Source organism: Mucilaginibacter sp. PAMB04168 (assembly GCF_039634365.2).
Lineage (GTDB): Bacteria > Bacteroidota > Bacteroidia > Sphingobacteriales > Sphingobacteriaceae > Mucilaginibacter.
In genome coordinates this window covers 2,422,204-2,479,874 of record NZ_CP155079.2, presented here as the reverse complement: position 1 = coordinate 2,479,874, position 57,671 = coordinate 2,422,204, and the positions used below count along the sequence as shown (strand labels likewise).

Here is a 57,671-nt window from a genome sequence, read left to right as displayed (position 1 = left end):
CCCGATGGAATAGTAGCCTACCTGGGTACTGATGGATCTGCCTATTACATAGAAAGTGCCGGGTTAAAGGCCATACCGGTTAGTGCCATTAATGACACTAACATAAATCAAGTAAATGCACTCGTATTTTTGGACGATGAGGGTTTTAATTGGTTTGGAGATCTAAATCAGGTTGTTAACCTGTTACGTAAGCGAACTATACCTGCTATAGTGGCCAATACAGACTTTGCATACCCGGTTACTAAAAATGATGTAGCTATTGCCGTAGGGGCTTTAGCAAATATGATTGAACACATTGTGGGGAAAAAATTCATACGGTTTGGTAAGCCTGATTCACAGATGTTCATGTTTGCTTATGATTTGGTTCGTGAAAAAAGCAACATTAGTAAAAAAGACATAGTAATGGTGGGTGATACACTGCACACCGACATTTTAGGTGGCAATAAATTTGGCGTAGATACCGTGTTAGTGTACTCAGGTAATACCCTACCAGATGAAGCGGCTACCAGTATTAATGCCACCGGCATAGTTCCTACTTACATTTGTGAAACTGCTGTAATAGTGTAACATGTATTCAAAAATTTATGCCGTATTAATCGACAATTAACTTGCATTATCCAATAATTTGTAACTTCGCCACCATCAAAGTGGATAAATCATTTGCCGGCACTTTACATATTTTTCCGTTTTTAGCGTTCGCTAACTTTTTTCACCGCCGATACGTCTATACATAGCTCGCTTACTCATTTCAGCACTTTGATTTTCATCAAAAATTTTGGTATAAATGAAAAAGCTAACCGAGAGCAATGCTTACGCGAATACACTTGTTTTAATTGTTATTTTTTTATCGTTCGGTTATTCATTGCTGCTTATACTGGACTGGGTATAGGTGAGTCTTATTATTTCAGAGGTGCTGTAAAGTTCGAGTTAAGTTATTTTGATCAGCCACCACTGTTTTTTTGGATAGGCCGTCTGAGCACTCAACTCTTTGGGCTTAATGCGTTTGGGTTGAGGTTTCCGTCAGTACTTTTATTTGCAGGTACTTGCTGGCTTCTTTTCCTGGTTACGCGTTTGTTGTTCAACGCCATGCCTGGTTTGCTTTCAAAGCTAACAGCCCCGTTTAAGGTACCGGCAATGCCAGTTTTAGTAATTGTTTTACTTACTTTGTATTCCATTACTGAGCCAAGCTTCCTATGCATAAACCTATACCAAGTCTGTTTATAGCCTTTCTGCTTTTTATAAATTTTAATTCTGTATACGGAGCGCAGATAAAAAGCCTTGGAGTACCTTATATTCAAAACTATCATAAATCAGTCTATAATTCAGGCAATCAAAATTGGTCGGTTACTCAGGATAAGAATGGCATTATGTACTTCGGCAATGGAGAAGGACTGTTAGTTTATGATGGCCGTTACTGGCAGCAATATGTTATGCCACATCGGCAAATTGTAAGGGCTGTAGCAGCCGATGATTCAGGACGTATATATACCGGTGGCTTTGGCGAGTTTGGCTACTGGTCTTACCAGCAAAACAAACTTGTTTTTAAATCTTTAGCTTCCTTAATACCCAGGCAGAGTGCATTAGCCGGCGAGATATGGAAGATATATATTGATGGTAGCCGGGTTATTTTTCAATCATTCTCTCATATTTATATCTATCAAAACAACCATGTCGACGTTGTAAAGGCACCGACACCATTCTTGTTTCTTCACAAATGTGGCAGTCGTTTTTTTGCCGAAGTGATTAACAAAGGCCTGTACGAGTTAGTTGGTGTTAAGCTTAGTTTTATCCCTGGCAGTGAAAAGATTCATGGTGTCCTTTCCATGTTGCCTTACAAAAGCAACCAATTTATTATTGGCACTAACAAATCGGGGCTATACATTTTTGATGGTAAAGCATTTAACACATTTAATACACCCGCAAATCCGTTTTTAAAAGTTAATCAGCTAAACAATGGAGCGCGGGTACTGGGCAAGTACTTTGTTTATGGAACTATCCTTAACGGAATCATCATTATTAATGAGGATGGCCGGATTGTGCAGCAGATCAACAAAATAAGTGGCTTGCAAAACAACACTGTACTCAGCCTCTATGCAGACAGTAACGAAAATCTTTAGCCAGGGCTGGACAATGGAATTGACCGTGTCGAGCTAAGTTCTCCGCTGTACTTCTACTTTGATAAAACCGGTAATTTAGGCACTGTTTATTCAAGCATAATACAGAACAATAAAATTTACCTAGGTACCAATCAAGGCCTGTTTTACAGTGAGTGGCCTCAACAGAATAGTTCGCTCAACTTTCACATGGTTGCCAATTCCCAGGGTCAGGTTTGGGACCTTAGTTTATTAGACGGGCAATTATTTTGCGGCCACAATAATGGCACATTCAAAGTTGTAGGTGACCGAATTGAAAGAATCTCGGCTATGAACGGCGGCTGGACCATTAAAAGGCTCAATTCAAATCCCAATTTTCTAATTCAGGGTACTTATAATGGACTAGCGCTGTATAATAAGAATGCCGCAGGTAAGTGGGTATTGAAAGGCGCAATTGCTGGATTTGACGAACCATCACGGCATGTGGAGCAGGATAGTAAGGGCGATATTTGGGTGAGTAACGCTTACAAAGGTTTAAGCAAATTGACATTAAGCACCGACTATAAGAAAGTAATTGCAAAACGTGCATTTGACGAAAAGAACGGTTTGCCAGGCGATTATAACATCAATGTATTCAACTTAGAAAACAAAATAGTCTTCTCTTCAAGTTCGGGCTTTTATACATACGATGAACTAAGTAATCGCTTTAGCAAATATGTAGTTTTAAATAAAAAGCTAGGCTCATTCGCTACATCAAATAAAATTATTAATGCTGGTGCGCATAAATACTGGTTTATAAACCATGGTAAAATGGCTTTGGTCGATTTTTCGCAACCTGGTAAGTTACCCATTGATAATACCCGCTTCAGTGTGTTAGACGGCCGTATGGTTCAATCTTATGAAAACATAAGTCGCATTAGTAATTCTGTTTATCTTATTAGTGTTGACGATGGTTTCGTAATTTATGATGCAGCGGGTGACGATGCTAAAAACGTTTCCAGTAAATTACCGGCTGTACTTATAAGGCGAATTGATGACATTACTGATAGATACAAAACCTTAAGCGAAAACGGCAGTACCGGCGCACTTTTAAAAGTAACCAATAACCGGAACAATCTTCGAATAGCGTACGCCTTGCCATACTACCGCCAGGCCCATGTGAGATTTCAATATTTTCTGGAGGGTTACTCCAAACAATGGTCAGACTGGAGTGCTGCTACGCAAAAAGATTTCACCAATCTGGCTACTGGGTCTTATATATTTAAAGTGCGTGCGCGTATCAACCATGCGGTGATGAGCCCTGTAAGCCGTTTTGATTTTGAAGTATTGCCACCCTGGTATGCTAGCAAATGGGCTTATATTCTTTACATGCTATTAATTGGCGTGTTAGTCTTGATTAGCAAAAAGCTCTACCGCAGAAAGCTGGCAAAAGATCATCAGCGGATAGCCAAGCAAATGCAAAGAGAACAAGACGAAAAATTGAAAGTTGAAGCCGAAGCAACTGAGCGGGAGATACACCGGCTGCAAACAGAAAAATTGCAGTCTGAACTAAATGCTAAAAACCGCGAACTGTCTAACTCAGCGTTATCAGTAGCTTACAAAAACGAATTGCTACAAAAACTGAGTGATGAGTTGGCAAAGCTAAAAGATGAAAATGGCAAAAGGCTACCCACAGATCAGATCAACAAAGTGCAAAAGGTAATCAACGATGGCATGAACGATGAGCGAGATTGGAACCTTTTTGAGAAAAGCTTTAACGAAGCTCACGAGAACTTTTTCAAGAAACTTAAAGCACAACATCCGGAACTAGTACCGAATGACGTAAAGCTTTGTGCCTATCTAAGAATGAATATGAGTAGCAAAGAATTATCATCGCTACTTAATATCACGTTGCGGGGTGTCGAAATTCGGCGGTACAGATTACGTAAGAAGTTAAATATACCTCATGATAAAAACCTGGTAGAGTTTCTCATGGAGCTTTAGCACTACATCATTACCTCTCATACTACCTTAATTCCCATTTCTGCTAAGCATTTTGCAACTCATTTACATGTTATCTATTTTATCATCACAAGTCTTTTAAAAGCTCATTTTAAGCTTAAAATATTTAAACATATGGTTTGTACCAGTGTTTAATTGAACGTTGATGTAATAATGTGAAAGTAGAAATGCTTGTACAAACAAAAAATCAAACTCAATTTCGCCTTGCTGTTACTCCCCGATATCAGCTCACCGATTAACTAATTTATCTACAGTATGAAAAAAACTTTTACAAGGATTATCCTTCTTGTCGTGTTTTGCTTTTCCGCTTTTTCGGTATTAGCGCAAAGCATTACAGTTACCGGAACAGTAACTGACAGCGTTGACAAATCGCCATTGCCCGGCGTTACCGTTAAGGTGAACGGCAGTACGGCAGGCACCCAAACTGATGTTAATGGTCGCTTTTCAGTTAGCGCTGCGCCCAACGCCACCCTGCAATTTACTTATATTGGGTATATGACAAGGTCAGTTTCTGTAAATGGTCAAAGCACTTTAAATATTATGCTCAGCTCATCAACCCGCAACCTGGAACAGGTAGTGGTTGTAGGCTACGGCACCCAACGCCGGCGCGACGTTACAGGCGCTGTAGGCAATGTAGGTGGTGCCGAACTGGCCAAACAGCCGGTACAAACACCTGCCCAAGCTTTGCAGGGAAAGGTAGCAGGCGTACAGGTAATTGGCTCGGGTCAGCCCAACTCTCAACCTCAGTTACGTATACGTGGTACCGGGTCAGTATTGGGGGGCGCAAACCCTTTGTACGTTGTGGATGGCGTACTAACGGATGATGTCCGTAACATTAACAATAACGATATCATAAGTATAGATGTACTTAAAGATGCATCTGCAGCTATATATGGTGTACGAGCGGCTAACGGTGTTGTAATTATTACCACCCGCAAAGGGAAGAACGGGCCACCGGTAGTGCGCTATGATGCCAATGCCGGCTTCAGGGAACTATCAAACCGGGTGCAGATGGCCAACCGCGAGCAATATGTTTCTTACCTGCGCGATGCAAACCCCACTATATTAACTTCTGACGCAGCTCCACTTACTACACCTGGGTCAACCGATTGGTATAATGAGGTGTTGAAAAAAGGCCTTCAAATGAGCCACAATCTGTCACTTTCGGGCGGCAGTGAAAAAACAACTTACTTCTTTAGCGTAGGTACTTTTACCGACAATGGCTTAGTTAAAACCAATGCCTTTAACCGCTACACGTTCCGCTCTAATATCGATGTAAAAATAACCGATAACTTAACCTTCGGTACACAGTTATCTTTAACCCGCAGTAAAGAGCGCCCTGTACCGCTGGAAGGTGTGTATAGTAATGTTTACCGGGCAGCACCGGTTATTCCGGCTATTGATGATAACGGCCGTTATGGTAATACCAGTTTGTGGGGCAACCTGGGCAACCCATTGCTTAGCCTGAATAAAACAAACAACCAAACCATTAACAACCGTGTACAGGGCAATATTTACCTCGAATACAAACCGATCAAGTCAATAACCCTGCGTACAGCACTTAACGCAGATACGTACTGGAACAAATTGCGTAATTACAACTACCGCTTCGCAGCCGATCAAAATACCTTTACGGTAGCCGGCGGTCAGCAATTTAACCCGTACAGCACCTTGCTGGTACAAAACGATGAATCGTTCCGTACCATTTGGGACAATACGATTACCTGGCAGCAGACATTTGGCAAGCACAACTTTACTGTGCTGGGGGGTTATACACAAGAATACATACGCACCGAATTGCTTTCCGGCACACGCCGCGACGTGCCTGAAAGTCAAGACCTGTGGTACCTTGATGTGGGCAATCCTGAGGTTGGTGCCACTTATGCTAATAATGGCACCCTGTTCAAAAGGCTATCTTATCTTGGCCGGGTAAACTACAGCTATGCAGGCAAGTACCTGTTCAGCGCCTCATTCAGGGCTGATGGCAGCTCGAGGTTCAGCGAAAAGTTCGGTTACTTCCCTACCGTTAGTGCGGGCTGGGTGCTGTCAGAAGAAGGCTTCCTTAAAAGCAGTAACCTCATCAGTCACTTAAAGCTTCGGGGTAGCTGGGGCCAGTTAGGTAATGATAATATTAGCCAGGGTTTATTTGTAACCACAGCAACACCTAACCTACCCTATTTCTTTAACAATGGCTTATCATTAGGCACAGCTATACAGGATATTAAAGACCCTAATCTTAAATGGGAACGTACCGATCAGTGGGACATTGGTTTGGAGTATGGCCTCTTTAAAAACAAACTTACTGGTGAAATAGATTACTATAGTAAAAAAGTACGCGATGCGTTAACTAACGTGAGTATTCCTGGTATTTTGGGCGACCCAGATGCTATCTACGTAACTAATGCCGCTTCTTATCAAAACACAGGTATTGAGTTCTCTGCCAAATGGAGCGATAAAATAGGTAAACTGGGCTATAACATTGGTGGTAACATCAACTATAATAAAAACAAGGTAATAGGCCTAAACGGCGGCCAGGCGCTTGTTGGCGGCGGCATTGGTAACCAGGGAAGCATTACCCGTACCGACAACAACCAACCTATAGCTAGTTTTTACGTATTACAGCAAACCGGCATTTTCCAAAACCAAAGTGAAGTTAACGCCGCGCCTGCATATAACCTTAATGGCTACGGCAAATCTGTTGGCGGTATGATGTTTGCCGACTTAAGCGGCCCTAATGGTGTACCTGATGGTGTAGTTGACACGTATGACCGTACCTATGTAGGTTCTTACCAACCCAAATTTTACGGTGGGTTCAATGTCGGGCTCGATTATCAAAACTGGGACTTGAGCGCTGATTTTTACGGCAACTGGGGTAATAAAATTTACAACGGCCGTAAAGCTTTCAGAGCAAACCCAAGTGATAACGTACAAGCCGATTATGTACAAAACCGTTGGACGCCAAGTAACCCGTCAAGTGTAAATCCGCAAGTTATTGCTCAAAATTTGCCAGCATCAACGTACTTCGTTGAGTCGGGCGCATTCTTAAGACTGAATAACCTGACACTGGGTTATACGCTACCAGCTGATGTGTTAAAACGTTTTAAATTAAACCGGGTAAGAATTTATGCTACCTCTCAAAACCTGTTTACCGCTAAACGATATACCGGTTTTACCCCGGAAATTTTAACAACAGATGTGCTTAACTCGGGTATAGATCTTAACGGCTACCCTACAACACGCACTTTCTCTTTTGGTCTTAATGTTGAATTTTAATCCAACCGTCATCCATGAAAACACTATATAAAGCTACGGCAATTGCCACTTTTACGACGCTGCTTTTGAGCACAGGATACTCCTGTAAAGACTCACTTGACATCAATCCACAAGCTCAGATCACCGAAGAACAAATCATTTCCGATCCTAATGTGGCGACAAACTTAGTAACCGGTATTTACAATATATTTTTTGCCGGCGACGCGTTTGGCAACGATGTGCGCGGGTTTCAGTTTACCATATTGGGCGATATTGCATCAGACGATGCCGACAAGGGCAGTACGCCGCAAGATTATGGCGATGCTAATGCAATTGATCAATTGCAAGCCAATGGTAATAACGGTGTGGTAAATAATATTTGGAAAGGCTACTACCAAGCCATTGCACGTGCCAACCAGGCGCTATCACAACTACAGAATGCACAGTTTGATGCCACCACCAAGAACCGGCTTATAGGCGAAGCACGTTTTCTACGCGGCATGTTTTACTTTAACCTTGTACGCATTTTCGGCGGTGTACCCTTGTTAAATCGCGTACCAGCTGCCAGCGAAGTCAACTTACCGCAGTTCCAAACGCGAGCAGCAGCTGCCGATATTTATAAGTTTGTTATTGATGACCTCACCTTTGCAGCTAATAACCTGCCTGTAATTGCCAACAACAGTGCCGATGTTGGCCGTGCAAGCAAGGGTGCAGCTCAGGCGCTGTTAGCTAAAGTATACTTGTATAACAAAGATTATCAAAATGCCTATAACACGTCGCAAGCCGTTATTACAGATGGCACTTATGGATTGCTGAACGATTTTACACAACTCTTCAGACAGTCAGGTAATAATAGCCGTGAGTCTATATTTGAAATACAGGCCGGCCAAAACCTGGCCTGTAACGCTGCTATTGATAGATTTACCGTTGCTCAAGGCCCTCGCGCCGGTGGTAAGAACGGCTGGGTAGACCGTGGTTATGGCTTCAACAATCCTTCGGTAAGCCTGGCTAATGAATATGAGCCAAATGATGTTCGTAAAAATGCGACCATTATAACAATTAATCCTTCTAACGGTGCTAATTCAGTTGGCACTATCTTGTACGATGGCTTTAGGGTTCCTACGCAGGATTCGGTACAAAATCAGCGCTACAACTACAAAGCCTATTATAGCCGCGAGGCTGAGCCTAATTGTGGCAATCCTGATCGTTTACCTAAACATGTAATGGTTATTCGTTATGCCGAAGTATTGCTCATCCATGCCGAAGCAGCTTCGCAAATTGGCCAGGGCGGTGCAGCCCGGACTGATATTAACGCCTTGCGCAGAAGAGCCAAGGTTGCCGAGCTAACCGGCATACCTACCCTACAGCAAATTTGGCACGAGCGCCGTGTTGAACTGGCCATGGAACAAGACCGCTTTTTTGACCTGGTGCGCCAGGATGCCGTACAACCGGGCCGTGCAGCCGCGGCGTTTACTGCCGATGGAAAAACCTGGAACGCAACAAGGGCCGTGTTCCCTATACCGCAACAGCAAATTGATTTGAGCGGCGGTAATCTGAAACAAAATCCGGGTTACTAATTTTTAGATAGGTGGAGCGATTAATGCAGCTCCACCTATTCAATTTAAGTTTACTGTTATACTTAAGCAGAACGCTTAAGTTAATAATCTCAACCCATAGCGATCTGCTAATCGTCAACCTTAATTTTTAATGAAGTATATTGGAATATCTCTCTTTTTGTTAGCAATTGCTCTAAGCACCGGAACGGCGTTAGGGCAATCTACTAAAGCTATTACTTCTAAAAAGAAACTTACCGATGAGCAGTTACTTAATTTGGTGGAACGGCAAACGTTCCAATACTTTTGGGATGGCGCCGAACCTAACTCGGGCCTGGCCCGCGAGCGCTATCATGCTGATGGAGACTATCCGCTAAACGATAAAAACGTAGTGGCAACCGGTGCAGCTGGTTTTGGTGTTATGGCCATTATTGCTGCTATAGACCGTCATTATATTACCAGGCAAGCCGGTTTTCAGCGCCTGCAAAAAGCAATTAGCTTTTTAGAAAAGGCCGACAGATTTCATGGCGCATGGCCGCACTGGATGTATGGCGAAACCGGTAAAGTGAAACCCTTTGGTGCAAATGATGACGGTGGCGACCTGGTAGAAACAGCTTACCTGGCTCAAGGTTTGTTATGTGTGCGGCAGTACTTTAGAAATGGCAACACTGCCGAAAAGCAGCTGGCTACCCGTATTGATAAGCTTTGGAAAGAGATTGACTGGAACTGGTACCGGAATGGCGATAAAAACGTACTTTATTGGCACTGGTCGCCACGGGTTGGATGGAAAATGAATTTTGCCGTAACAGGGTACAACGAATGCCTTATCATGTATATTATGGCTGCCTCCTCGCCCACACATGGCGTTCCCGCCCAGGTTTATCATGAGGGCTGGGCGCGTAAAGGCGGTATAGATACGAATATAAAAGTGTACGGTTACCCTATCCGGCTAAAGCACAATGGTTCACCGGGTAATGTTGGGCCGTTATTTTGGGCACAGTATTCATATCTGGGCTTAAGCCCCAAAGGCTTAACAGACCGCTATGCCAATTACTGGATGGAAAACCAAAACCATACGCTTATACATCGTGCGTATTGTATAGACAACCCTAAACGCTTTAAAGGCTACGGCGCTGATTGCTGGGGATTAACAGCCAGCTATTCAGTTAACGGTTATGCAGGCCACAGCCCTACCGAAGATTTAGGTGTAATATCGCCAACGGCCGCACTTGCCTCCTATCCTTATACACCTGCATACAGTTTAAAAATGATGCGGCATTTATATGAAGATTTAGGCGATAAGGTTTGGGGGAAATACGGCTTTTACGATGCTTTTAGCGAAACTGCTAACTGGTATCCAAAACGTTATTTGGGCATAGACCAAGGACCTATAGCAGTTATGATAGAAAATGGCCGCTCGGGCTTATTGTGGAATTTATTTATGAGCTGCCCCGAAATAAAAACCGGATTAAAAAAGCTCGATTTTAAAAGCCCTTACTTAAAATAACATGAAGTATGTTTTTAAAATGTTGTTTTGCCTGCTACTGAGTCCTGCCGCCTGGGCTCAGTTTAACCAAAACAGTACGTACTGTAATCCGCTTAATATCGATTATACCTACATGATTTATAATGCCGGCGATGGGTTGTCTTACCGCTCGGGCGCCGACCCTGCCGTGGTTAAGTTCAGGGGTGAATACTATATGTTTGTTACCCGATCCATGGGTTACTGGCACTCCAGAGACCTGGCCAACTGGGATTTTATAACGCCCGAAAAGTGGTACTTTCAAGGATGCAATGCACCGGCAGCGCACAACTATAAAGATTCAGTATTATATGTAGCTGGAGATCCCTCAGGTTCCATGAGCATCCTGTATACTGACAATCCCAAAAAAGGCGACTGGAAAGCAACTCCGTTCATTTTGAATGACCTGCAAGATCCCGACCTGTTTATTGATGATGATGGCAAAGCATATATGTTTTGGGGATCATCAAACACATTTCCTATAAAAGGCCGTGAGCTTGACCGCACCAACAATTTCAAACCCGCCAAAGAGATAACCGAACTGTTTAAGCTGGACGGTGAAAAACACGGCTGGGAGCGCTTTGGTGAAAACCATTCGGATACTAAGCTAAAAGGCTATATGGAAGGAGCCTGGCTAACCAAGCACAATAACAAGTACTATATGCAATATGCCGCGCCAGGTACAGAATTTAACGTTTATGGCGATGGTGTATACATAAGCGACCACCCGTTGGGGCCATACTCCTACGCACCTAACAACCCTATCTCTTACAAACCCGGGGGGTTTATGAATGGCGCAGGGCATGGCAGTACGGTGCTGGGGCCGGGTAATCAATATTGGCACTTCTCATCCATGTCGCTATCAGTAAATGTAAATTGGGAACGCCGGCTATGTGCTTACCCGACGGGTTTCGACGCTGATGGGCTAATGTATACTAACACGGAGTACGGCGATTATCCGCACTATTCCCCCGCCATGCCTGCCAAAAAAGGTGGTTTTACCGGGTGGATGCTGTTGAACTATAAAAAGCCGGTTACTGCTTCATCTGCCCTATCAGCCCAATATACTGCCGATAAAGCGCTGGATGAAAATGTAAAATCTTTTTGGATAGCTGCTAAAAATGATGATAAACAATGGCTGCAGGTAGATATGCAAAAGCCATCTGCGGTTTATGCGGTTCAAATTAACTACCACGATTATCAGTCGAACCTTTATGGCAGGCTACCTGGCTTATACCATCGTTACACAGTTGAAAGTAGTATGGACGGAAAGAGCTGGATTACTATAATCGAAAAAAAAGACAGCTTTGCCGATAGCCCTAACGATTATGTGCAGCTTGCAGAACCGGTTACAGCAAGGTATATACGTTATCATAACCTCCATGTACCTACGCCTTATTTGGCCATATCCGGTTTCAGGGTGTTTGGTAAAGGCAAGGGCGTTGCACCTAAAATGCCTGCTAACTTCAAAGCCAGGCGCGGAAGTGACCGTCGCGAAGCGCTCCTAACCTGGAATGCGGTAAAAGGCGCCCAAGGATATAACGTTAAATGGGGTATAGCGCCTAACAAGCTTTACAGTTCATGGCTGGTGTATGATAAAAACAGTTTAGATTTAAAGAGCCTTAATGTAGATCAAACTTATTACTTTACGGTTGAAGCCTTTAATGAAAATGGCATCAGTAAATCATCATTATCCAAACAATCACAATAATTAACCATGAAATTGAGAATCATTGCCCTATTAATTTTTACCGGCCTCTTTGTTACAGCTCAAGCACAACAAAAACCTGCTTTTTGGAAAGAAGTGCAGGCATTTAAAAAGAAAGACAGCCTGAACATGCCGGCTAAGGGTGGTATATTGTTTATCGGCAGTTCATCATTCACTAAATGGACAGACCTCGAAACGGTTTATAAAAGCTACGGTGCCATCAACCGCGGCTTTGGTGGATCAACTTTAATTGATGTAAACAACTATGTAAAAGATGTGGTATTTCCGTACGCTGCAAGGCAGGTTGTAATTTATTGCGGCGAAAATGACGTAGCGGCCGGTGCAAGTGCCATTGAAACGCTTAACCGCTTTGCAACCCTGTTTACCAGCATCCGCAATAATCAGGATAACGTTCCCATCATCTACGTATCCATGAAACAAAGCCCATCGCGAACAAAGTATGCTTCGGCTGTAATACATGCCAATGCACTTATTAAAGAATACCTCAGCCATTACCAAAGCACACAGTTCGTGGATGTTGATTCTAAAATGCACAACAAAGACGGCAGCCTCCGACCAGAGTTATTCTTGTCCGATATGTTGCACATGAAGCCAGCAGGCTACGATATATGGATTAAAGAATTGACTCCTTATCTGCAAAAAAAATAGAACTACAATTATGAAAAAAGCAACTTCGTTACTGTTGAGCTTAGCTTTTAGTACTGCAACTTTACAGGCACAAACTAAAAAGCCTGTAACTACCGAACAAGCAAGAATGAACACGTTTGTTAGCCAGCTGATGGCTAAAATGAGCGTTGATGAAAAGATAGGCCAGCTAAACCTGGTTACCGGAGGCGAAGCAACAACCGGCACTGCCGTAAGTACTGATGTTGAAAGTAAAATTGCTAATGGGCAGATTGGCGGCATATTTAGTCTTACCACGCCAGCGCGGATCCGTAAAGCGCAGGAAATTGCCATTAATAAGAGCCGTTTAAAAATTCCGTTAATTTTTGGGCAGGATGTAATACATGGTTATAAAACCACCTTCCCAATCCCATTGGCATTAGCCGCAAGCTGGGATTTAGCACTGATTGAACGCACGGCGCGTGTGGCAGCTATAGAGGCCAGTGCCGATGGCTTAAACTGGACCTTCTCCCCTATGGTTGATATTTCGCGTGATGCCCGCTGGGGACGTGTAGCCGAGAGCAGTGGCGAGGATACGTACCTGGGTTCGCAAATTGCCAAAGTGATGGTAAAAGGCTACCAGGGCGACGATCTGAAAAAGTACAATACCATAATGGCCTGTGTTAAACACTTTGCCTTATACGGCGCTGCCGAGGCTGGCAGGGATTATAACACAACCGACATGAGCCTCGACCGTATGTACAATGACTACCTGCCACCTTACAAAGCCGCTATTGATGCAGGCGCAGGCAGTATAATGGCATCGTTTAATGATATTAACGGCGTACCCGCAACAGCAAACAAGTGGTTGTTAAATGATCTGTTACGTAAACAGTGGGGGTTTAAAGGTTTTGTAGTATCTGACTACACCGGTGTAAGTGAGCTTATAGAACACGGCTTAGGAGATTTGCAGAACGTGTCGGGACTGTCATTGAAGGCCGGTACAGATATGGACATGGTAAGCGAGGGATACTTAAAAACACTTAGAAAATCGCTACAGGAAGGCAAGGTCACCATAGCAGAAATCAATAATGCATGCCGTTTAATTTTAGAGGCAAAGTACAAATTAGGCCTGTTTGAAGATCCTTACCGCTACTGCAACGAAGACCGCGCTAAAACAGAAATTTTAACGCCCGCCAATCTACAATTTGCGCGACAAGCTGCTGCACAAACTTTTGTGTTGTTAAAAAATGAGAACAAAACACTTCCGCTAAAAAAAGCCGGAACAATTGCTGTCATTGGTCCGCTGGCTAATACCAAATCTAACATGCCGGGTACTTGGAGTGTAAACGCCGACTTTGCAAGTACTCCCTCGCTTTTGGAAGGCTTAAAAGCAGTAGCGGGCAACAAGGTTAATATATTGCATAGCTTTGGCTCAAACCTAACCGGAGATGCCACGCTTCAGCAGCATTCTACAATGTTTGGCCGTGATATTCCGCGTGACAACCGCCCTGAAGAGGAAATTATTAAAGATGCCGTTAACACTGCACAAAAAGCCGATGTTGTGGTGGCTGCCTTAGGCGAAGGCTCGGAAATGAGCGGCGAAAGCTCGAGCCGTACCAACATTGAAATACCTGATGTACAAAAACGATTACTTGCCGCCTTACTAAAAACGGGTAAGCCAGTAGTACTGGTGCTGTTTACAGGTCGCCCGCTGGCAATTAAATGGGAAAGTGAGCAGGTGCCAGCTATCCTAAATGTTTGGTTTGGAGGCTCGCAGGCGGCCTATGCCATTGCTGATGTTTTGTTTGGTGATGCCAATCCGTCGGGCAAACTGGCCATTACATTTCCACAAAATGTAGGGCAAGTACCCATTTATTACAGCCATAAAAATACAGGTCGTCCCTTAGCTCCGGGTGGTTGGTTTACTAAGTTTCGTTCCAATTATTTGGATGTAAGCAATGATCCGCTGTATCCGTTTGGCTTCGGCTTGAGCTATACCACCTTTAGTTACAGTGATATTAAGTTAAGCGCTGCGGGCTTTAAACCGGGGCAATCTATTACCGCCAGCATAACCGTAACCAATACTGGCAGTACTGAAGGTAAAGAAGTGGTACAGCTTTACACCCGCGATATGGTGGGCACGTCTACACGTCCGGTTAAAGAACTCAAAGGCTTCCAAAAAATCAGCCTCAAACCCGGTGAAAGCAGGCAGGTAACTTTTACCCTAAATGAAGACGACCTTAAGTTTTACAACCAGGACTTGAAATACGTAACCGAACCAGGTGACTTTAAAGTTTTCATCGGCCCTAACTCTCGGGATGTAAAAGAAAGTCAGTTCAAATTACTGAGTAAATAGAACCCATATGATAAATGGAAAAGGCCGGCCGGATTACAAGTAAACGCTTGTTACCTGACCGGCCTTTTTAGTGAGCCCCCCCTTTTTGCAGGGGCTCATAATGATACACTACCTGATAAGGCGTATTCTTCAACTTTGACGAAACCTGACCTATACGTAAATCCTCAGGCTGTAAAGTAGGTTCACATACCGAGTATAACTTACCATTATACATTATGGCATCTTTATCGGGCTTATCAAACTGCACAGCTATGGTTACATGGGTTGGATATAGCAAGGCTATCATCGGGAGGTTGTAGAGCTCTTTAACCAAGTAGAAGAACAAACCAGCCCTGTCGTCGCAGTCACTATAATTATTAAAAAGTGTTTCTTCCGGCGATAGCCTTTTCTCCTTGCCAAAGTTCTGCGCATCATCTTCGTACAGGAAAGCATACCGGGTAAAACGCATCAGGTAATCTACCCCTTTTTTCTGGTTCATACCTTTTGTATTAGCCCGCAACAGTGGTATAAGCGAACTGTAGGTTTGGTGGGTAAGCGGTATATTAAAATAGGTCTTGAAATCTACACCAGGGTAATTGGTAAAAATGCTGTCTACCTGCCGGTTCAGCTTAATCTTAAAATTATAGGTTTTATGGTCATAAACAAAGCCAAGGCTCTTTTCAAAATAACTTTCGGCTTTAAAATCGGGCATGCGTGTTACCTCATATGAAAACGAATTGCTGGCTTCGTGTATTTCAATCTTAACCGGATATGGCGGTTCCAGGTGCAAATCTGCATTTGGGTAATCATGATAGTTTAAGCACATGTACTTTTTACCCTCTATCATAAAAAACGGTATATCGGTTATATCTTCATTGTTGTAAACGTAAAAAATGAGCTTCGTATTGGCTATGGCCAACCGTGCGTCATATCCCGATTTGGATAACAAAAACCATTTATATAACGTGTACCGGGCATAATTATCAGATTTAGCGCTAATTTGCTGAGCCGTACGCCTTATTAATTGATAGTAAAGCCAATCGTTGAGTTGATGCTTTTCTTTATATGCCAACAACGATGCTATCAATGATTCGTAACTGCTCGTGCTTAGTTTGTTGTAAAAGCTTTTAACGGCATGCGGCGTAACAGGTGTTACAAAGGCTGCTATTACGGAGGTGTCAACATCCGTCTGAAAGGTATCGTTATAAATCTCAAACTTTATAGGCACAGTCTTATTTTGCCCATAAGCAAAAGATAGCCCACAGGTGGTAAATAAAATGTTTAGATAAATAACAAGACCCTTCATCGGGTTTATAATGGTTTTATTAAAATTACTTAAATTTTAACGTCAGCAAGAAGATTCTGGTATTTTATTTTGTACAACCTTCAGTAATACCTTCAATTTAGCAAATAGCGCTTAGTGTAATTTTAACCAAAGCGAAACTACATTTTTATTCAAGAATTACAATTCATCACATATAATTAAAACTTGTCAATTATTGGTTTAAATTTTACCTTTACAACTCTACAAAACATTCTTATAACACCTGGAGAAAAATGAAAAGCGTTTTTAGCATCAACATTATTCCTGATAACGATGTTGAACGAGTAAAAGCGGTGAACAGATACTGCATTTTTAACACTGCGCCTGAGCCGTCATTTACGAGGATTGCCGAACTTGCAAAAACCATTTTTAAGGTACCAATTGCACATATTTCTTTCATGGGCGGTGATGAGGAGTTCATTAAAGCGAATGTTGGTCTTGGAGAAATGTTAAATGTTGATCGCGGGGAAAGCATGTGTGCATTGACTGTGCTCCATCAAAAAACTATAGTTGTTGAGGATGCTACCGAAGATTCTTTGTTCGACAATCATCCCTATGTGCATGGCCCGTTCGGCTTAAGATTTTATGCAGGTGCTCCATTAATTACTGCTGACGGTTACACCATTGGTACAATGTGCTTGGTGGATACTAAACCTCGTAAGTTTTCGGACCACGACAAAGATGTTTTAGAAGGACTTGCAGCAGTGGCCATGGAACAAACGGAGCTACGGTTGGCAACTCTTCAGGAGACGGAAAAGCAACTAGCTATTAACGATAAGCTAAGCGCTAGCGAACAACGCCTGCAAAGTATATTAGACACTATGGCCGAAGGTGTAGGTATTGTAAATACCGATGGGCATATGGTTTACGCAAATAATATAGCGCAGCGCATATTAGGTATAACAAGACACGAGTCGAAGGAGCGTGGTTACAATCAATCCCCATGGCAGCATCTACAGGTGGACGGTTCGCCGCTCCCACCCGAAGATCATCCAATGGCGGTTATGCTACGTACGGGTACATCTATTTATGATCATGAGATTGCTGTGCAACCACCAAATGCCGAGCGTATTTATATCTCCATAAACGCTGCTCCTATCACAGATCCTATAACAGGTAAAATAACCGGTGGTATTGGTACGTTTACGGATGTTACCAACAGACGCAAGCTATTGCAGCAAAAAGAAGAATTTATAAGCATTGCAAGCCATGAACTTAAAACGCCCGTAACAAGTTTGAAGGCCTCTTTACAAATGTTGGATCGCATGAAGGACAACCTTACGCTGGAAAGAGTAAATAAACTGGTTTCACAATCTAACAAAAGCCTTAGCAAATTAAGCGGCCTTATCGGAGATCTCTTAGACGCTAACCGATTAAGCCATGGTCAATGGCAGATACATAAAACTCGTTTTAAGCTGGAAGATATGTTAACAGATTGCTGTCAGCATGTTAAAAATGCCGGCGTATTTAACACCGTATTGAAAGGCGATATCAGCACTGAAGTATTTGCCGACCAGCAGCAGATTGACCAGGTAATGGTAAATTTGGTTAACAACGCCGTTAAGTATGCGCCGGGTTCAAAGGACATCGTTATCAAAGTAAAAAAGCAGGTTAGTGCGGTTAAAATATCAGTTATTGATAAAGGTCCGGGTATATCACCTGACAAGTTACCTCACCTTTTTGAGCGCTATTACCGGGCCGACTATACAGGCATGCAGTTTTCTGGCTTAGGTTTAGGCCTGTACATTAGTAAAGAAATTGTTGAAAAGCATGGCGGCCAAATAGATGTTGACACTGAATTGGGAAAAGGCACAACTTTCTGGTTCACTTTGCCCTTGCAGTAATCTACCAATAAATATAATGTAACGAGCAATCCGTTATAAAAGACGAATTGCTAAGCAACCATTCAGCAGCTACGGACCTATTATATACATAAGTAAAACTATCTTAAGGTAAATGGTGTTCACCATGATAAATAAGATACTTATGAATAACTTTTTTAGAGCCTTAATAGCTGGCTACGGTGCCAAAAAACTAGGAGGTGGCTGCTTTTCTACCATTATTATATTCATTATAATTTATACACTGCTTGGTAAATGCGGTAACGATTCGCGTGCAAGCGCTCATCCAACACCAGCTAAATTAAAAATTCATAACACCATGTATTAATTGCTTAAGTGGATCACTTATAAGGTCTTGCGCTTTATATGCTTGCAACATAGATGTTTGACGTAAAAGCTAACTTATTAAGCGCCGTACCAATACATCTTTAGCAGCGGGCTGGCTAAATTACGGGCTTTGCTATAAGCACTTGTAACATGAAATAATCAGACTGTTAGCTGCTTGCCTGGAATTAGCGTACTTCATTTGTAGAGAAACTAAAAAGCTCCGCACAAAATAGCTAGGGTCCCTATCTATTTGTGCGGAGCTAAATTACCTTAGGTGCGATCTACCTTACCAGGTAAAACGATATGTAAGGCTTTTGAGCCGCTGTAGTTTTGCCGCTATAGCCACATGCAAAAGCAGTGTATACTCGTCTGTCCAGCACGGTGCTTGCACTTGAGTAAGAAGCTAATACTGTTGCTGTTGTATTAGCAGCACCGGCAGGCCTTACTTTCCAAGATCCGAGAACTCCCCCAGCCGTAAGTCCACCAGCCTTTAATTTAAATTCTGGTGTCATTTGCATAAATGGCACATTGCTTAATATCAATGAATCGACGCTTGGCTTAGTAGGCGTGGCCAATGTCACCCCATAATATACGTCTACCGCGGCCACATTAGGCATCAGATTTACGAACCTGTAACGAACAACGGTCGAGTCAGGCATGGTGAAATTTTCCTCCGTTAGTAAACTCTTGGTTGCGGCAGCCGTATCTGTAAGATGTACGGAGTATCTTTTACCGGCAGTCAGATTCAGGGTTGTATTATATAATACAAGAGAGTCGGTGCCATCGTCTTTCTTTTTGGGCAGAACAACAGAAAGATTAACATCTCCTGACGGTACCGACAAGAAATCCGGTTTAGAATCGCCCCCTGTATTATAACCACCACCAGGAAACGGTGACCTTGCAGTAAGTAATCCGCTAACCCGCTTGCCATTTATTTTAAAAATGGCTGAACGGTTATTATAATACATTGATACGTTGTTAATTTTCAAAAGCGTTTCATCGCCTGTTAACTTTTCCACCTCACCATAATCTATTTGATTCTTCGTACAGCTTGCTATGGCAAGTAAACCTGCCGCACCTATAACTAGCTTAGATAATATCTTCATCATTATTCTTTTATAGTGTTATTAATTAGATAAGCTAAACCAAAGCTCCTTAGTCATATAATCCGTGTTTAATGCACCCCATTTTGCCAGCTCATCTGCATTCCAAACGTACTCAGAGTTATAACGAGGCCTAAAGCGATACGCAAATTTACCGCCGTTATTTGTGGAAAGCTCACCTGCAGTTAACTGATAATAAGTTCTGAATACGGTAGCGTCATAATGATACTTACGCAAATCGCACCAGGTTTCTAAACCTGCCCAGCCCCATTGCGCAATATACTTTTGCTGCATTATGTCTGATATTCTCAAATCCCCGGCATTTTGCGCCACTTCGCTAGAAGACATGTAAGCATTTATCTCGGCAGTTGAAATAGCCGGATCAGGCGTGTTGGCACTACGACCATACTGGTTAAAGAAATCGAATGTTGCTCTTATACCGTTCACGTATGCTGTGTATGCATCACCAGTATTGCCTTTAATAAAATTAGCTTCAGACTTAGCAAATTGTAATTGGCTATAGGTCATAATTGGATACCGTGCTTTATCAGTAAAAATATACCGGCCGGGGTAAGTGGTACCACCCGTTGGTATTACACCTAAAACTATTGGGACGTTTGTTGTAGCGCTCCCTTTAGTTGGCGTAATGGCTTGATAGTTACCTAAAGTGGCCGGAGTTGTGCTTGGCTGCAGATATCTGGATAAACGCGGATCAACTGATGTTTTAGGATCAACGGTAGCAGTACCCCTAACACCGCCTGCAAGCAAGTTCAGGATGGTAGTAGTTGGCCTTGCATAATAAGTTGTACTTGCCGTCATTAATCCCATTTGCGGGCCCATTGGGTTCGAATCGGCTGCAACGGAAGCCGTAAACCCAACTGTGGCATCTTCCGTTTCGTTAGCGAACGACAGATCTACATACTTAACAACGCTATCCGCGTAATTAGTTTTAAATTGAGGTTTATTGATTAAGTGGCTATATTGCTGTGCAAACAAGCCATAAACAAATTTCCGCCATTTGGCCATATCGCCTTTATATATGCCATCGCCCGAAACACCGCTCAATGTAGCCGCATAGCTCACAGGGCTTTTCATATTGCTATATTTAATAGCTAGATTACCCCACTCCCTTACCTTTGCATAGACATCTGGCTGGTCCTGGTAATGAAACTTTAATTGCCCTGTGGTAAAAGCCTCATCTAAAATGATGGGCCCATGCAAATCAGTTGTCATTTGGTAAGCCCATGCTTTAATGGCGTATCCAATGGCTACATATTCATATTTCTGTTTTTCCAAACCATCTTTTATCATGCTCTCTAGGTTCAAACCTAAATCAAAATAAGTCATGCGCCATATTACGCCGCCAACATCACTTGCCGACGGATAACCATGTTTCTCCCAAATGGTAGAGGCATCAGCAGTAGAAGTGCCGCCCATGTTCTGTGTAATTTTCCAAATCACCCGGTTATCCTGCGTGGTGCCATTTGTCATCTGGTAAATGATTGGGGGCAACAAAAGCTCTGCCCCTACAACCTGAGGTACAGCGGGGTTACTGTTAATATCTAAATATTTTTTACAACCGGTGCCCAACACCATGGCTGTTAATACTATTGCTGTTTTATATAAGTTTCTCATTGTTTTTTGCTCTTATAATCTTACCCTTAAACCAAGGTTAACACCAATTGGCTTACCAACGTTTCCGTAATCCAAACCAAAACCACCAATACCGCCAACACCTGGAGTATTCAGGTTACTCTCCGGATCGTTGCCCGAATAGTTTGTAAACATAACGGCATCGGTTACCGTTACAAACACACCTAAGCTTTTAACAAACCTTATACGGTTTAACATAGATTGTGAGAAATCATAGTTCAGAGTTATATCGCGCAGACGTAAGGTTTTAATATTACGCTCAATAAACATCTCCCCGGTTACGTTGGTAGTGTAATAAGCTGGTGAATAATAAGGCGTAACTGCTATGGTGTTGCGGGTTGGGTTAGCTGTATTTTCTAATCCGTCTTTTAACACACCTGTAACAATTCTCGGTGTTTCTCTATCCAGAGTTTTAATACTCGTACCTCTGGTATAAGCTTCATAATCGGTACCGTTGAGCACGTCGCCGCCGTAGCGTAAATCCCACAAAAATGACAGGCTCCAGCTTTTGTAGCGTAACTGGTTAACAAAGCCCAGATTAAATTTAGGGTTACGGTCGCCAATGGGATAATACTGGGTATCGCTTGATAGCGGTAAACCAGTGGTTGGGGCGATTAACACATCGCCATATTTATTGCGGTCAAACCGTGTGCCACTTATAGCTCCGGTACTTGCACCGGGGAGCACGGCACCTCTAACACCTGCGAGTATTTGCGTATCTGATTCGTATAATTCCGGAAGTTCTTCGGCTATAGAAAGTACCTTGCCTCTGTTCAGGGTAAAGTTAAAGGTCATGTCCCAGCTAAAACTCTTCTGCCTGAAAGGAGCTACTTTGGCCTGTATTTCAACACCCTGGTTTACTACTGTACCGCCATTCATCATTTCTAATATACCACCACTACCATAGCTCAAACGCGGTAGAATGATCTGATCCTCGCTTCGCAGTTTATAATAATTAAAATCCAGACTGAACCGGTTTTTGAAAAACTGTAACTCAATACCTGTTTCAAAGTTTTTCGAAGTTTCGGGCTTCAGATTAGGATTTCCCAGTGTGGAAGATACTGCATATCCACCGCCTGTTGTTGTTGCACCGACATAATTAGTAGCCAGTATGTATTCCCTGTATGGTTCTTTACCAGTTAAACCATATGAAACCCGCAGTTTACCATAATCTAACCAAGGTAAGTTATTCTTGAAAACGCTTAGATCCGAGAAGTTGAAAGCCGTACTGATTGATGGATAAGCAAAGTATGGGTCACTACCTTTAAAATCAACCGGATTCATAAGCTTCGACGCACCGTCAACACGGCCACTCAAGGTTAAATACAATAATGTTTTGTAACCCAAAATAGCCTGTCCAAACGCTCCCACCGTACGATAACGGTTTATGTAATTCAAAGTGCGCTGAGTAGTAGGCAAGGTATTGTTGATACTATAGAAATTAGGATCATACATGTTTTGCCCCTGCTGGGAATTGGTAGATGAATTGAAATCATTAAATGTTGTTCCCAAAACATAAGTAGCGTTAAAATCACCAGATTTTTGACGTGCAGAAGCGGTAAATACACCGTTGTAAATTTTATCCAACCTTTGGTAAGTTAAAATTTTGCCACCGTTTGGCGCAGTAGCTGATCCTGAACCTTTGTAGGATTGTGCATGGTAAACTGACAAACCATTAGTTACAGCCACATCGGTGCCTAAAACAGCATTAAATTTCAACCATTTCAAAGGATTTAATTCAAAATTAACGTTGCCCAGTAAACGATTTGTACGGTCATTGTTTACGTTTTTGTAAACATCCCAAAAGGGGTTGTCCCATTCGCCATATATCGATCCGGTATGCAACAGCCTGTTACCGTTTGCATCCTGATAATTAGTTACATCCCATGATGGATTAAATCTGTACAATGACATCAAAAATCCGTTTGTTCCTTTGTTGGCCTTATCGTTTGATGAATTCACATAATTGAACGATGTGGTTACCTTTAATATAGGAAAAATCTGAGCAGTACCGGTTAATCTAGATGAAAACCTCTTATATGTAGTGCTTGGGATGGTTCCTCTGCTATCGCTATACTCGTTAGACCACCTATACGTGAACTTATCTGTCCCACCTTCAAAAGATAGATTATGTTTCTGGGTAAAACCTGTTCTAAAAAATTGATCAAAATTGTCATAAAGTTGTGTTCCGGGTTGATAGGCCGGTCCGTTAAATACAGTGGCTGTACCATCATACACACCAACACTACCTTGGTTATAAATCTTTTGCTGCTCAGGAAACTTCCTAAGCTGCTCTACCCTGAATGAATTATTGTAACTGATTGACCCAGCGCCTGTTTTACCTTTTTTGGTAGTAATAATTATGGCACCGCTGGCACCTGCACTACCATATAAGGCCGTTGCTTCGGGGCCTTTCATAATAGTATAGGTTTCAATATCATTAGGGTTAATATCGATGGCCCTATTGGAAAAATCCTGGTCACGGTTGGCTGCGCCGCTAACCAACTCACGGGTTTGATTCAGCGTGGTGTTGTTAATTGGCACACCATCCATCACAATCAGTGCATTGTTATCACCGCTGATAGATACAAAACCCCTTAACACGATCTGTGCAGAAGCACCGGGATTACCATTGGTACTGTTAATGGATAAACCGGGAACCCGACCCTGCAAACCGCCAAAAAAATCGTTACGTTGGGTTTCAGCCACATCAGAGCCTTTAACAACGGGTACAGAATAGGCAAGGCTTCGTTTGTCACGAGATATATTGTTAGCTGTTACCACCACATCGTTTAATGCCGTTGCATCGGTCTGTAACCTTACATCTACTGTTCCACTAGTAGTAACTTTGACTTCCTGAGCTTTGTAGCCCACAAAAGAAAACACCAGTGTTTGCCCCGAGCTAGCACTGATAGAGTAACGGCCTTGAGCCGAGGTTGTGGTGGCCATTTGGCTACCTTTGACTTTTACGTTAACTCCGGGGAGCGGGGAACCATCGGTGGCGTCAAGTACCGTGCCGGTCACTACCCTTTGTTGGGCCATTGCCTGGGCTGCAAGCAAGATAAACCCCAAAATAAATGAGAGTAATTGTTTTTGCATGTTCTATATTAAAAGTTAATCAATAAGTGCATAGGGATAAAAAGTTGAAGCGTGAGAGAAGAAGATGAAGCAAGCATTCAGCTCAACAACTCGTTCGAAAACAAACTTGGTCAACTTTTGCATAAACATATTAAAAAGATTTTAATTTAATGCAAACTTTTGCGCACATGTTGCTAAAAAGTGCAGAGATATGCAATAAGCAAGCATAAATTACTGTTTATGTTGACGTTAATGGCCTAAAGCAGTGTTTTAGGCGATACTTTTCAAGAAAGAATTCCCTTTTTTACCGACTTACCTATTAATTAATAGCAAAATGCTTATCAAATCTTAATTTTTTTTCCAAAAATTCATCAAATACAAATATTCTTTATAAAATTTTCAACAAAAGCTTTACATAATAAAAGCAAGTATTAACATTTTAAATGATAAGAAGAGCGTGTCTTAAACTAATGTGGGTCTAACTAGCGTTGGTAAACCATTGCACATGTGACATTTCTGTACTTACTTTTTTTAAGCGCTTTATTCCATTACGTATGCTGCTGTTCTTTACTTGCAACCGGTACTAATGCTGCACCGACTATATACTTATTGAGCGGATATTTTCGATGTGGCGGCATAGTTTGACAGAGCCGACAAGCTCAACTTTGCCATGAAGGATGTCTTGTGCAGTTGCTTTACCTTGGTAAAGCCTTAATTGCCAATCACATTATGCTTTATTTATCACGAGCTATTTGTCTCGTAATATCTAGCATTTTAGACAGCAGTGATATAAGCTCGGTCGATATGAATGCTTTCAATGCGAAATGCAACGACACCTGAAACCAAGCCAAAGCCGCCAGTAAGCATCCCTTTAATACTTCTAAATGTTAGAAGCCTGAAGCGGTAAAATAATAAGTGCATGTAGTTGTAGGCCGCGAAGATATATTTTGATTAAAAAACTCTCAAATACAACTAAAAAAGCAGTCGAAGCCCGCCAGTGCACAGCCGCCCAAATAAGGCAGCCTGACATTAGCTGCGTCAGCATTCAATTTTAAAGCGTTGGCGTTGGCTTTATCTCCACAATACCCGCCCGTTTTCGTAGCTCAGCTATAGGCATGTTAATGAGCTTTCCCATTGGTTTGTTGTTACGATAGGTAATCACTTTGAGGTTCGCAGCATCTTTGGGTACGGTGAGCGGCAACTGATATTTAGGGTAAAATCTATCAGGATTAGTTTCATCAAAACTATAAAAGATGTCTAATCCGGAAACCTCGGTACTTAGTGAGATTTTGATATTATTACTTGTGTCTTTACTCACAGTGAACGAAGGATCGTACATGCTAAGCGAGTATTTAGTTTCGGCAGCGTCAAGGCGCTCAAATTGTTGTTCGATACGGGTTACAAAGTTATTCCAGTTCTTTTTAGCTGGTAAAGACCATACCGACTCAGATATTGCAAAAGCGCGAGGCCATAACATATACTCGGCGTGGCGCATCGTTGAAAGGCGTTCGCTCCATAAATTACACTGCCCACCTAAAATGAAATGCGGATCAACACCTGCAGGCAGTGGATCAAATTCGTAGGCTTTGCGTAATCTCACCATCGAATAGGTAGGAGGTTCGGCCATTGGGTCGCCTTGGTAAAGATCGAGGTAAGCGAAGGTATTAGGTGTCATCACAACCTCATGGTTCATCTTAGCTGCTTCTACCCCACCTTGCATGCCTCGCCAACTCATTACTGCAGCTCCAGGTGCCAAACCGCCTTGCAGTATCTCGTCCCAACCCATTACTTTTTTTCCTTTGGCCGATACGATTTTCTCAATCCGTTTAATGAAATAGCTTTGTAGTTCTTCTGTATTTTTTAGGTTTTCGCGCTGCATCAGTTGCTTGCATGCGTCGCTCTTTTCCCAAAAGCCCTTGTAGCATTCATCACCACCTACATGTATATAGGGGAACGGAAATAAAGCGGCAACCTCCGTAAATACTTTATCGAAAAAGGGATACACGTTTTCATTAGCCGGGCAAATCGTATTATCTAATAGCCCATAAAAAGTTCCGCCCTTCCATATCATAAATCGCTCGCCAGCATTAACCTGGTAAGTACCCGGTGTACATGTCAATTCAGGGTACGAGGCTACAGCAGCAAGGCTATGGCCCGGAATGTCAATTTCCGGAAGAATATTTACATACCTATCTGCCGCATACTTAATAATCTCGCGCATGTCGTCTTGCGTATAAAAGCCGCCATAGGTTTTAGGTTCATCAGGGGTGGGTTTTGAAAATTCTCCCCAACGACCAGTACGTTCAGCACGCCAAGCCCCTACCTCAGTTAATTTGGGCAAACTCTTTATTTGCAAGCGCCATCCCTGATCATCGGTAAGATGCAGGTGAAGTACATTAAACTTGTACTTCACCATATTATCAATAAACTGCTTTACTTGTTGTTTGGTAAAAAAGTGGCGGGCTACGTCAAACATCATACCTCGCCATTTGAAGCGGGGGTAGTCGGTAATGCTCGCGGCCGGCACCTTCCACGTTACATTAGCTTTCGCAGTTGCACTCTCTACCTCCTTAGGAAAAAGCTGAATAAGCGTTTGGAAACCGTAAAACAGCCCGGCAGATTTGTTAGATGTGATTGTTACCCCCTTAGTGGTAACACTTAAATGATAGCCCTCTGTTCCTAATGTTGCTGTTGGTGCTTTGTTAATTAGCAAGCGGATTGAACCCGGTTGATAGGCCATCGTGCTCTTAACGACATAGGACCGACCTGTTGATCTTTTTAGCTTTTCGCCCAATTGATTAGCAACATTTCTTACACTATCAGACAGATTGTTTACCTGGATAGTAATCACCTTAGGCAACACATATTGGCCCTTATTGTAAGTTACTAAAGCCGGAGCCGGTACAATACTTATTTGCTGGGCAGCTACACGGTTTAATGTGAGAACATGCAAAACACCTATCAGTAAGAGACTTATTCTTTTCATGCTAAACCTGTGAAGTTGATGACATCTAAGATAACGTAGTTTTTATTTAAATTCGCCATCTTACGAAAGCCTCAATGGCTTCATACTCGGCCAAACCTAACTGATCATAGCACTGTGCGGTTTCGCGGGTACGGTCCTCAGCTCTAACCCAAAATTCCCGTGCATCATCTCCAGGAAATACCGGAACATCTTTTTGTGACTGATGTTTAAATATGGCATGCCGTTTTCTGAGTACCTCTTGAGGAGAAAGTGGCACAGCCATCTCTATTTCATGTATAGCAAATTCATGCCATGCGCCACGATATAGCCACAACCAGCAGTCATTAACCCATTCTTCATCCTGTTTAAGGCGCTTTAGTGCTTGCAATAATATATCAAAGCAAACTTTATGTGTACCATGCGGATCGGCGAAGTCTCCGGCTGCAAATATTTGATGGGGTTTAACTTCCTGCAGCAACGCAATGGTTTGCTGCACGTCGGCTTCGTAACTATTGTCTTTATGCCTTTTTGAACGGTCATAAAACGGAAGATCCATAAAATGAATATTCTCATCGGGTAATCCGGCGAAACGTGCGGCGGCCAGGGCCTCTCCTTTCCTGATAAGACCTTTTACCGTTGACATCTCGGGAGCGTCTATCTGATTAGGCTGCTTTTGCTTAACAAACTCCCGCATGCCTAAATACAATTGCTGTAGCACATTCTCGTCGGTGTTTTGCGACTTATTAAAATCAATAGCAAATTCAACAAAGCGTAATGCATCATCATCCCAAACAGCTGTATTGCCTGAGGTTTGATAAGCTACATGTACATCATGTCCTTGATCTGCCAGGCGAATAAAAGTACCACCCATAGAAATCACATCGTCATCGGGGTGAGGCGAAAAAATGATAACGCGCTTTTTAGCCGGCTCGGCCCGTTCCGGCCGTTGCGAATCATCTGCATTCGGCTTGCCACCGGGCCAGCCTGTAATGGTATGCTGCACCTGGTTAAAAATATGGATATTGATGTTATATACCGGCCCCCTTTCAGTGGCAAGTTGAGCCATGCCATGATTATTGTAATCTTCTTCTGTTAACTTTAGGATAGGTTTATTCAGGCTGCTTGCCAACCAAGTTACGGCCTTTTTAATTGTTGGTTCATCCCAAACACAATCTTTCACCAGCCACGGTGTATCAAATCGTGTTAATTCAGATGCAGCATCTTTATCTACTACAAACTCTACGTGCTCAGATAATTGCAGGTAAGTTGCAGGCACCTCTGCTGAAATTGAACCTTCAACAGCTTTTTTTATAATGGCCGCCTTCTTTTTATTCCAAGCCATTAATATAATTTCGCGGGCTTTAAAGATAGTACCAATGCCCATGGTAATGGCTTTGGTGGGAACATTTTCCTTACCACCAAAATCGCGCGAAGCATCGTGCCTTGTTAAATCATCAAGCGTTACCAGCCGTGTCCCTGAGTTGGGAGCCGAGCCGGGTTCGTTAAAGCCGATATGGCCGGTACGACCGATACCTAACAATTGTAAATCAATGCCTCCTAAAGCAGTAATTTTCTTTTCATAGTATAAACAAAACGCCGCTATATCCTCTTTAGGCAACGTACCGTTAGGTATATGAATGTTAACCGGATCTATATCAATATGATTGAACAGGTTTTCATTCATAAATGTGACGTAGCTTTGCTCGGCATGCGGCTGCATAGGATAGTATTCGTCCAAATTGAACGTAATTACATCCTTAAAGCTCAATCCGTCTTCACGGTGCAAACGCACCAGTTCAGCGTAAACCTTAATGGGTGTTACACCTGTGGCCAAGCCAAGTACTGTTAATTCGCCTTTGGCTTGCTTAGCTTTTATTAAGTTAGCTATACGGTGTGCAACGGCTATACTTGCAGTTGCGGCATGGTCATAAATGGTTACAGGTAATTTTTCGTAACGCGTTTCTTCCAGTAGATTTAATCTTGCCATGGGCGTTTGTTGAATAAAGTGATAAGGTTAGGTTTGTAGTGTGTTGTAGTTGTGAGGTGCTGTATTTATTCAGTGTACTGGCCCTGCACTGCCTGAATAGCCTGGCGTATACCACCATGTAGCTTTAAAAGCTCAGTAGCTGTTTGCTCGTCTTTGCCGGTCACTTTCATAATCATGTTCACACCACGGTTGTACAGTTTGTGATTAGTAAGTTGCATATCAACCATTAAGTTACCTTTAACTTTGCCTAAACCAATCATAACGGATGTGGTAAGCATATTTAAAACTAACTTTTGAGCAGTACCTGCTTTCATTCTGGTTGAGCCTGTTAAAAATTCTGGTCCAACAACAACTTCCACCGGGTACTTTGCTTCCTTGCCTATCGGGCTTCCGCTGTTACACACCACACATCCTGTAATAAGTCCCTTTTCGTTCGCTGCTTTCAAACCGCCTAATACATAGGGGGTAGTGCCTGATGCTGCAATACCAACAATTACGTCATTTTCAGTTATATTGTACTCCTGTAAATCTTTCCAGGCCTGCTCAGCATCGTCTTCTGCAAATTCAACAGCTTTACGTATAGCAGTGTCTCCACCGGCTATAATGCCTACTACCCAATCGTGCGAAACGCCAAACGTGGGCGGGCACTCCGAAGCATCGACTACTCCTAAGCGTCCGCTTGTACCGGCGCCTATGTAAAACAAGCGTCCACCTGCTTTCATCTTTTCAAGCACGGCGGTAGCTAAAGCGCCAATCTTATCCAAGCACTTTTCAACTGCCAGTGGCACTGTTTTGTCTTCATTATTAATGTTAACTAAGATATCGTTGATTGACATCTTATCAAGATCGGTATATTGGGATACCTGTTCTGTAGTGGGTTCCATTTAGCGAAGTATGTTATTTAGGAGTTGCCATTGTTATATTAAAACGAGAAAAAACGCAGCAACATGCACAAATATATATTATTTCAAAATCAAACATGCAAGAAAACGCATAAAAAACATGGTCTCAAAATTAGACTTTTAATGAAGTTTGCCTGATATACTATGAAGCTGGAATAAATTTATACATTTATAAATTATGCTTAAAGAAGAAAGGCAGCAACATATAATAAGCCAGATAAACATTCACAACAAAGTATTGTCGACTGACCTAAGTGCTCAGCTTAATGTTTCGGAGGATACCATTAGACGCGACTTAAACGAATTAGCCGAACTTGGCAAAATTGTGAAGGTTTATGGCGGCGCATTATCTAAGTCTTTTCACTACCCCTTCTCGGGCCGCGAAATTTATAACAAGGATGGCAAGAAAGAAATAGCCCGAAAAGCAGTAGGATTAGTTGAGGACGGCATGGTGCTGTTGGTTGGTGGCGGTACAACAATGATTGAGCTGGCTCGCATATTTCCAGAAAATATCCACTGTACCATCTTTACAATAAGCCCTTTAGTAGGTTTGGAATTGGCAGAACATCCAAACATTGCTGTTAACCTATTAGCTGGCCAACTTGCCGCCAATTCCCATATAGTCACCGGATCGCAGGTGATAAGTCAACTATCGGAAATTAAGGCAGACCTCTGTTTTCTAGGAACCAACGGCATATCTATCACCCATGGTATATCTGATTCAGATTGGGAGGTAGTGCAGGTAAAAAAGGCAATGATTAACTCTGCAAGCAAAACAGCGCTATTAAGCATATCTGAAAAGCTTGATTCCATGCAAAAAATGAAAATTTGCAATTTAAGCGCAATTGATTACCTGCTTACCGACCTGGATCCGCAGAGTGTTCTTATCGAGAAGTATGCAAGTATAGTGTCAGTAATTTAACCTTGATTGCTATTTTAAATTTTTACGTTTTTTACCAAGCGGCCTGGTAGCTATAGTAGCCGAGCGTTTGTCTTTTTCTTTTATAATAGACTTATAGATAACTTCCTGGATATCGCCACGAACGCTCAGTGAGCTCAACTTGTTATTATCGCCCCCATCAGGATTTACCCGGTTAGACATAAAAATGTATAGCAGATTATACTTGGGATCGGCCCATACACCTATGCCGGTAAAGCCCGTATGCCCAAACGTTAGTGGCGATGTACTTAGTGATGGATAAGGTGACTTACTGGTTGCATTATCTTTTTCTGGTTTGTCAAACCCTATTCCACGCCGGCTAATGTTACTGTGATAGCCAGTAAAATAGTCTATCGTTTCTTTTTTCAGCAATCTTACACCGTTGAGCTCTCCTCCGTTTAACAGTAATTGATAAAGCTGCGCAAGATCATACGCGTTACTGAATAAACCTGCATGGCCGGCAACTCCACCTAACATAGCGGCTCCAGGGTCATGCACGTCGCCACGCAGCTGCTGCAACCTGAAAAATTTCTCATTTTCAGTTGGTGCAATTAAGTTAATCGGCTCATGCTCTCTGGGCTTAAAGGTTGTGCTTGTCATTCCTAGCGGCAGATAGAAGGTTTTACGCACGTACGCATCTAACGTTAAACCTGTAATTTGCTCAACAACCATACCCAGAAAAATGAAGTCATTATCGCTATAAACATACTTATTTGCCGGGCCAAGTTTACTTTTTAGTATTTTAGCTTTAATGGTGTCAACCCAGTCCTTACGCATATATAGTTCATCTGCAACCCTTGTAGTATAGTTACCGATTGGCTCAGTTTTATAAAAGCCCAATTTTGGCTGACCGGTCTTCACATCGATAGTTTCACGATAGAACGGAATAAAGGATACTAGACCTGCCTGGTGTAACAAAACGTCAAAAAGCTTTAAATTGGCTTTATCAGTTCCACGCACCCAAGGCAGGTAGTCGCCTAAAGTTTTTTGTATATCAAGCCTACCCTCCTCATACAACTTCATTACCGAAACGTTAGTCGCGCTGATTTTGGTTACCGACGCTAAGTCATAAACCGTTTGTAATGTAGTTTTTTCTGCACCATCATAACTCAAGTGGCCGTATGCTTTGTAAAAACCGACCTTTCCGTTTTTAGCCACCAGAACTACACAACCAGGTGTGGCGCCTTTTTGAATTGCATTTGCTGCAATTGTATCTATTTTTAAAAGTGACGCACTATCCAAACCAGCCAGAACCGGCTTTACAATAGGCAGATAAAAATTGGTATTGATACCTGTGCCATAAGCATACTTACCTACTGTGACTGGCAGTTTCCCTTTGGGTGTGATTTTTCCGGCCAACAAGTCGAGCGCTACATCATGCATTAGATCATCATCTTCGTAACAGGCAACTATGTTTTTGGCATTCGCAAAATTGACTATTGCGTAGGGGTTGCCGAATGCAAAGCTCACCGTATTAGCTTTTTGCTGCAACTGTTGTATGAGTGAAACAGACGCATTACTTATACCGAAATTTTTTGCTGGGTATTTAGCATATTTATGCATACCAATTACTATCCCATCATACTTATCGCCTATTTGCTGTAAAAGCTGACTGGCTTTAACACTGTCGCTTTTGTATCCTAGATAAAAGCAATCGGCGTTGTATAACTCATGTAATTTTTTCGCAAAGTGATTTTCTTGTTCAATGCCAATACCTACGTATGCAATTTTATTCAAATGCTTTAATGGCAGTACATTGCTATCATTTTGGCAAACCAGTGTAATGGCATTTTTGTAAACAGTCTTTTTAAGCTCATCAACGTCAGCATTCAGCCTTGCTGCGATATTAAGAGTATCAATGGGCTGTAAAGCGTCAAGGCCAAGATTGTATTTTGCCAGTAGCACTTTCTTCACCCTTGCGTTTATATCATCCCAACTTAGTTTATCTTTACGTATAGCTTTACGAATTTTTTTAATACTTCCCTTGATATCGCCGGGTAAACACAGCATGTCATTGCCTGCAATCAAAGATTGTACTGCCGCTTCGCCCTGCGGATAAAACTTCGCTACTCCCTTCATTTCGAGCGCATCCGTAAAAGTAATACCACTGAATTTAAACTGCTCGCGCAGTAAACCAGTTACGTTATTTTTAGACAATGAAGTGGCTTTATTACGCGTGGTATCAATTGCCGGAATATATAAGTGAGCAACCATCATGCTGCCAACCTTATCTTTAATAAGTGTTTTGAAAGGAAAAAGCTCAAGGGAATCGAGCTGTGCCAACGATTTTGTGATTATAGGCAAGTCCAGATGCGAATCAACTGCAACATCGCCATGGCCCGGGAAATGTTTGGCGCAAGCCATGATTCCGGCATCTTGCATGCCTTTCATGATTCTGCTACCGAACAACGATACCTTGTATTTATCCTGACCGAATGAGCGAAAATTAATAACAGGGTTATTTGGATTGTTATTGATATCTATAACGGGTGCATAGTTAACCTGAATACCTGCATTTTTGCATTGTAAGCCAATGGCTCTTCCAATTTGATACGATATGGCCGCATCATTAGTAGCGCCAATAGTTAGCTGATCGGGAAAAGGCTTTATATCGCCAAATCGCATACCTACACCCGTTTCTCCGTCGATGCAAACCAATAACGGAACTTTGGAAACCTGCTGCAAATGGTTTAAAACTTTAGCCTGCTGCAAGGAGTTGCCCTGAAAAAGGCATACAGAACCTATTTTGTATTTCTTTATATAAGATTCAACTTCTTTGTCGAAAAACACTACGTCCTTACCCCTCTTTTCGGACATACGAACAACCATCAGTTGCGCAATTTTCTGTTTCCTGGACAGGCTTTTGAAATTTTTATCCACCCACTGTTGTGCAACGGAGGTATCACGCAAACGTTGACTATAACCAAGCGTAGATACTAATAAGAGAAGCGAACAAAATAGATGTCTTTTGTACCCGAACATATCATTAAATTTTAGAAATCAGCTGAATTAAACGGCGTGACCAATGTTTCTGCGAACAACTTGAAATAATAGCCTGCGTAATTTTACGCAATTAATTTTAAAACATGCAAAAACATGCAAACTTTATACTCAAGTATTGGTGACATTTTCGTTTGTTTTAACTACTTGCATTAAAAGTGCAGCTGCAAGAATGCGCCATTACTTTTTGCCAAAGATTAATTAAGTTTTTGCATGGCCGCAATAACCGCATTTAAGCCTGCCTCCGAATAAGGCAAAGACAGGGCAAATTGATGTCCGTGTGCATCCATTTTCAATAGCGATTTCCAGAGGATGTTGACAACCTTCGGCAAATCATCTTCATGTTTTTTACGAAACTCTTCATATTGAAATTCTAAAAACACAAGGCACAATGCATTTTCCATTGTTTGAACATCTGCATCTGTTTTAATACGCTTTTTTAAAAGAATTTCGCTTACGCGCTTAACCTGCACATCGGCATAGCCAACTTGCTGCATCAACCGGGTAGCAATTGAGGCATGGTGCAGGGCAAGCTCTTTACGCCATTTGAGGTATGAATCGCGACCTTCTAGATAACTATCACGAGGCATTTCCCAGCGGCCAATATGCTGACTACGCGAGGCTAAAAGCAGCTCCTCACCAGCATCAGGATTAAGCTTTAATACCCATTCATATAATTTTATGGCAAAAAAGTACTCTTGCGGATAAGTCTCCCCTGCCCACTCAAAAACCCGTGGGTCTTTCCTATTATATTCATCAAAAAGTTTGTAAGCAGCATCTAATTTACTCATGTACGCAAATTACCATCTTTTCTCTGCTAACTCAAAGCTATCTTGATTTAGATCACTAATCAGCCAATGTTATTGATTTGTGGAATGACTCGTTGTCCAATTAGCTCGATTGATCGCATCAATTGCTCATGGGTAAGGCCTGCGTTGTCCATCTGAAAGGTAAAACGATCAATGCCGCCCAGGGCTTCACTATGATGGAGAAGTTTTTCAGCCACCTGCTCAGGACCGCCTACCAAAAGTACACCTTGCGGCCCTACTAAATGATCAAATTGCGTACGCGTAACTGGCGGCCAGCCGCGCTCGCGACCTAGTTTGGTCCAAAGTTCGGCATAGCCGGGGTAGTATTCGCCAATGGCTTTCACATTGGTTTCGGCTACATAACCCGGAGAATGCAGGCCTACTTTAAGCTGTTCTGATGAGAATCCTGCACGTGCGCCAGCCTCACGGTATAAATCAACAAGTGGACGGAAACGAGAAGTGTTGCCTCCGATAATGGCTACCATTAAAGGCAAACCAAGAGAGCCCGCCCTTACGAAAGACTCCGGCGTGCCACCCACTCCCAGCCAAATGGGCATCTTATTTTGAAGTGGCCGTGGGTAAACCGGAAGGTTTGGAATTGAAGCACGAAATTTGCCAGACCAGGTTACAAATTCATTCTCGCGTATTTGCAATAAAAGATCAAGTTTTTCACTAAACAAAGCATCATAATCATCAAGCTTGAAACCGAAGAGCGGATAAGCTTCAACTGATGAACCACGGCCAACAACCATTTCTGCCCTACCTTTGGAAATGAGGTCGAGTGTTGCAAATTGCTGAAACACACGAACCGGATCTGCGGCACTGAGCACAGTAACTGCGCTGGTAAGCCGAATGCGACTGGTACGACTTGCGGCTGCCGCCAAAATTACTGCTGTCGCTGAATCTAAGAATTCTTTGCGGTGATGTTCTCCAATACCGAACACGTCAAGTCCAGCTCGATCAGCGTGTACAATACGCTCTAATAGTTGTTCCATTGCATCAACACTGCTGAGTGCATTTGTACCGTACATTGCCGACGCAAAGCTGTCTATTCCGATTTCCATTCTGCAATATATGCATCAGTGCTGTTTAGTACAGGTAATGGCCAGGTCATTTTTATGCGCTCATTCATAAAATGTGATGTTAGTACTTCGTTAACTACAAAAATTCGGAAGCGGTATCCATCATCCTTTCCATGCTCATTATCGTTTCCTAAATTAAATCTTACAGCGCAGGTTCATTTCCCGTGTTCAGGCCCTTTCTACTACGCTTTCCGACACTATTCTCCTCAATTGCTCAAGACTATTAGTGTAATTTTTACACTAATCCAATAAAGCCTTGTAACAGGTTGTTTATCTTTGCCGGCCTATTGAAGAACAAATGAAAAAAAGTTTATTTCCGCTTTTACTTGGCGGTTTAGGCATAGGCACCACCGAATTTGTGATGATGGGCCTGCTGCCAGACATTGCCGAGAATCTGCATACCAGTATACCAACTGCCGGACACTTGATTTCTGCTTATGCTTTTGGCGTTGTGGTAGGCGCTCCCCTACTGGTAATGATAACCAGTAGCTATCCACCCAAGAAAGTATTGCTGTTCTTAATGCTGATCTTTACTATTTTTAATACAGTATCGGCCTTTGCCCCTACGCATTTTACGTTACTTATGGCCCGATTTTTTGCTGGGTTGCCTCACGGAGCTTTTTTTGGTGTAGGAGCAGTTGTGGCCAGCCGGTTGGCCGATGAAGGCAAACAGGCACAGGCCATATCTATGATGTTTGCCGGCCTCACTATAGCCAACCTGGCTATAGTGCCTCTGGGAACCTGGATTGGTCATCATTATTTATGGCGGTATACGTTTGGTATAGTTGCTTTGATTGGCCTGCTTACCCTAACGTTCCTTGCCGCCTGGATGCCTGCACTTCCGGTAGAAAGAAAGGGCGATGCACGGTCTGAGTTAAAGGTATTTAAAAGTGCTGAAGTATGGCTTGTTATTCTGCTAACGGCAATTGGCACGGGTGGCTTATTTGCGTGGATAAGTTATATAGCTCCCCTCATGACGAAAGTTTCCCGTTTCTCTGCCAGTAGCGTTTCCTGGATATTAATTTTAGCCGGTTTAGGCATGGTAGTTGGTAATCTTGTTGGCGGAAGACTGGCTGACCGCGTGCAACCTGCTAAGGCTTGTACATGGCTGCTTATGGCCATGGCAATTACACTGTTGTGTATTTACTTTTTCTCAGAATATCAGGTTATTGCCTTGTTGCTTACCTTTATTGCCGGTGCTTTGTCTATGGCTATTGCATCGCCCATCCAAATATTAATGATCCAAACGGCTAAAGGCGCGGAGATGCTGGGTGCGGCAGCTACGCAGGCGGCTTTCAATATTGGCAATGCATTAGGTGCATTTTTTGGCGGCTTACCTATTGCTGCCGGTTTAAGTTATGATACACCGTCGCTTGTAGGTATGGTTATGGCATTAATAGGTGTGCTTTTTGCCTTTGTTTTAGTAAGAAGGCAGGCAAATATTAAATTAGCTAAAGAGCTAATACCAGCATAAGGATTTAAAAAACCAGGCATTATTGCCACCGCATTTCTTATTGTTTTGTTGTACCGTTTTGCAAAAGCAAGCGTTCAAAAACCTCTTAAAAACCAGCACGGCGTGTTGAGTAAAGCATAGCTCATTCAACAACAGCTATTATCTAGGCTAGCTTATAAATAACAATTGCTTTATCATGACATTAAGAATTTGTTAGGCAAATTAGAAATGCCGTTGTTTGCAAAACATACCAGTTAGTATTTTATGTCAAAAGCTGCGCTAACACGTTCGAACATACTACAAAAAGCGTTTGAGTTGATTTACCGTAAAGGGTATCAGTCTACCAGCATTGACGATATTATTGCGAAAACTCAAGTAACTAAAGGCGCCTTTTTTTACCATTTTAAAAATAAGGAGGATATGGGGCTGGCCATTATCAACGAAATAATGTATCCGGGTTTGATTCCGTATATGGAATCGACCTTGAATAAAACAGAAGATATTCGGCTTAATCTTTATAATATGATGGAGAGCCTGCTTTTGGAAAAATCATTCTTCGATATAAATTATGGATGCCCTGCTGTAAATATGATAGAAGAGATGGCACCGCTTAATCCACTGTTTAAAAAAGCCCTGTTACGTATTATGATGCAGTGGCATACTGCTATCGAAGCTACGCTTACAAATGCACAACAAAAAAAGCAGATTGGCGGCGAGCACAATCCTTCGCATCTGGCAACTTTTATTATTTCTAATTATACAGGTATACGAAATACCGGCAAACTACTGGGGCAGGCATCTTACAAAGCTTTTCTGAGTGAATACAAAAAATTTCTTAATCAACTTATATAATTTTTTTCACCAAAAACATACCATTTAGTATGTTAATTTTTTAATCTATGTATCCATTCCTCATTTCTCTTCATTCGTTGTGGCGCTGGCTCGTTTTAGGCAGCCTTATTTATTCCATCTACGTTTCTTACAACGGCTTTATAAGTAAGAAAAAGTTTACAGCAGCCGCCGACAACCTCCGTCACTGGACAGCAACAATTATACATATTCAACTGGTTTTGGGCATGTCAATTTATATACAAAGCCCGGTTGTGAAATATCACTTACTAGACAGTCCCCATAATTTAATCAACGAGCAATACTTCTTTCGTTACTTCCACCTTGCCATGATGTTGGTTGCTGTAATTTTAATTACGATTGGTTCTGCCAGAGCTAAACGGTCCAAAGATGGGGTAGAAAAGTATAGGATTATGTTCAAGTGGTTCAGTTTAGGCCTTGCGGTCATTTTCATTGCCATCCCCTGGCCTTTTTCACCACTTACGAGCAGGCCTTATATAAGAAGCTTTTAAGTACGTTGGAGAAATACAGTTTAATTAAAGTAAAACCTTGATATCAAGAAATGAATCTAACAAACATGAATAATTTGATAAAAACACCTGTTGGGCGTTTACGCCTGGTTGGCTATTTGGAAGGAACATCGCTCATATTGCTGCTTTTTATTGGTGTTCCATTAAAATATTACAGCAACAACCCCGCATTAGTTAAAACGCTGGGACCGGTACACGGCTTATTGTTTTTGTATTTTGTAATCAGTACACTGAGTGTTGGGGTGGAGCAAAATTGGAAATTCCGGCAGATTACCTGGAAGGTGCTTATTGCCTGCATGATTCCTTTCGGAACCTTTTACATTGACTACTATATACTCAAACAAGCTGCAAAAAGCCCGAACTAAGGGATGTAAATTTCATAGCAAAACCCTGGATAGGGCATGTATAACAGTCCGGGTAGATTGCCCTCGTCCACCGTATTACAGTTTCCGAATAATCTACCTCATAGGCGTATAAATTACCGTATCCAGGGTTTAAGAACTTTTTATTTTGTGCTCTTCTGCTACAAATTAGTGCAGTTAAAATTTATATCTAACAAACGCTTCCATGGCTTCGTACTCGGCAAGGCCAAGCTCGTTATAACGGTTAGCCGTTTCGCGGTTACGATCTTCGGCCCTTACCCAAAATTCACGGGCATCATCACCCGGGAAAACCGGCGTATCTTTTTGTGACTGATGTTTAAATATAGCCTGACGTTTCCTGATCACTTCCTGCGGTGATAACGGTACGGCCATTTCTATCTCATGTGTTTCGAACTCGTGCCATGCACCTCTGTACAGCCATAACCAGCAATCTTTAACCCATTCTTCTGTGGCTTTAAGGCGTTGCAAGGCAGCCAGTATTATATTAAATGATACGATGTGTGTACCGTGCGGATCGGCAAAATCACCTGCAGCAAATACCTGATGAGGTTTTACTTTTTGCAGCAATTCTATAGTTAACAGAATATCCTCTTCTCCTACCGGATTTTTTTTGGTTTTACCGGTTTCATAAAAAGGCAGGGCCATAAAATGAATACTGCTATCAGGCAAGCCCGCGTAACGCGCGCCGGCAATTGCTTCTCCCTTGCGTATAATGCCTTTTACGTTACGTATCTCCTGCGAGTCTATCTGGTTAGGGCGTTTTTGTTTAATAAAATCGCGCATGTTGTCGTAAATGCCCTCCAACTCTGTAGTGTCTTTGCCTATGCTCTGGTTAAAGTCTATAGCAAATTCAACATAGCGTAGTACATCATCGTCCCATACGGCGGTGTTGCCCGATGTTTGGTAGGCAACATGTACATCATGCCCTTGGTCTACCAAACGAATAAAGGTACCACCCATTGATATGACGTCATCATCAGGGTGCGGAGAGAATATCAGCGAACGCTTCTTTGCCGGTTCGGCACGCTCGGGCCGCTGCGAATCATCGGCATTGGGTTTGCCACCCGGCCAGCCTGTTATGGTATGCTGTATTTTGTTGAATATATCGATATTTATATTGTAGACAGGTCCCTGCTCTACAGCAAGTTGTGCCATACCATGATTATTATAATCTTCTTCGGTTAGTTTGAGCACTGGTTTCTTGAGTTCGCTGGCCAGCCAAATAACCGCCTTCTTTTTCAATTGAGCATCCCAAGTACAATCTTTAACAAGCCAAGGCGTGTAAAAGCGGGTTAGCTCTGATGCTGCACCTTCATCTAATATAAACTCTACATGATCCGAAAGCTGTAAATAAGTAGCCGGTACGTCGCCCGAGATTTCGCCCTCTACAGCTTTTTTTACAATCGGTGCTTTTTTAGCACTCCATGCCATTAGTATGATTTCGCGGGCTTTAAAAATGGTACCTATACCCATAGTGATGGCTTTGGTGGGTACATTTTCTTTTCCACCAAAATCACGCGAGGCATCACTTCGGGTTAAGTCGTCAAGGGTAACCAACCTTGTACCTGAATTAGGAGCCGAGCCGGGTTCGTTAAAGCCGATATGGCCGGTACGACCAATACCCAACAATTGAAAATCCAAACCGCCTAAATCCTCGATTTGCTTTTCGTAGTTAAGGCAAAATGCAGCTACCTCATCCTGGCTCAGTGTTCCGTCGGGAATGTGAACATTTTCGGCGGGAATGTCAATGTGGTCGAACAGGTTTTCATGCATAAAGGTTACATAACTTTGTGCCGAACCAGCTTGCATCGGAAAATACTCATCCAGGTTAAATGTAATTACATTTTTAAAGCTTAAGCCTTCTTGCAAGTGCAAGCGTACTAATTCTTTATAAACTGCAATAGGTGTTACACCTGTAGCCAGTCCTAAAACAGCCTTACGGCCTTCTGCCTGTTTATGACGTATTAATTTTGCTATACGCTGTGCCACCACTATGCTGGCTGTTTGTGCGTTAGGATAAATGCTTACCGGAAGCTTCTCAAACCGTGTTTCTTCAAGTAGATTTAATCGTGCCATAGGATATAAGATGTTAATGTGATTATTACTCTGTTATTGTTATGCTATGTATGTTTTCCATCACAAAGGATGCGGCTCCAATCAGTTCTGCGTTATTGCCCAATTCGGATATAACAATTTCGGTAAACGACGCTAAACGAGGTATGCTATGCTCATTTATAGCTTGTTGTATGGGTGCCAGCCACAGTTTACCTACCGCTGCACCTTTACCACTTAGTACTATTACTTGCGGATTCATTATGTGAAGCAATATAGCCAGGCCCTCGCCTATGTGATAGCCGGCCTCGGCTATAAGCTTGATGCAAAAACGGTCGCCTTTACCGGCCTCTTCCAAAATATCCTGTGCGGTTATTTTCCTGCCAAGTTTGGTTAAACTAGTGGTATACAACCCTTCTCGCATTTCATTAATTGCTCGTTCTTCAACTGCAATTAATGAGGCAACGGTTTCTAAGCAACCATGCTTACCACAGGTACATAACCGACCATTTTTAACTAAGGGAATATGGCTAAATTCGCCAGCGAAGCCACTGTAGCCATTATACATTTTGCCGTTAATGATCATACCTAAACCTATACCCCAGCCTATGTTAATTACCATCATTTCCTGAAAGGCTGCGCCTAAGCCAAATTTTAATTCGGCCTGAGCTACGGCATTCGAATCATTGAAAATAAAGACTGGCATTTTTAGCTTTTCAGACAGGTACTCTTTCAAGTTATGCCCATCATCTACCGGCAAGTAGCTATAATTGATACCGTCGGCCTCATTAACAAACCCGGGCATAGCTATACCTGCTGCGATAATTTTATGGCTATCTATATTGGCCGACTTTAAATACAGTGCAATTCCATTAACAAGGTCTTGCGTGGCATTAACATTATTGTGCAATTTGAGTTCAAACTCATGAACCGGTGCTATAAAATTGTTTCGTAAATCGGTGAGTCCAACCCTTGTGGTGAACTGATCCATTGCTACACATAGAATATATAATCTATTGGCGTTTAAAACATAAGTAGCAGGCTTTCGTCCTCCGCTCGAGATTCCCACGCCACTTTCCGAAATCCAACCTTTTTGTAAAAGTGCGTTTATTATTTTCTGAACGCTAGGTATACTTAAGCCTACTTCGGCACTTATAGTTGCGCACGAGTTTTTACCGTGGTACAACGACCTAACTACTTTTTTGCTTTTTGAATCAAATTCGCTGGCTGGCATTGTGTTTTCTGCGAATTGTAAATATAGAAATTTAAAATCTTTTTAAAATATTTAAAAAGATTTTAAATTTTTGAGTTGTTACGTGATGTCAAATTTTCCGCTTTGCGCGCTATACTATAATCGATTAGGTGCCCATTTTTGCCATTACTGGCTCTTGTTGCCCAGTTCATAAACAACGGCTGGTTTTTGACCGCCAATTAGATCGTCATTTATTACTTGGTATAGCACTAAATACTTTACGAACTTTTTTCATGTCAAATTTAGGCCTTCTATCGTAGGTATAAATACCGTTTTGTTCTTGCTCAACATCCGTCAACTGAGTAAAGCAATAGCCAGTTATGTGTTTAGATTTTAATATTGTACCGGTCAGCAACTCCAACCGGCTATAAAATTCGTCCAGCGATTTAGGGCCTTTTCCGTAACCCCACGATCCTGCATATTTTTGATCACTAAGCCATTTTATGCCCCCGTACTCACTTACCATTATTGGCTGTCCTTCATACCGTGCCTTTTTCGATATGTGGTATTGTGAAAAATCAAACTTCCCGGTCTTTAGTTGCAGCTTCTGTCCAAACGTTGTTGCATCCTGGCTATAGTCATGCACACTCCAAATATCTGCCTTGTAAATTTCTCCACCGGCAGCGGTAATTATGGGCCTGGTTTGATCTAAAGCTTTTGTTAAATTATAAATACCTTCGTTAAAGCGAGGGTACTCTGTTTCGTCGGTTATCCAAAGTTCATTGAGCGGTGTCCATCCAATAATGGATGGATGATTGATACGCTGTTGCACAGTCTCAATCCATTCTTCGGTAATATTCTTCATGGTAAGCTGCTTAGTGCGGTCGCCTCCCCAATCGGCTGCTTCTGCCCAGGTTAAATACCCCATTTTATCGGCCCAGTAATGAAAACGTTCCTCAAATATTTTTTGATGCAAACGGGCACCATTAAACCCGGCCTGCATACTCAATTCAATATCATGTTTCATGGCCTCGTCGGTAGGTGCAGTCCAGATGCCGTCCGGATAAAAGCCCTGGTCCAGTACAAAGCGCAAATATCGGGGCTGGTTATTCAAATAAACCCAACCGTCTTGAATATGTACTTTACGCATTCCAGCATAAGAGGTTACCTTATCAATCACCTCACCATTCATGTCCAGCACTTCTAATATAAAGTCATACAAAAATGGATTCTCAGGGCTCCACGGTTTTATATTTTCCAGCTCAATGACGGCCATAGCGCTGTTACTTGCGGGTATAGTTTGCTGACCGGCTATCCTGTCTCCGTCTTTCACGGTAACTCTTAACCTTTGTCCTCTAAAAGCAAAGAAAGCTGGCATAACCGTAAACCTGCTTTGATCTAAGTCAGGTATAATCTTACAACTTTCCAGTCCGAGTGGTGCTGCCGCCTCCATCCAAACCGTTTGCCAAATACCGGTGGTACGTGTGTATCTTGCCCCGCTGGAGTTGTATTTATAAGCTTGCTTGCCCAACGGTTGTATGCCTGAGCGGGTATCGTCTTTTATAGATAACACCAGATTGTGCGACGAGCCGGCTTTTACAAAAGATGTGATATCAAACGTAAAGGCAGATGTGCCGCCAAAATGAGTAGCCACTAACTGACTGTCAATATAGGCGTCGCAGCGGTAGTCAACCCCTCCAAAATGCAGTAATATTTTTTTGTCTTTCCAGCCTATCGGTATACTGATATTTTTATGATACCACATGGCATTGATAAAGTCTGTGTAACCTACACCTGATAATTTGCTTTCCGGACAAAACGGAACGGTAATTTTACCAGGAAATCCTTTACTTGCTGTGAGGCCTCGCTCTAAGCCAGAGTCTCCCTGATCGAGGGCGTAAGTCCAAGTGCCATTAAGATTAACCCAATCGTTACGAACAAATTGAGGACGGGGATACTCGGGACGTGGCACTTGCTGAGCAAATGCAAAAGCCCCTGAAAGGATAGCAACAATCAGAAGGTATAAGTTTTTCATCTTTAATATCGGTATCGCAATATAATAGGTGCAATTGCGTAGCGCACCCGTCAAATCGTTCAGATTTCCCGGTCTTATAGATGTTCAGAGACCGTGGCCGTGCAACATATTACTGTCTACTTTGCACGATACAGCCTGTTAGATGAAAGCTTTGCAATTATATATTTACATTCAACTTGACTGACGCTATGAAAAACTGCATAAAAGTCTTTATTATCTTATTTGCCGCAGCTGCTGTTGGATTTGCTCAACCACGGAAGTCAAAATATAAACGTCCTAATATTATTATTATACTGGCTGACGACTTAGGATATTCAGATATCGGTGCTTTTGGCGGCGAGATTAATACACCTAACCTCGACTACCTAGCTGCTAATGGCTTACGATTTTCTCAGTTTTATAACGTATCGCGTTGTTGTCCAAGCAGGGCTTCCTTACTAACTGGTTTATATAACCAGCAAGCAGGCATCGGCAGCATGACGCGCGATCAGCACCAGCCAGCTTACCGCGGATATCTTACAGAGAATACGGTTACACTTGCCGAGGTACTTAAAAAGGCAGGGTACCACACCGGGATGGTAGGTAAATGGCATGTATCTAACACGGTTGAAAAGAGCGATCCTAAAGAGCAATTGATGTGGCTCAACCATCAAGTTAATTACCCGTTGTTTTCTCCTATTGAGCAGTACCCCACCAGCCGAGGGTTTGAGAAGTTTTATGGCACCATATGGGGCGTAATAGATCACTTTGATCCGTTTAGTTTAGTCAACGGAACTAAGCCTGTTGAAAAGCTTCCTAAAAACTATTATCACACTGATGCCATTAACGACACGGCATCGTCATACATCCAGCGGTTTAGCAAGGAAAATAAACCCTTCTTTTTATACGTAGCACACAATGCACCGCACTGGCCGGTACAAGCATTACCTACCGACATCAACAAGTATAAAGACACTTACGAGGCAGGCTGGGAGGCCATACGTAAAGCACGCTACAAGAAGATGATAGCACAAGGGCTGATAGATCCGGCAACGCAGCCCCTGTCGCCTCTGTATGGCAATAAGAGCTGGGAAAGCAACCTCACAAAAGAATGGGATGCGCGGGTGATGGCGGTACATGCTGCCATGATTGACCGTATGGATCAGGGCATTGGACGCATCATTAAAACACTGCGTCAAACCGGACAATTGGAAAATACGCTAATCATGTTTTTAAGTGATAACGGGGCCAGTCCGGAAGTTGCGCAAGTGCTTGAGCCTGGTTTTGACAGACCGGGTCAAACGCGTAGTGGCCAACTCATTATTTATCCAAAAAACAAGGACGTAATGCCTGGACCGCAAACCGTTTACGCCTCTATAGGCCAGGAATGGGCCAATGTAGCCAACACTCCTCTGCGATACTGGAAAAGGGAATCTTATGAAGGTGGGGTACGTACACCATTTATTGCATATTGGCCAAAGGGCCTGAAGTTAAAAAAAGGAAGCATAACCGATAAGGTTGAACACGTGATGGACTTTATGCCCACCGTTGTAGAGTTATCAAAAGCGGAATATCCTTCTACTTACAAAGGCCATCACATAACCCCCATGCAAGGCATTAGCCTGGTGCCGGCTTTTAAAAACTTGCCTGGTAAAGCTCATGATTTTATTTTCAACGAACATGTGAACGGACGCTCAGTAAGAGCAGGTAAATGGAAGTTGGTTAAGCTAAGCTCAGACATGCCGTGGGAGTTATATAATATGGACAAGGATAAAACCGAATTAACCGATATAGCGTTAAGGTACCCCAAAAAGGTTAAGGAATTAGATAGCCTGTGGAACGCTTGGGCCACTAAAAACCAAGTACTACCTAAACCGGGTAAGTAAGGCTATCAATTACTCGTTCTTAAAAGAGACCGGGAGCCTGTCGTTGATAAATAGCCCAACCCTCTCCCACTGCTTGTATGGATAACAGCTACAAGTATGGCCACCTGCTCGACATGAACAATTACCGGACTTGCCTTTATGTCTGCTTTTGCAGTAGAGAACGTTTTATCATCTACGGTAATTCATAATAATGTTGTAATTGCAGGTATCCGTATTCCTGATGTATTGTTCAATTCTACAGGTCAAAAGTGTCGTCTCGGCCTTGTACATGTCCTATAATAGCGCAGGAACCATAGGCAACAAAATCTATATAATACTGATTTTAAATTACTTGCAAATACATCTATATCAATGTCAGTTTATATACTGCAATTAAAAGCGGCATATCTGTTAACGGTAAATGTTACAGGCACTACATTTTTTTAGTATCTTTAAATAACCATTTATAAATTTCATTGATCTTGAAAACCAAGACTACATTGCTACGTGTAATGATGTTGGTTATGCTACCCTTCCTAATGGCATCGGTAGGCAAACGGGCATGGGCACAACATCTGAATTTTAAACACCTTACCATTAACGAGGGCCTGTCGCAAAACACTGTCTTTTGTGTAACGCAAGATAAAACCGGATTTATTTGGATAGGTACCGAGGATGGACTGAATAAGTACGATGGTTACGAATTCAGTATTTATAAGCATGAGGACAATAACTCGAAAAGTTTAAGTCATAGTCAAATAAATGCCCTCCTGGAGGACCCCAGGGGTAATTTATGGGTTGGCACCTCAGATGGTTTGAATTGCTTTGACAAACACACAGAGAGTTTCCGAAAAGTAAGTACCGGCACTAATAGCGAGTCGGGCACGAACGAATTTATTACCTCTTTTTTATATGACAGCTTTGGGAACCTTTGGATCGGCACTTTTGGTGGCTTAAAACGATATGATTATAAAACAAATAAGGTAGTCGATTACACTATAAAATCTTCCAACCAAAGTACAGGCACCAGCAAACGGGTGCAGGCTATTTTTGAGGATGCCGACAGAACATTATGGGTAAGCATTGGCAAAAACCTAAAACGTATCGATCTTTCAACTCAAAAGCCAATGCCACTGCCGGCAGGCCTCCAAGAGAATATTGACCTTAGCAAAAGCAACATTAGGGTTATTAAACAAAGTAAAAATGCCGAATTGTGGTTTGGTACAGAAGGTGGCGGCTTATACCGCTATAACATACTAACCAATAAAACAACACATTACCTGCATAGCAAAAGCGATAACAAAAGTTTGCCAACAAATATTATAAGGTCGCTTTTACCTTATAGTGACACAGAAATGTGGATTGGTACGCGCGATGGGTTGAGCATTTTAAATATGCAAACCAATACGTTTACAAACCATAAGTATAACCCTTATGATACTAAAACCATTAGTCACAACTCGGTAAGAAATATTTTTAGAGACAGGGCAGGTAACATTTGGTTGGGCACCTATGCGGGAGGCCTTAACTTCTTTTCATCCGGCGGAAATAATTTTTCATACATAGGAGAAAAATCAAGTAATAAGGCCGGGTTAAGCCATCGGGTAGTAAGTTCTATAATAAACGATAATGGCGCACTTTGGGTAGGTACCGAAGGCGGCGGGCTCAATTATATCGACAGAAATAAAGGAATTCAAAAAGCTTTTATCATTAACAGTGAGCAGCAAAACATTGTCAAATCGCTTTCTAAAGATGAAAAAGAAAATCTTTGGATAGGCACCTACGATGGATTAAGCTATATGGATACTAAAAGTGGACTAATCACCAATTTTGACATAACCGAAAACGACAGCAAACCAGAAAACAAACAAGTTTTTGCTGTATTGGCAGCAAAAAACGGCGTTTGGATGGGCACCGATGGCAGGGGTTTAAAATTTATGGGCAAAGATGGTAAGTTCAGTACCTACCTTCACAATGCTAACAACAGTAATAGCATAAGCGGCAACACCGGCTTTTGCCTCCTTAAAGATTCGGAGGATGGGTTGTGGGTAGGTACCGAACATGGCTTGAGCTACTTTGACGCTCAAACCAACCGTTTCACCCAGTTTTTACATCATGATGGTAAACCTTACAGCTTACAGCATAATACGATACTGTCTTTATTTGCTGATTCCAAAAACCGGCTTTGGGTAGGCACCAAAGGTGGCGGCGTAAGTTATTATGACCGGAGTTCGAAACATTTTTATACCATAAGCACTAATGAAGGCCTGAACAATGGTGTAATACATGCTATAAAACAAGATGTTGATGGAAACCTATGGTTAAGCACAAACCAGGGACTATCGAAAATAATATTCAAAAGCTTTACGCTTCCTTTTAGTAAAAACACACTGCGCATCATGAACTACACGGTTGACGACGGCTTGCAAAGCAACCAGTTTTCATCGGGCGCGGCAGAAACCGGCGAAGACGGAGAACTGCTTTTTGGTGGTATAAACGGCTTAACTGCCTTTTACCCTAATAAAATTATTTACAATACGTTTAAGCCTAAAGTTGTTATCACCGACTTTCTGATCAAAAACAATCCGGCTAATTTGGGTGCTGAAAATTCACCACTTAGCAAACCAATAGACGAAACCGAGGATATTACACTAACACATGACCAGGCATTTATAACATTTAAATTCGCTGCTTTAAATTACCTGAACCCCGACAAGAACCAATACGTTTACCGTTTACGCGGTTTTTACGATGATGAATGGCATTATGTAAATAATCAGCGAACAGCCACTTATACCAATCTAGACGCTGGGAAGTATGTTTTTCAAATCAGGGCAGCTAATAATGATGGCGTTTGGACGGATGAAATTAAAACAGTTCATATCACTGTGCTTCCTCCCTGGTGGAAAACCTGGTGGGCTTATTTGCTTTATGTGTGCATTTTAGGTTTGGTACTCTACATGGTATACTATCATTTGGTAAAAACCAGTAAGCTTACACATGAGTTGAAGTTTCAACACATGAGTCATGAAAAGGACCAGGAACTTGCCCAGCGCAAACTAAGCTTCTTCACCAACATATCGCACGAAATAAAGACACCCCTTACTTTAATTTTAGCACCGATTGATAAGCTGATAGGTTTAAATGAGGGAAATAATAAAACTCAAAACCAATTGCGGCTTATACAACGTAACGGAGAGAGGCTGGTGCGGCTGATTGATCAATTGCTTGATTTTAGAAAATTTGAATCGGGAAACATGAAGCTGCAGGCTGCAGAAGGTAATATTGTGCGTTTTGTGAAGGAAATTTTAATGGCCTTTGAATCTTATGCACATCACCGCCGCATTCGCATTAAGTTAATGACCGAACAACAGCGAATAAGGATATGGTATGATCGTGATAAGCTGGAAAAAGTAATTTACAACTTATTATCAAACGCACTGAAATTTACTAACGAAGGCGGACAGGTTATTGTATACATCAAACAGCTTGATACGCAACCTTCAAATCTAATCATCGAAATTGAAGATAATGGCATAGGTATTCCCCCTCACCAAATAGACAAGATATTTGATCAGTTTACGCATTTTGACGACAAGGGTATTAACACTAAAGGAACGGGTATTGGCCTGGCATTTTCAAAAGGCTTGGTAGAACTGCATAAAGGCACCATGCACGTAGAAAGCACAGTTGCAACACCGCAGCAACAGGGAAAAACGGTGTTCAGAATTATTCTTCGCGTAGGGAAAGAGCATTTATCAGAAGATGAAGTGATTGCTGATTATAAAAACAGTGAAGACTTGGATGCCTATCGCGAAAGTGAGATCTCATCTGCATCCAGATTGGCCATACAGAAGCGCAAACAGCAAGTTTTACAAAATGCAGGAAAGGAAAAGCTAATACTGCTTATAGTTGAAGACAACCTGGAAGTTCAGGAATTTGTTTCGTCGCATTTTGAGCCCGATTTTGAGATTCATACTGCTCAAAATGGAGCTGTGGGGCTGCAAAAAGCGTTAGAACTTGTTCCGGATATCATTATAAGCGATGTAATGATGCCCGAAATGAATGGCATTACGCTTTGCAGTAAATTAAAAGCTGATGCACGTACAAGCCATGTGCCGGTTATATTATTAACAGCGCGTACACCTATCATATTTAACATTGAGGGTTTGGAAACCGGCGCTGACGACTATATCACGAAGCCTTTTAACCTCACCATGTTAGAAGCCCGTGTATGGAATTTGTTAGACTCCAGACAGAAGCTAAGAGAACGTTATAGACGGGAGATTACCCTGCAGCCAACTAATGCAGCCATCACCTCACCCGACGAAAAATTTTTAGAACGTGTAATGAAGTATATTGAGGCCAACATGGCCGAGCCAACCTTAAGCGTTGAGGAATTGGGCAAAGAGGTTGGTATGAGCAGAGTTACACTTTACCGTAAAATTAAAGCGCTTACTAACCAAACTGCTGTAGAGTTTATTAGGAGTGTGCGGTTAAAACGTGCTGCGCAACTTTTAGAGCAGAACAAGTTAAACGTAAATGAAGTAGCGTATATGGTTGGCTTTTTAGATATAGATTATTTCAGGCGCTGTTTTAAAGATGAATTTGGTTTTACGCCTAAAGAATTTGCCAACCAGGCTGTTGTTAAATAAAAGCAAATGCTTAGGCGGTTCAATCCAGCCTAAGCATTTAAACTGATCTTTTTACAGCATACTTTTGATGCCCATTTCTAAGCCGCGCAATTCGGCGAGGCCTTTTAGGCGGCCAATTATATTGTAACCCGGATAAGTGTTTCTATTGTAATCATCAAGCAGCTTGTGACCGTGATCTGGACGCATGGGTATTGCTATATCAGTACGGCCAGCTGCAACACGTTTTAATTGCTCTAAAATAACGTTCTCCATTACTGCAGCCATATCTGTACTACCGCTTAAATGCTCAGCTTCATAAAAGCTTCCATCAGGTTCGCGCTGCACATTCCGCAGGTGTAAAAAATGAATGTGGCTGCCTAGCCTTGCTACCATGCCTGGTAAATCATTTTGCTGGTTTGCGCCCAATGATCCGGTACAAAAAGTAATGCCGTTACTTGGCGACGGTGCAAAGTTTACAACATCCAGCAAGTCGCTCTCTGTACAAACCACCCGTGGCAAACCTAATATCGGAAATGGAGGGTCATCAGGATGTATACACATTTTAATACCTACTTCTTCGGCAGTTGGAATTATAGCCCTTAGAAAGTAGGCTAGGTTTTCTTTTAGCTTTTTGCTGTCAACATTTGCATAACGCCTTAGGTGCTGCTTGAATTCACTAACTGTGAAAACATCATCGGTGCCTGGCAAGCCCGCCATAATGGTATTGCTGAGCAACTGTATGTCACTTGCAGTACATGCGTCTAAATACTTCCTTGCATACGCCTGTTGTTCTTTGGATGTGTAAATGAACGCCTCTGCCCTTTCTAAAATATATAAATCAAACGCAGTAAGTGCTGTCGAATCGTACCGTAAGGCGCTGGCATTGTTGGGTAATCTGAAGTCTAAATGAGTACGCGTCCAGTCAAGCACCGGCATAAAATTATAGCACACTACTTTAAGGCCATGAGCAGCAAGGTTTTTTAGTGACTTTTTATAACGCTCAATATACTTGTCTCTGTCAGGCTCCCCCACTTTTATACTTTCATGCACATTTACGCTTTCAACTACAGACCAATTTAAACCAGATGCTTCAATCATACGCTTCCGGTTCTCAATTTCATCCATTGTCCACTCATCACCACAAGGTATATGATGCAGTGCGGTTACGATCCCTGTTGCTCCCGTTTGTTTGATGTCGGCTAAAGTAACCTCATCATTGGGGCCAAACCATCTGAAAGTCTGTTCTAAATTCTGCATTATATCTTTAAAGTAAGTGCCTGCAACTTACGGATGCTTAATCATTAACCCTCATGGTATAATTATCAAAACTACATGCCGAAAGTAGCATGTACAATAATGCAGTACAGCGATACACTGATACAATTACCCTGCACATTTGTACGATATACCTTTTCATAAACGTATGTGTTAGGCTACATTTACCTTACCAATTGTAAAACATGCGATTCTTAAAATTTGCGCTTTTAACTTGCTCGTTCATTCATTTGTGCGCCTATGTTCATGCAACTAATTATTATGTAAATAGTAAAGCAGGTGATGATACAAACAGCGGCACAACAAAAGACCAGGCTTGGAAAGGTCTCACTAATCTGCAGAAAGATCATTTCTTACCTGGCGACAGCATTTTATTTGCCAAGGGTTCGACCTATACCGGTGGGTTTATTTTTACCAGTTCGGGAACTGCCGCTAAACCTATTGTTTTTTCGGCCTACAGTGTCGGTGCCGACATAATACTTAAAACACCACGTACAGAGCTAACACCATACTTCGAAAAATATGGCGCTGGTCCGCCGCCTTCATTTACTAATCCAACTTGGGAAACTTTAAACGGAAACATCTTTCGGATAGAGGCCAGTTACATCGTTATAGATGGCTTGTACTTTCATGACAACACCAACCCTCCCGGGTCTGACAAAAACAACAAGAATGTGCAGAAAATGGGCGCTGTTTACCTTGCTTTAAATACACGCTATAACACCGTTAAAAATTGTGAATTTTTTCATACTCCGGTTGCCGTAAAGGTAAAGGGCACGCATAATCTAATAACTCGTAACTACATGCACGATGCCAGCGAGATGATGGCTTACTCATGGGGACCTATCGCCATTATGGTCGTGTCAGGCCACAACGAAATTTCACACAACCGTATAGAAAATTATGGCGCTTATGGAGGGCCTTACGGGTCTGACGGCGGAGTGGTAGAACTTGATGGCGTTGATGATGATTTTAAAGCCAGCAACATAAATATTCATCATAACATTTCTGTTAATAACCATGGCTTTCTAGAAATTGCTGCTCGCAATGTAGATAGCGTTACAGTTGCCTATAATCTGAGCGATGACAAAAACCAGTTTATTGGCGGTGGTGGCTATAAGGTTAATGTATTTAACAATACCGTTGTACGTACACGTGAGCCAAACGTAGACCGGTATATATTTTGGACGTTTAATCCGGAGCTTACGTTTTATAATGTACGAAACAACATCTTCTACATCTCGCCAGATTTGGGTGTTTTCGGCCCGGTAAAAAAAGTCACCGGGCATGTACGCGTTTCCATTGGTCAGCATCCGCGTAGTAATAATCTGTATTATTCGCCGGGTAATAAAAATCCGGTAGGTATTAAGCCTGATAACAGTGATTTAATTGCCGACCCGAAATTTATAGACATTACAAACCGCAACTTCAGGCTTACGCCTAGCAGTCCGGCAAAGGGACAAGGCGCAAGATTAGGTTACCAACATGATTTGGATGGTTATCCGGTGTCTGCAAAAAAGCCGGGATTAGGCGCGTATGAATTTCCAATAAACTAAACCTCAATACAATTATGGGCAAAATTTTAGTTATCGGCAGTTCAAATACCGATATGACCATCCTAACCAGCCGGTTCCCTAAACCTGGCGAAACGATAATTGGTGGAACATTTCTACTTAATGCCGGTGGCAAAGGCGCTAACCAGGCGGTAGCAGCGGCGCGTTTAGGGGCCGAAGTAACTTTAATTACCAAATTAGGTAACGATGTTTTTGGTGAAACAGCTTTAAAGAATTTCAATGAGGAAGCTATTAATACATCGCACGTAATTATCGACCCACAAAACGCTTCCGGAACGGCATTGATAACCGTTAACAGTTCTGGCGAAAATACGATAGTAGTTGCTCCAGGTGCGAATGACTATTTAAAGCCTAATGATATCGGCAACTTGCCATACCTGCTTAGCATAAACGACATATTACTAATGCAACTTGAAGTTCCGTTGGATACAGTTGTACATGCTGTACAAACTGCCAAAGCGTTGGGTCGAAGGGTTATTCTTAACCCAGCCCCGGCCACCTCACTGCCCGATGAGCTCTTAAAAGATCTTTTCACGATTACGCCAAACGAAACCGAAGCGCAGCTTATCACGGGCATGGAAGTTACAGATGAGGCCACTGCAAAACAATGTGCACATGAATTAATGAAACGGGGGGTGCATAATGTAGTTATTACGTTGGGCAGTAAAGGAGCTTGGCTTAGTACTGATGAGCACGACTTGCTCATACCAGCACCAAGTGTAAACGCGGTTGATACCACTGCTGCCGGAGATGTTTTTAACGGCGCCCTTGCCCATTGTCTTTCCTTACAATCAAACTTCGTCAATGCTGTTGAATATGCATGCAAAGCAGCAGCTATTTCGGTAACACGTATTGGCGCACAAGCTTCAGCCCCTTGGGCAAAAGAAATTAATTGAACTAAACCTTATCACTATTATGTTTATTGTTGAAAGTTACCCAATCGCCATCATTTTTTGCTTTATTACTATGGTCTGTTGGGGTTCATGGGCCAACATGCAAAAGCTCAATTCCACTTCCTGGCGTTTTGAGCTCTTTTATTGGGACTATGTTATAGGGATTATGCTATTCTCAGTTTTATTAGCATTCACGGCCGGCAGCAATGGCGATATGGGGCGGCATTTCTTAGACGATCTACGTCAGGCCGATCAGAAAAATCTTATCTCAGCTTTTACGGGCGGTGTACTTTTTAACTTAGCTAATATTATGCTGGTAGCCGCAATTGCCATTGCAGGCATGTCAGTGGCTTTTCCAACGGGTATTGGTATTGCGCTTATGCTGGGGGTAATTGTTAATTACCTTGCAAGGCCCGAAGGCAATCCCTATATATTATTTACAGGTGTAATGCTAATTGCCGCAGCTATACTGCTCAATGCCAACGCCTATAAGCAGCTTCATAAAAACACAGCAAATTTTTCCATAAAAGGACTAATCATTGCCATTATCGCCGGCGTTTTGTTAGGTTTCTTTTATAAGTATGTAGCTGTATCAATGGCCACTAACGCGGTAAACCCGGAAACTGGCAAACTAACTCCTTATACAGCACTCGTTTTTTTTGCAATCGGAATTTTTACCAGCAACTTCATTTTTAACAGCTTTATTATGTACCGCCCTTTTGCAGGCACACCAATAAAATGGAACGCCTGGTTTAAAGGCTCCGCTAAAGATCATGCTATGGGCATTATTGGCGGTGTGATTTGGAATATCGGGATGGCACTTAATATACTGGCAGCCGGCAAGGCTAGTCCGGCTGTTTCTTACGGACTCGGGCAAGGCGCAACGGTAATTGCCGCAATATGGGGCATATTTATCTGGAAAGAATTTAAAAACGCCGAGCGTAAAACCAATATTCAGCTCTACATTATGCTGGGCTTGTATGTATTCGGTATTATTTTGTTAATAACAGCACGAAACTAAATCTTACAAAATGAATAAGATTTCACGTAAAAACTTCATAAAAAATTGTTCGGCCACGTTAGGTTTGCTTTCGGTTGGTTTGCCAGATGTTTTAGGAGCTCCAAAGGCTAAACAAATACCATTCTATACAGGGAATAAGGAACAAGGAAACAATAGCACAAAAACAAGGGGCTCGTGGGTCAGGGTTGGGCAAAGTGCGGCTGGCGACGTTAAGCTAAGCAACTGTGTGATAGTTGTAAATAATAAAGAGCATACCGCCGTAAGGCAGGCAGCCCAATTTTTAACAGATGATATTGCAAAAATAAGCGGCTACAAACCACCTATTTTGTCACAAAAAGACGAAAGTAAAGTTAACGTTATCTTATCAACATTTGGGAGCGGCAGCTTACCGTCTCAGATCAGTTCGAGTAAGCTTAAAGGCAAAAAAGAAGCTTACCAAATAGTTACCCATAACAATGAAGTTTGGCTTATTGGAGCTGATTTTAGAGGAACAGCGTATGCCGCATACCATTTAAGCGAGCGCTTAGGTATTGATCCGCTTTATTTATGGACAGGTTATCAGGCTTTAAAAAACACCAACCTTACATTAAAAAGCACAAATCATTACGAAGCGCCGCCAACTGTGAAATACCGCGGCTTTTTTCATGATGACGAGGATGTGCTGCCACGGCCGTTTGATCGGTATGGGTTTCCCCTACGTATAGGCGATGTGCCTTTAAAGTGGTATCAAAACTTTTTTGAAACGGCCTTGCGTTTACGAATGAATATGGTGGCACCTTATGTGCGAGTGCACCGCCGCTATGAAGTACAAAAGTGCGCCAGCGACTGGGGCTTGTATTTCACCTCCCATCATTACGACATATTGCTTTCAAATCCGTTTGGTATAGAGCGCTTTAAACTCGCCGAAAGACGAGGCGTTAATACCGACTGGGACTGGTTTAAAAGCAAGGATAACATGATAAGGTACTGGCGTGGCGGGGTTGAAGAAAACAAAGGCGTTAATGCCATTTGGCCGGTAGGTTTGCGCGGCACGGACGACCATGCCTATGAGTTTCCGAAAGATACGACCGAAAAAGAGCAAGCTAAGGTATTTAGAGAAGCGATTGATGCTCAGGTTAAAATTGTAAGAGAATTGGCTCCGGCAAATGACCCTCCTGCCTTTCATTTTACGCTCTACACCGAGATGCTAGAAAAATATAAGAAACACCCTGAAGATTTTAACGTGCCCGACGATGTAATTTTGGTTTGGCCAGACAACAACGACGGGGTAATGAGAGATTTACCATCTGGTACCGACAAGTGGAAACACGGAGTTTATTACCATTTGGCTTACTACGGCGGCCCACCTACAAAGCAAGGCACTCATGTTGTTACGCCGGAACGTGTCGCAGAACAGTTTAAACGAATTGTTGATGCCGGCGCCACAGAATTTATGCTGGTAAATGTATCTGAATTGCGTGAGCATGTTATGGAAGGCCGTATGATAGCTGACATTTGCTGGAACGCTGCCGCAGTGCTCAATAAGCCTGAGCCTCATAAAGCTTATTTAAAGTGGTGGGTTGATGAGTACTTTGCAAGCACTACCGATAGCCAAAGTATTATGCACTGTTATGACCAGTACTATTCGTTAATAAACGGTTCAGACAAGACCTACTTTGGAGCTGTACAATTCGAGTCTATTTTAGAATTACTGCATAAACGTTTTACGCATCAAACTTACAACCAGCCCGATCAGGTAAAAGTGAATGAGCTTAGGCGCAGAAACGCACAATATGAGTCGGTTATTAACACGATCAACACATTGTTACCAACCTTAAATCGTGAAGAAAAGCAA

The 57,671-nt window shown here is 42.3% G+C and carries 37 protein-coding genes (2 of these 37 only partly in view); 23 read left to right on the top strand and 14 right to left on the bottom strand.

What is annotated here, in order from left to right; genetic code table 11:
* From ABDD94_RS10515 to bglX, 10 genes are all read left to right on the top strand, one after another.
* Positions 1-567: the 3' portion of a TIGR01459 family HAD-type hydrolase gene (locus ABDD94_RS10515; RefSeq protein ID WP_345947570.1), read on the top strand. Its footprint begins 282 nt before the window's first position; the window shows 567 of its 849 coding nt (coding positions 283-849); its start codon lies off the left edge, out of view; its stop codon occupies positions 565-567.
* A gap of 189 nt (positions 568-756) precedes the next feature.
* Positions 757-1,224: a glycosyltransferase family 39 protein gene (locus ABDD94_RS10510; protein WP_352432896.1), complete on the top strand. Its 468-nt coding sequence runs from the start codon at positions 757-759 to the stop codon at positions 1,222-1,224.
* Positions 1,194-2,117: a hypothetical protein gene (locus ABDD94_RS10505; protein WP_345955833.1), complete on the top strand. Its 924-nt coding sequence runs from the start codon at positions 1,194-1,196 to the stop codon at positions 2,115-2,117. Before ABDD94_RS10510 ends, ABDD94_RS10505 begins: the two co-directional genes overlap by 31 nt.
* Positions 2,118-2,303: 186 nt before the next feature.
* Positions 2,304-4,076: a triple tyrosine motif-containing protein gene (locus ABDD94_RS10500; RefSeq protein ID WP_345955832.1), complete on the top strand. Its 1,773-nt coding sequence runs from the start codon at positions 2,304-2,306 to the stop codon at positions 4,074-4,076.
* A 273-nt stretch (positions 4,077-4,349) separates the two neighbouring features.
* Entirely contained in the window at positions 4,350-7,367 is a 3,018-nt protein-coding gene (locus tag ABDD94_RS10495; protein ID WP_345955831.1) for a TonB-dependent receptor, read from the top strand.
* A gap of 14 nt (positions 7,368-7,381) precedes the next feature.
* A complete protein-coding gene (locus ABDD94_RS10490) occupies positions 7,382-8,923 on the top strand; it encodes a RagB/SusD family nutrient uptake outer membrane protein (protein ID WP_345955830.1) in 1,542 nt (513 codons plus the stop codon).
* Between the two features lie 130 nt (positions 8,924-9,053).
* Complete coding sequence (locus tag ABDD94_RS10485; RefSeq protein WP_345955829.1) at positions 9,054-10,406, top strand: glucoamylase family protein; 1,353 nt, start codon at positions 9,054-9,056, stop codon at positions 10,404-10,406.
* 1 nt (position 10,407) lies between these two features.
* Positions 10,408-12,132 carry a family 43 glycosylhydrolase gene (locus ABDD94_RS10480; RefSeq protein ID WP_345955828.1) on the top strand — a complete coding sequence of 575 codons (1,725 nt, stop codon included), beginning with the start codon at positions 10,408-10,410 and terminating at the stop codon, positions 12,130-12,132.
* Between the two features lie 6 nt (positions 12,133-12,138).
* Complete coding sequence (locus tag ABDD94_RS10475; protein WP_345955827.1) at positions 12,139-12,798, top strand: GDSL-type esterase/lipase family protein; 660 nt, start codon at positions 12,139-12,141, stop codon at positions 12,796-12,798.
* A gap of 10 nt (positions 12,799-12,808) precedes the next feature.
* On the top strand, positions 12,809-15,112 hold the full coding sequence (bglX, locus tag ABDD94_RS10470; RefSeq protein ID WP_345955826.1) for a beta-glucosidase BglX: 2,304 nt from the start codon (positions 12,809-12,811) through the stop codon (positions 15,110-15,112).
* Positions 15,113-15,179: 67 nt separating this feature from the next.
* Here bglX and ABDD94_RS10465 read toward each other — a convergent pair whose 3' ends face one another.
* Positions 15,180-16,397 carry a hypothetical protein gene (locus tag ABDD94_RS10465; protein WP_345955825.1) on the bottom strand — a complete coding sequence of 406 codons (1,218 nt, stop codon included), beginning with the start codon at positions 16,395-16,397 and terminating at the stop codon, positions 15,180-15,182.
* Positions 16,398-16,648: 251 nt separating this feature from the next.
* On the opposite strand from ABDD94_RS10465, the gene ABDD94_RS10460 reads away from it, so the two are divergent.
* On the top strand, positions 16,649-18,259 hold the full coding sequence (locus ABDD94_RS10460) for an ATP-binding protein (protein ID WP_345955824.1): 1,611 nt from the start codon (positions 16,649-16,651) through the stop codon (positions 18,257-18,259).
* A 142-nt stretch (positions 18,260-18,401) separates the two neighbouring features.
* Complete coding sequence (locus tag ABDD94_RS10455; RefSeq protein ID WP_345947581.1) at positions 18,402-18,584, top strand: hypothetical protein; 183 nt, start codon at positions 18,402-18,404, stop codon at positions 18,582-18,584.
* Between the two features lie 280 nt (positions 18,585-18,864).
* Here the strand turns inward: ABDD94_RS10455 and ABDD94_RS10450 are convergent, their stop codons facing one another.
* From ABDD94_RS10450 to murQ, 6 genes are all read right to left on the bottom strand, one after another.
* A complete protein-coding gene (locus ABDD94_RS10450; RefSeq protein WP_345955823.1) occupies positions 18,865-19,692 on the bottom strand; it encodes a DUF4397 domain-containing protein in 828 nt (275 codons plus the stop codon).
* 18 nt (positions 19,693-19,710) lie between these two features.
* The gene (locus ABDD94_RS10445; RefSeq protein WP_345955822.1) at positions 19,711-21,321 is read right to left on the bottom strand and encodes a SusD/RagB family nutrient-binding outer membrane lipoprotein; all 1,611 of its coding nucleotides are present in this window, start codon (positions 21,319-21,321) and stop codon (positions 19,711-19,713) included.
* A 12-nt stretch (positions 21,322-21,333) separates the two neighbouring features.
* On the bottom strand, positions 21,334-24,438 hold the full coding sequence (locus ABDD94_RS10440) for a SusC/RagA family TonB-linked outer membrane protein (RefSeq protein WP_345955821.1): 3,105 nt from the start codon (positions 24,436-24,438) through the stop codon (positions 21,334-21,336).
* 1,030 nt (positions 24,439-25,468) lie between these two features.
* Positions 25,469-27,403: a family 20 glycosylhydrolase gene (locus ABDD94_RS10435; RefSeq protein WP_345955819.1), complete on the bottom strand. Its 1,935-nt coding sequence runs from the start codon at positions 27,401-27,403 to the stop codon at positions 25,469-25,471.
* 46 nt (positions 27,404-27,449) lie between these two features.
* Positions 27,450-29,369: a glucosamine-6-phosphate deaminase gene (gene nagB, locus ABDD94_RS10430; RefSeq protein ID WP_345955818.1), complete on the bottom strand. Its 1,920-nt coding sequence runs from the start codon at positions 29,367-29,369 to the stop codon at positions 27,450-27,452.
* A gap of 65 nt (positions 29,370-29,434) precedes the next feature.
* A complete protein-coding gene (gene murQ / locus ABDD94_RS10425) occupies positions 29,435-30,253 on the bottom strand; it encodes an N-acetylmuramic acid 6-phosphate etherase (RefSeq protein ID WP_345955817.1) in 819 nt (272 codons plus the stop codon).
* A 196-nt stretch (positions 30,254-30,449) separates the two neighbouring features.
* On the opposite strand from murQ, the gene ABDD94_RS10420 reads away from it, so the two are divergent.
* Positions 30,450-31,193 carry a DeoR/GlpR family DNA-binding transcription regulator gene (locus ABDD94_RS10420; protein WP_345955816.1) on the top strand — a complete coding sequence of 248 codons (744 nt, stop codon included), beginning with the start codon at positions 30,450-30,452 and terminating at the stop codon, positions 31,191-31,193.
* Positions 31,194-31,202: 9 nt separating this feature from the next.
* On the opposite strand, the gene ABDD94_RS10415 is transcribed toward ABDD94_RS10420, so the two are convergent.
* The 3 genes from ABDD94_RS10415 to ABDD94_RS10405 form a co-directional block, all read right to left on the bottom strand.
* Positions 31,203-34,121 (bottom strand): glycoside hydrolase family 3 N-terminal domain-containing protein, encoded by a 2,919-nt coding sequence (locus ABDD94_RS10415; RefSeq protein ID WP_345955815.1) that lies wholly within the window; start codon positions 34,119-34,121, stop codon positions 31,203-31,205.
* A 287-nt stretch (positions 34,122-34,408) separates the two neighbouring features.
* Entirely contained in the window at positions 34,409-35,002 is a 594-nt protein-coding gene (locus ABDD94_RS10410) for a DUF4202 domain-containing protein (RefSeq protein ID WP_345955814.1), read from the bottom strand.
* A 59-nt stretch (positions 35,003-35,061) separates the two neighbouring features.
* Positions 35,062-36,084, bottom strand: a complete 1,023-nt coding sequence (locus tag ABDD94_RS10405) for an LLM class flavin-dependent oxidoreductase (RefSeq protein WP_345955813.1) — start codon at positions 36,082-36,084, stop codon at positions 35,062-35,064.
* A gap of 316 nt (positions 36,085-36,400) precedes the next feature.
* Between ABDD94_RS10405 and ABDD94_RS10400 the strand changes: the two genes are divergently transcribed.
* The 4 genes from ABDD94_RS10400 (at position 36,401) to ABDD94_RS10385 (ending at position 39,299) form a co-directional block, all read left to right on the top strand.
* Entirely contained in the window at positions 36,401-37,576 is a 1,176-nt protein-coding gene (locus ABDD94_RS10400; protein ID WP_345955812.1) for an MFS transporter, read from the top strand.
* Between the two features lie 243 nt (positions 37,577-37,819).
* Complete coding sequence (locus ABDD94_RS10395; RefSeq protein ID WP_345955811.1) at positions 37,820-38,407, top strand: TetR/AcrR family transcriptional regulator; 588 nt, start codon at positions 37,820-37,822, stop codon at positions 38,405-38,407.
* A gap of 47 nt (positions 38,408-38,454) precedes the next feature.
* Positions 38,455-38,916 carry a hypothetical protein gene (locus tag ABDD94_RS10390; protein WP_345955810.1) on the top strand — a complete coding sequence of 154 codons (462 nt, stop codon included), beginning with the start codon at positions 38,455-38,457 and terminating at the stop codon, positions 38,914-38,916.
* A gap of 65 nt (positions 38,917-38,981) precedes the next feature.
* On the top strand, positions 38,982-39,299 hold the full coding sequence (locus tag ABDD94_RS10385; protein ID WP_345955809.1) for a DUF3817 domain-containing protein: 318 nt from the start codon (positions 38,982-38,984) through the stop codon (positions 39,297-39,299).
* Between the two features lie 174 nt (positions 39,300-39,473).
* On the opposite strand, the gene nagB (ABDD94_RS10380) is transcribed toward ABDD94_RS10385, so the two are convergent.
* From nagB (ABDD94_RS10380) to ABDD94_RS10370, 3 genes are all read right to left on the bottom strand, one after another.
* The gene (nagB, locus tag ABDD94_RS10380; RefSeq protein WP_345955808.1) at positions 39,474-41,393 is read right to left on the bottom strand and encodes a glucosamine-6-phosphate deaminase; all 1,920 of its coding nucleotides are present in this window, start codon (positions 41,391-41,393) and stop codon (positions 39,474-39,476) included.
* Positions 41,394-41,418: 25 nt separating this feature from the next.
* Positions 41,419-42,603 (bottom strand): ROK family protein, encoded by a 1,185-nt coding sequence (locus tag ABDD94_RS10375; RefSeq protein WP_345955807.1) that lies wholly within the window; start codon positions 42,601-42,603, stop codon positions 41,419-41,421.
* Between the two features lie 205 nt (positions 42,604-42,808).
* Positions 42,809-44,596: a sugar-binding domain-containing protein gene (locus ABDD94_RS10370; protein WP_345955806.1), complete on the bottom strand. Its 1,788-nt coding sequence runs from the start codon at positions 44,594-44,596 to the stop codon at positions 42,809-42,811.
* Positions 44,597-44,784: 188 nt separating this feature from the next.
* Here ABDD94_RS10370 and ABDD94_RS10365 point away from each other — a divergent pair, with 188 nt between their 5' ends.
* Both ABDD94_RS10365 and ABDD94_RS10360 read left to right on the top strand, forming a co-directional pair.
* Positions 44,785-46,461 (top strand): arylsulfatase, encoded by a 1,677-nt coding sequence (locus ABDD94_RS10365; protein WP_345955805.1) that lies wholly within the window; start codon positions 44,785-44,787, stop codon positions 46,459-46,461.
* A gap of 461 nt (positions 46,462-46,922) precedes the next feature.
* The gene (locus ABDD94_RS10360; RefSeq protein ID WP_345955804.1) at positions 46,923-51,095 is read left to right on the top strand and encodes a two-component regulator propeller domain-containing protein; all 4,173 of its coding nucleotides are present in this window, start codon (positions 46,923-46,925) and stop codon (positions 51,093-51,095) included.
* A gap of 51 nt (positions 51,096-51,146) precedes the next feature.
* Here the strand turns inward: ABDD94_RS10360 and uxuA are convergent, their stop codons facing one another.
* Positions 51,147-52,331: a mannonate dehydratase gene (uxuA, locus tag ABDD94_RS10355; RefSeq protein ID WP_345955803.1), complete on the bottom strand. Its 1,185-nt coding sequence runs from the start codon at positions 52,329-52,331 to the stop codon at positions 51,147-51,149.
* A 203-nt stretch (positions 52,332-52,534) separates the two neighbouring features.
* Here uxuA and ABDD94_RS10350 point away from each other — a divergent pair, with 203 nt between their 5' ends.
* The 4 genes in view from ABDD94_RS10350 to ABDD94_RS10335 are tightly spaced (at most 19 nt apart) and all read left to right on the top strand, a layout consistent with a single transcriptional unit that may run on beyond the window.
* Positions 52,535-53,905 (top strand): hypothetical protein, encoded by a 1,371-nt coding sequence (locus ABDD94_RS10350; RefSeq protein WP_345955802.1) that lies wholly within the window; start codon positions 52,535-52,537, stop codon positions 53,903-53,905.
* A gap of 14 nt (positions 53,906-53,919) precedes the next feature.
* Positions 53,920-54,819, top strand: coding sequence for a ribokinase (gene rbsK, locus ABDD94_RS10345; protein ID WP_345955801.1), 900 nt, complete (start codon positions 53,920-53,922; stop codon positions 54,817-54,819).
* Between the two features lie 19 nt (positions 54,820-54,838).
* The gene (locus ABDD94_RS10340) at positions 54,839-55,837 is read left to right on the top strand and encodes a GRP family sugar transporter (protein ID WP_345955800.1); all 999 of its coding nucleotides are present in this window, start codon (positions 54,839-54,841) and stop codon (positions 55,835-55,837) included.
* A gap of 10 nt (positions 55,838-55,847) precedes the next feature.
* A protein-coding gene (locus ABDD94_RS10335; RefSeq protein WP_345955799.1) for a glycosyl hydrolase 115 family protein crosses the window boundary here: on the top strand, positions 55,848-57,671 show its 5' portion. Its footprint extends 390 nt past the window's final position; only the first 1,824 of its 2,214 coding nucleotides appear in the window; its start codon is at positions 55,848-55,850; its stop codon lies off the right edge, out of view.

Excerpts from the sequence above, each read along its gene's own strand:
- ABDD94_RS10410 (WP_345955814.1), bottom strand. The coding sequence starts at position 35,002 with ATGAGTAAATTAGATGCTGCTTACAAACTTTTTGATGAATATAATAGG.
- murQ (WP_345955817.1), bottom strand. The coding sequence starts at position 30,253 with ATGGAACCCACTACAGAACAGGTATCCCAATATACCGATCTTGATAAG.
- ABDD94_RS10435 (WP_345955819.1), bottom strand. The coding sequence starts at position 27,403 with ATGAAAAGAATAAGTCTCTTACTGATAGGTGTTTTGCATGTTCTCACA.
- ABDD94_RS10495 (WP_345955831.1), top strand. The coding sequence starts at position 4,350 with ATGAAAAAAACTTTTACAAGGATTATCCTTCTTGTCGTGTTTTGCTTT.
- ABDD94_RS10505 (WP_345955833.1), top strand. The coding sequence starts at position 1,194 with ATGCATAAACCTATACCAAGTCTGTTTATAGCCTTTCTGCTTTTTATA.
- ABDD94_RS10400 (WP_345955812.1), top strand. The coding sequence starts at position 36,401 with ATGAAAAAAAGTTTATTTCCGCTTTTACTTGGCGGTTTAGGCATAGGC.
- nagB (WP_345955808.1), bottom strand. The coding sequence starts at position 41,393 with ATGGCACGATTAAATCTACTTGAAGAAACACGGTTTGAGAAGCTTCCG.
- ABDD94_RS10490 (WP_345955830.1), top strand. The coding sequence starts at position 7,382 with ATGAAAACACTATATAAAGCTACGGCAATTGCCACTTTTACGACGCTG.
- ABDD94_RS10455 (WP_345947581.1), top strand. The coding sequence starts at position 18,402 with ATGAATAACTTTTTTAGAGCCTTAATAGCTGGCTACGGTGCCAAAAAA.
- ABDD94_RS10385 (WP_345955809.1), top strand. The coding sequence starts at position 38,982 with ATGAATAATTTGATAAAAACACCTGTTGGGCGTTTACGCCTGGTTGGC.
- ABDD94_RS10405 (WP_345955813.1), bottom strand. The coding sequence starts at position 36,084 with ATGGAAATCGGAATAGACAGCTTTGCGTCGGCAATGTACGGTACAAAT.
- ABDD94_RS10500 (WP_345955832.1), top strand. The coding sequence starts at position 2,304 with ATGGTTGCCAATTCCCAGGGTCAGGTTTGGGACCTTAGTTTATTAGAC.
- ABDD94_RS10420 (WP_345955816.1), top strand. The coding sequence starts at position 30,450 with ATGCTTAAAGAAGAAAGGCAGCAACATATAATAAGCCAGATAAACATT.
- ABDD94_RS10445 (WP_345955822.1), bottom strand. The coding sequence starts at position 21,321 with ATGAGAAACTTATATAAAACAGCAATAGTATTAACAGCCATGGTGTTG.
- ABDD94_RS10375 (WP_345955807.1), bottom strand. The coding sequence starts at position 42,603 with ATGCCAGCCAGCGAATTTGATTCAAAAAGCAAAAAAGTAGTTAGGTCG.
- ABDD94_RS10460 (WP_345955824.1), top strand. The coding sequence starts at position 16,649 with ATGAAAAGCGTTTTTAGCATCAACATTATTCCTGATAACGATGTTGAA.
- ABDD94_RS10475 (WP_345955827.1), top strand. The coding sequence starts at position 12,139 with ATGAAATTGAGAATCATTGCCCTATTAATTTTTACCGGCCTCTTTGTT.
- nagB (WP_345955818.1), bottom strand. The coding sequence starts at position 29,369 with ATGGCAAGATTAAATCTACTGGAAGAAACGCGTTACGAAAAATTACCT.
- ABDD94_RS10370 (WP_345955806.1), bottom strand. The coding sequence starts at position 44,596 with ATGAAAAACTTATACCTTCTGATTGTTGCTATCCTTTCAGGGGCTTTT.
- ABDD94_RS10350 (WP_345955802.1), top strand. The coding sequence starts at position 52,535 with ATGCGATTCTTAAAATTTGCGCTTTTAACTTGCTCGTTCATTCATTTG.
- ABDD94_RS10390 (WP_345955810.1), top strand. The coding sequence starts at position 38,455 with ATGTATCCATTCCTCATTTCTCTTCATTCGTTGTGGCGCTGGCTCGTT.
- ABDD94_RS10365 (WP_345955805.1), top strand. The coding sequence starts at position 44,785 with ATGAAAAACTGCATAAAAGTCTTTATTATCTTATTTGCCGCAGCTGCT.
- bglX (WP_345955826.1), top strand. The coding sequence starts at position 12,809 with ATGAAAAAAGCAACTTCGTTACTGTTGAGCTTAGCTTTTAGTACTGCA.
- ABDD94_RS10395 (WP_345955811.1), top strand. The coding sequence starts at position 37,820 with ATGTCAAAAGCTGCGCTAACACGTTCGAACATACTACAAAAAGCGTTT.
- rbsK (WP_345955801.1), top strand. The coding sequence starts at position 53,920 with ATGGGCAAAATTTTAGTTATCGGCAGTTCAAATACCGATATGACCATC.
- ABDD94_RS10485 (WP_345955829.1), top strand. The coding sequence starts at position 9,054 with ATGAAGTATATTGGAATATCTCTCTTTTTGTTAGCAATTGCTCTAAGC.
- ABDD94_RS10440 (WP_345955821.1), bottom strand. The coding sequence starts at position 24,438 with ATGCAAAAACAATTACTCTCATTTATTTTGGGGTTTATCTTGCTTGCA.
- ABDD94_RS10480 (WP_345955828.1), top strand. The coding sequence starts at position 10,408 with ATGAAGTATGTTTTTAAAATGTTGTTTTGCCTGCTACTGAGTCCTGCC.
- ABDD94_RS10450 (WP_345955823.1), bottom strand. The coding sequence starts at position 19,692 with ATGATGAAGATATTATCTAAGCTAGTTATAGGTGCGGCAGGTTTACTT.
- ABDD94_RS10340 (WP_345955800.1), top strand. The coding sequence starts at position 54,839 with ATGTTTATTGTTGAAAGTTACCCAATCGCCATCATTTTTTGCTTTATT.
- uxuA (WP_345955803.1), bottom strand. The coding sequence starts at position 52,331 with ATGCAGAATTTAGAACAGACTTTCAGATGGTTTGGCCCCAATGATGAG.
- ABDD94_RS10465 (WP_345955825.1), bottom strand. The coding sequence starts at position 16,397 with ATGAAGGGTCTTGTTATTTATCTAAACATTTTATTTACCACCTGTGGG.